Source organism: Mycobacterium sp. 852002-50816_SCH5313054-b, assembly GCF_001667185.1.
Classification (GTDB): domain Bacteria; phylum Actinomycetota; class Actinomycetes; order Mycobacteriales; family Mycobacteriaceae; genus Mycobacterium.
This window is the reverse complement of sequence record NZ_LZIC01000023.1, coordinates 1-57,671: the sequence shown is the minus strand read 5'-3', so window position 1 is coordinate 57,671 and position 57,671 is coordinate 1. Positions and strand designations below refer to the sequence as shown.

Here is a 57,671-nt window from a genome sequence, read left to right as displayed (position 1 = left end):
TCTCGATGAAGGCGGCCGGGTGCAGCCGCTGCGCCCGCGCGGCGGTCACGATCGCGTCGGCCACGTTGTCGACGACCTCGATGGGTTCGCCCCGCTCGTCGACCCCTTCGGCGTAGCGGGCCCAACTTGCGACGGTTGCCGCCGCCAGCCGGATCGGACCACCGGTGCGCAGGTTGTCGCGGATCACCGGAAGCAGCCATTTCGGGATGCGGTCCGAGGAGTAGGCGCACAACCGCGCCACGGTGTCGCGCACCCCGGGGTTGGCGAAGCGCTCGATGAGCCCGCGGGTATAGGCCCGCAGGTCGATACCGGGGACGGCGCGCAGCGTCGGCACGGCCTCGGAATCGAAATAGGCCAACAGGAATTCGGCCAGCAGCGGGTCGCGCGCCGCGTCGTGCACCATGCGGTACCCACACAGCGCCGCGAAGTAGCACAGGCACTGGTGTCCGGCGTTGAGCAGCCGCAACTTCATCGCCTCGTAGGGGGCCACGTCGTCGACCAACAGCACGCCCGCCTCATCCAGCGGCGGCCTGCCGTCCGCGAAATCGTCCTCGAGCACCCACGAGGAGAACGCCTCCGCCAGCACCGGCCACGCGTCGGCGACCCCGAAGTCGCGCTCCACGGTGGCCACGATGTCCGGCGTGGTCACCGGCGTGATGCGGTCCACCATCGAGCACGGGAACCGCGCGCGCTCGGTGACCCAGTCGGCCAGCGCGGGTCGGAGCAGCTCGGCGTGCGCGAGGACGGCGCGACGCGCGACGTCGCCGTTGTGTTCGATGTTGTCGCACGAAACGATCGTCGGCGCCGCGATGCCGCGGTCCCGACGACGGGCCAGGGCCTCGGCGATCATGCCGAAAACCGAGCCCGGGTCCCTGATCTGGTAGCCGCCCTCGGTGATGGTCATCGAGATGATGCGGGTCGTGGGTGCGGCCAGCCGCTCGATCGTCGCCGCGGGATCGTCGGGTGCGTAGCGGTAGTCCACGATCGAGCCGATCACCCGCGCGTCGCGGTTGCCGTCGGGATCCTCCAAGACCAGCGTGTACAGATTGTCCTGGGCGTGCAGCACCTCCTGCATCCGGCGGTCGGCCGGCATGACGCCGATGCCGCAGATGCCCCATTCCCGGGCCGAACCCCGCTCGAGCAGGCTGTCGAGGTAGGCCGCTTGATGCGCGCGGTGAAACCCCCCGACCCCGAAGTGAGCGATGCCGACCACGACGCCGTCACGGTCATAGCTCGGTGTCGGGATCGGCAGTCGCCCCAGGGTCGCGCTGCTCAGCCGGACCACGGTGACACCGTAACTTCCTGGTACCGGCGCTCGGGCGCAAACACGTAGGTTGAGACCATGGGCCGTCCTAATGCACCGGAGCGGGTCACGCTGACGAACGCGGACAAGGTGCTGTATCCGGCGACCGGAACCACCAAGGGTGACGTCTTCGACTACTACACCCGCATCGCCGAAGTGATGCTGCCGCACATCGCCGGACGCGCGGCCACCCGCAAGCGCTGGCCCAACGGCGTCGAGCAGGAGTCGTTCTTCGAAAAGCAGCTGGCATCCTCGGCGCCGGAGTGGCTGCCGCGGGCCAGCGTCACCCATCGGTCCGGGACGACGACCTATCCGATCATCGACAGCCGCGACGGGCTGGCCTGGATCGCGCAGCAGGCCGCGCTGGAGGTGCACGTGCCGCAGTGGCGGTTCGTCGCCGAATGGACCCGAAGCAGCGCCCAGGAGCTGAAGCCCGGCCCGGCAACGCGTTTGGTGTTCGACCTCGATCCCGGCGAGGGTGTGACGATGCCCCAGCTGTGCGAGGTGGCGCATGCCGTGCGGGAGCTGATGAGCGATATCGGCCTCACCCTTTTCCCGCTCACCAGCGGCAGCAAGGGTTTGCATCTCTATGCGCCGCTGGACAGCCCGGTCAGCAGCAAGGGCGCCACGGTGTTGGCCAAACGTGTTGCCCAGCAACTGGAGCAGTCGATGCCCAAACTGGTCACGGCCACCATGACCAAGAGCGTGCGGGAGGGCAAGGTGTTTCTCGACTGGAGCCAGAACAACGGCTCGAAGACCACCATCGCGCCGTACTCGCTGCGCGGCCGCGAACAGCCGACCGTCGCGGCGCCGCGCACATGGGAAGAGATCGCAGACCCGGGGCTGCGTCACCTGCGGTACGACGAGGTCCTCGACCGCGTGGCGCGCGACGGCGACCTGTTGGCGCCGCTGGATGTGGGCGCACCGGTCAGCGACCGGCTCAGCAAGTACCGCAGCATGCGCGACGCGTCGAAGACCCCCGAGCCGGTGCCGGACGGGAAACCCGTTACCGGTCACGGCAATACGTTCGTCATCCAGGAACACCACGCCCGCCGGCTGCATTACGATTTCCGGCTGGAGCGCGACGGCGTGCTGGTGTCATGGGCGGTGCCCAAGAACCTGCCCGAGACCACCTCGGTCAACCACCTGGCGGTGCACACCGAGGATCATCCGTTGGAATACGGCGGGTTCGAGGGCAACATTCCCAAGGGCGAATACGGTGCCGGCAACGTCGTCATCTGGGATTCCGGCACGTACGAGGCCGAGAAGTTTCTCGATGACGAGGTCATCGTCAACCTGCACGGCAACCGAATCTCCGGGCGCTACGCGCTGATTCAGACCAACGGCGATCAGTGGCTGGCGCACCGGATGAAGGATCAGAATGTCTTCGATTTCGACTCCATCACCCCGATGCTCGCCTCGGAGGGGTCGGTGGCCGCGCTGACGGCCGGTCAGTGGGCGTTCGAAGGCAAGTGGGACGGTTACCGGATCCTGGTGGAGGCCGATCACGGCGACTTGCGGATCCGGTCCCGGCGCGGCCGCGAAGTCACCAAGGAATATCCCCAATTGCGGTCACTTGCAGCTGATCTGGCCGAACATCACGTCGTGTTGGATGGCGAGGCGGTCATCTTGGACGACCACGGGGTGCCCAGCTTCCACGAGATGCAGAACCGGGGCCGCGGAGCCCGCGTCGAGTACTGGGCATTCGACCTGCTCTACTTGGACGGCCGCTCGCTTTTGCGGGCGCGCTACCGAGACCGGCGTAAGCTGCTGGAAACCCTTGCCAGTGCAGGAAGTCTGATCGTCCCCGACCTGTTGCCCGGTGGTGGCGCCGAGGCTCTGCAGCACTCGCGGAAGCACGGCTGGGAGGGCGTCGTAGCCAAAAAGCGTGACGGCACGTATCAGCCGGGACGGCGATCGGCGTCGTGGATCAAGGACAAGAACTGGAACACCCAGGAGGTCGTCATCGGCGGCTGGAAGGCGGGGGAAGGCGGGCGCACCAGCGGCATCGGGTCGCTGCTGATGGGCATCCCGGCGCCCGGCGGGCTGCGCTTCGCCGGGCGGGTCGGCACCGGCTTCACCGAGCGGGACCTGGCGAAGCTGAAGAAGACGTTGGCGCCGTTGCAGACCGATCAGTCGCCCTTTGACCCGCCGCTGCCCAGGAGCGAAGCGCGGGGGGTGACGTACGTCGAGCCGGTCCTGGTCGGCGAGGTGCGCTACAGCGAGTGGACCCCGGATGACCGGTTGCGCCAATCGAGTTGGCGCGGGCTGCGGCCGGACAAGAAACCGAGTGAGGTGGTGCGCGAGTGAAGTGGGTGACCTTTCGCGGTGCTGACGGCGAACGCGTCGGCGTCCTGTCCGGTGCGGACATCTATGCGACGCCGCCGGGGTTGACACTGCTGGAGCTGATCGGCCGCGGCGCCGACGGGCTGCGTGAGGCCGGCGAGGACGCGTTGCGGTCCCCGTCCGTCGTGGCGCGGCTCGACGACGTGAGGTTGCTGGCGCCGATCCCGCGGCCGCCGTCGATCCGGGACGCGCTGTGCTTTTTGGACCACATGCGCAACTGCCAGGCGGCGCTGGGCGCCGGGCGGGCGCTCGCCGATACCTGGTACCGCGTTCCCGCCTTCTATTTCGCCTGCCCGGCAACCGTTTTGGGCCCTTACGACGACGCCCCGATGGCGCCCGGGAGCGCGTGGCAGGACTTCGAATTGGAGATCGCCGCGGTCATCGGCACCGCCGGCAGCGATCTGACCGTCGAGCACGCCGAACGCGCCATCATCGGCTACACCATCTTCAACGACTGGTCCGCCCGGGACCTGCAGCAGCTGGAGGGCCAACTCGCGATCGGGCAGGGCAAGGGCAAGGACAGCGGGGTCACGCTGGGCCCGTACCTGGTCACGGCCGACGAGCTGGAGCCCCACCGCCGTGACGGTAAGCTCGATTTGCAGGTGACCGCGCTGGTCAACGACACCGCGATCGGTTCGGGGTCGACCGCCCAGATGGACTGGACCTTCGGTGAGGTCATCTCCTACGTCTCGCGCGGCGTGATGCTCACTCCCGGCGACGTCATCGGCTCCGCGACGGTGCCGACCTGCACGCTCGTCGAGCATCTGAATCCTGCTGCGCTGGAATCGTTTCCCGGCTGGCTGCGCGACGGCGACGTCGTTACCCTGCGCGTCGAGGGCTTGGGGGAGACCCGGCAGACCGTGCGGTCCACCAGCCCGCCGCACCCCCTGGCCGTGCGGCCCAACCCGGACGCCGCGCCCGCCCCGGCGCGGGTCAACCACGCTCCCGCGAAAGTCCCGTACACCCGCGGACTGCACGAGGTCGCCGACCGGGTGTGGGCGTGGACGCTGCCCGACGGGGGCTACGGGTGGAGCAACGCCGGGCTGGTGGCCGGCGACGGCGCGTCGCTGCTCGTCGACACGCTGTTCGACCTGGCGCTGACCCGCGAGATGCTCGCGGCGGTGCAGCCCATCACCGACGGCGCGCCCATCACCGACGCGTTGATCACCCACTCCAACGGCGACCACACCCACGGCAACCAACTTCTCGCCGCCTCGGTGCGCATCCTCGCCGCCCGGGACACCGCCGAGGAGATCGCGCACGGGATGGCGCCCGAGATGCTGGCCATGGTCCAGACCGCCAACCTCGGGCCGGTCGCGACGCCATACGTGCGGGATCGCTTCGGGCACTTCGACTTCAGCGGCATCACCATACGCAACGCCGACCAGACGTTTGACTACGAGCTGACGATCGACGTCGGCGGCCGGCGGGTCGATCTGCTCAATCTGGGCCCGGCGCACACGGCCGCGGACTCGGTGGTGCACGTGCCCGACGCGGGGGTGTTGTTCGGCGGCGACCTGCTCTTCATCGGCTGCACCCCGATCGTGTGGGCCGGACCGATCGCCAACTGGATCAGGGCCTGCGACGTGATGATCGCTCTCGACGCGCCAATCGTGGTGCCCGGCCACGGCCCCGTCACCGATCCCGACGGGATCCGTGCGGTCCGTGGTTATCTCGCGTACGTCGCCGCACACGCCGAGGCCGCCCACCGCAGGGGACTGTCGTGGGCCGAGGCCGCGGACACCATCGACCTCGGCGAGTACGCGACCTGGCTGGACGCCGAGCGGGTCGTCGTCAACGTCTACCGGCGCTACTGCGAACTCGACCCCGCCACACCGCAATTGGAGGTGATGGCGCTGCTGGTCATGCAGGCCGAGTGGCTCGCCAAACGGTCGTAGCAGCGCGCCGAGCGTGGGCCTTACGCGCGGTTAACGCCCTCTATTCGTCCATAACCCCCACGTTCGACGTCAGGGCTTGATCGCCCGCACGAAACTGATCGTCGCCGCGGGGCTTTGTTGCGCGGCCTCGCCCAGTTGCGGCAGCCCGGCCGCGGCGAACAGGTCGGTGAGCGCGAACGTGGTCGTGTCCCACCCGTCGGCGCGCAGGTGCGCGGCAACGTCGGTGTGCTCGCCCGGGTAGGTCAGGGCGGCGATGTCCATGTCGAGGCCCTGCCGTCGCCAGCCCTCGGCCGTCCGCCGCGCCTGCTCCTGCGACTCCTCCGAACCGTCGTTCAGCGACCCGAAGTCGGCGGCGAATCGGCTGCCCTCGCTCGACAGCGGGGTGATTGAGTCCAGCAAGCGGACCTCGGCCTCCGGCGGCAGCCAACCAATGAGCACGCCCTCGGCCAACCACGCCGTGGGCTGCGCGGGGTCGAAGCCGGCCTCCTGCAGCGCCGCCGGCCAATCTTCCCGCAGATCGATGCCGATCGTGCGGAGCTCCGCGGTTGGGGCTGCGCCGACCTCCGCGAGTGTCGCGGTCTTGAACGCGATCACCTCCGGCTGATCGATCTCGTACACGGTCGTCCCGGCCGGCCACCGAAGTCGATAGGGGCGGGCATCCAACCCGGATGCCACGATCACGACCTGGCGCACGCCCTCCTTTCCCGCGGCGGCGAAGTAGTCGTCATAGAACCGGGCCCGGGCGGCGAATGTGTCGACAATCCGGGGGAATCCGACCTCCTTCTCGAGGTCGTCGGAATCCAGCTCGCCGCTGGCCAACCTGGTGAACACGTCCAGCCCGACGGCGCGGACCAGCGGCTCGGCGTACTCGTCGGTGATGACCGGCTGTGGTCTCCGGGTCGCGGCGGCTCGCGCGGCGGCGACCATGGTGGCCGTGGCCCCGACGCTGTTGGCCAGGTCCCAGGTGTCACCCTCGGTTCGTCCCATGGCTTCTCCTTCGATAGGCGGCGAAACCACGGTATGCCTCCTCGGTAAAAACCCATGTCCCCTACGGTTCGGGTATGCCCGCAGTGGAATTCGAAACTCTCGAGGACAACATCGCCCGCATCACGCTGAACCGGCCCGAGCGCCTGAACGCGATCGACGGAGCGCTGATCGACGGCGTGGACCACGCCCTGGACGCGCTCGGCGGGGGCGACTACCGGGTCGCGATCCTGACCGGCGCCGGACGGGGCTTCTGCGCCGGGGCCGACCTGAGCGGCACGGGCGAAGCCTGGACCAAGCCCAAACCGGCCACCCCGGCGTTCAAGGTCAACTACGACAGCCAGGTTCGCCTGGCCGATTTGTTCACCCGGATCTACGAGTTACCCATCCCGGTGATCACGGCGGTCAACGGCGTCGCGGTCGGGGGCGGCCTGGCCTTCACGCTCGTCAGCGACATCCGCGTCGCGTCCGAACAGGCCCGGTTCGGATCGGTGTTCATCAAGGCGGGCTTCTCCTCGATGGACATGGGCACCAGCTACCTGCTGCCGAAGATCGTGGGTGCGGGCGTCGCGCGCGAGCTCATGCTCACGGGCCGCATCATCGACGCCGACGAGGCGTACCGCATCAAGCTCGTGCACGAGGTGGTGCCGGCCGACGACCTAATGTCGGCGGCTCTGCGCAAAGCCCGCGAGATCGCGGAGAACAACGCGTATGGCGTGTGGCAGACCAAGATTGGGCTCAACGCGGCTCTGGACGCGCCGAGCCTGCGTCACGCCATCGAGCTGGAGAACCGCACCCAGATCCTCACCGGTTTCACCAACAATCCGGGCGAGGCGGCCAGGGCGCACATGGAGAAGCGGCCACCGACGTGGGATCCCCTGTGACGGCTAGACTTTCGCGATCACGTTCTCCGCGAACATCTCCAAATTGCGAATCTTGTTGTCCAGCGGCTCATCGTCCTTGCCCATGATGTAAGGAATGCGGAAGCCGACGATCACGTCGGTGACGCCCTTGTCCTCGAGACGCTTGACGCCGTCCACTGTGAAGCCGTCCACCGAGATGACGTGAATCTCGAACGGGCCGGTCTTGCCCTCTTCCTCGCGGAACCGCTTGAGCTTGGCGATCAGCGCGTCGAGCTCCGCCGGGTCGCCCCCGCCGTGCATCCAGCCGTCCAAACGTGCCGCGCGGCGCAGCGCGGCGTCGGCGTGCCCGCCGATCAGGACCGGGATCGGCTTGGTCGGAGCCGGGGTCATCTTGGTCTTGGGGATGTCATAGAACTCGCCGTGGAATTCGAAGTAGTCACCCGTGGTGAGGCCTTGGATGATTTCGATGCATTCGTCCATCCGCTTGCCGCGCTTGGCAAATGGGACTCCCAGCAGCTCGTAGTCCTCGGGCCACGGGCTGGTACCCACCCCGAATCCGACTCGGTTGTCGGTCATGGCGGCCAGTGAACCGATTTGCTTGGCCACCAGCGCCGGCGGCCGGATCGGCAGCTTGAGGACGAAGAAGTTGAACCGCAGCGTCGAGGTCACCGCGCCCAACGCCGATGTCAGCACGAAGGTTTCGATGAACTCCTTGCCGTCCAGGAACTCGCGGTTGCCGTCGGGCGTGTACGGGTACTTCGAATCGGATTCGAAGGGGTAGGCGATGCTGTCGGCGATCGTCATGGCGTGGTAGCCGGTCGCCTCGGCCGCCTTGGCCAGCGGGATGTAATAGCGAAAGTCAGTCATCGCCTCTGCGTAGGTGAACCGCACGTCATCAGCCTTCCTCGAGGGACCGTCACACCAGATTAGAACGTGTTCTACTTTTACCCGTGCGAGGGCCCCCGAACAAGGCGCAAGCCGGTCAGAGCTGGTTCTCGGGCCCGATGACCGCCCACACCGTCTTGCCGGAAGACGTGGGGGTGCTGCCCCAGGCGCGGGACAACGCGTCCACGATCGCCAGCCCGGAGACGTCGATGCCCTTGTCCGGTGACGGCAGGCGCAGCGCGGGCGTGCTGCTGGAGTCGGACACCGCGATGGTCGCGGTAGTGCCGTCGGCCTCGAGCCGCATCATCGGGACGCTTCCGGTGTGCTCCAGCACGTTTTCGACGAACACGTTGACGACCACCAACGCGACCGGAATGAGCGTGGACTGCGACCAGGCGGTGAGCCACTCGCGGACCAGCCGGCGGGACTCGCGCAGGCTGGTCAGGTTGGCGGGCAACTCGGCGTCGGCATGCCGCACGGTGCGGCTGGTGAGCCGGCCGAGCGCCTTCATCGCCCCCTTCTCGGTCGCGTACACCGGCATGAAGCGGGCGACGCCGCTGCGGGTGATCGCCTCGCGGGCGGCGCGATCGGCGCAGACGAGCACGATCGGAACTTCGGGCCGGGTGTGAACCTGCCAGCGCACGCCGATGAAGCTCGACCACGTCGATTCCGCGGGCACGTGAAGTTTGGAGACGTTGACGATGACGGCGGACGGCTGGTCGAGCGTGGTCTTCATGATGATGTCGCGCAGCGCCGCGGAGCTACTGGCGTCGAGCTGACCCTCGACCGTGAGGATGACGACCGACTCGTCCGTTCGCGCCGCCACGGCGAGCGAACTCGGGGACTCAGCTACCGCGCTCAACGCAGCCACCCCTTTCGGTTCAGGGCTCCATCCTCGCCCATGTCAATTGGCGAAACAGTGCCACGTGGGTGCGCGTGTCTCAATAGCAATGTAGGCGCACGGAATCCGAACTGAAAAGAAGGCGGACGCAAAGTCCTAATTCGGCCTTCCCCTGCCATATCACCCGCCCCCTAGACGGCACACACATGCCGCGACGGCTCGCATGCCGCGGCCCACACGCGTGCCGGACCAACCCGCTCCGCCCGCGTGCGAGCCTCCCCTGTGAGATGAAAATTAGACTAGGACGATTACCCGAACGCCGCCGTTGACAAACCCCTCAATGGCGGGCGGCGCAGCAAACGGCGCCGAATCGTTGGGTGCTAGCGCGGTGCGTACGGCGGAGCGCCGACCCCGGCGACCGTGTGCGTGCCCCACGGCGTCTGCTCGACGATCCGCGCGGCCGCGCTGCGCTCGCCGACCGTCAGTGTCGCGGTCCTCGTGTCGCTGAGCGCCGCCGCCCCGAAAACCGTGCCTTGCCAGTGGTAATGGCCGTCGATCGGGTCCAGGCGGCCCGCGAGCCGCACGCGTACCGGGTGCTCGGCGCCAGCGATCGTCAGCGTCGCCGCGCCCGCATAGGTCGCATCGCCGCCGGTGCCGCCGGTCAGGTCGAAGGCCGACGCCACCGGGTGGGGCTGGGCGGGTCGCAGGTAGGCGCGCTCGTTGAATACCTGGTAGCTACTGCGGCGCACCTCGATGCGGGTGCTGCCGCCGCGTTCCAGCAGGCCGACGCACTCGGCGATGTAGCGCGATTGTGCGTCGACGTCGGGGCCGTCGATGAAGAAGTAGTTGGGCAGGCCGTGAACCGCGACCCCGAAATAGGGCTCGGTGCCGTCGGCCCAGAGCCGCGCGGCGGTCACGCCGCCCGCGCCGAGCAGCGTTGTCTGCGCTGCGCTATCGGGGACGGTGAACCCGGTGGCATAGACAATGGCGTCGACGCCGCGGTCGACTCCATCGGCTGTCTGGATGCCCGACGCGGTGACGGCGCTGACGGCCGATCTCACGAGCGCGGGCCGCGGCTCCGCCGTGGCGGCCGGCCGGATGCGGCGGGCCAGCCCGCGCTTGACGCGGGTGGCGACAAGCGGCAACTCGTCGACGACCCGGCGCGGCGGGTGCGCGAAAACGGTGACCGCGGCCGCCGCCTTCGTCAGCTCCGGAAGGTAATGGCCGGCGGTGGCGTCGGCGCCGACGATCGCGACGCGCTTGCCGGTCGGGTCGAAGCCGGCCGGCCACTGCGCCGCGTGGAACGATTCGCCGAGGAAGCCGTCGCGCCCGGCAATGTCCGGCAGCCACGGGACCTGCACCGGTCGGTAGGCGGCGATCACGACGCGAGCCCGCAACGTCTCGCCATCGGCCGTCGTGAGCCCCCAGGTGTCGGTGTCGTCGTCGAACCGTGCGGCCGGGATGTCGCGGTCGAGCGTCACGACGTCGGCAACGCCCGCCGCCAGCAGCGCCGCCCGCGCGCATCGACCGCCGGCACCCCCGCCGACGACGATGACGTGGTGGGTCACAGAAACCTGCTGCGCTTCCAGCCGCGGCGCGCGATGGGACCCAGCAGGCCGACCTCGGTCAAAAACGCCGCCAGCGGAGCGAAGCCGGCAACCTGCGTCTCGAGCCGGTGCGGGCTGCTGCGCGCGATCTTTCGGGCCCGCTTCGCGTCCAGGCCCACCCGCGCGTACGGGATCGGGTTGCTGAACAGGTAGTTGAAGAAGTAGCCGCCCAGCCCGTTGATGTTGGCCATGAACCATCGGTTGAGCCGCGGCATCTCGGTGACGCGCTTGCGGGCGCCGTCCCGGGCGAACTGAATGTGGCGCGCCTCCTCGGTGACGTGAATCCGCATGAGGCGCTGGATGATCGGCTGCAATTCCGGGTCGTCCATCATCTGCCGCTGCAGCGAGTCGAAGATCTCCTCACCGATGAGCGCGGCCATCCACAGCATCGAGCCGCGCTGAAACACCAGCGGCAGGGCGTTGATGATCCACCGGTGAAAAAGCCGCGGGCGCACCGGCTTGGCACCGACGCGCTCGATCGCCTTGCCGAACATGACCATGTGGCGGGTCTCGTCGCCCAGCTCGGTCAGCTTGTAATGCGTCGAGGAGCTCGTGGGGTCCTCGTGCAGGATGGTCCGCAACAACGATTGGTTGAGCATGTTCTCGAACCAGATCCCGGCCGACAGCGTGTTGACCAGTTCCTGGCGGGACAGGTCGATCTGTTGCTCGCGCGTCATCTCGTCCCACATCGGTGTGTTGTACAACGACACCAGACGGGGCGGCAGATAGAACTTGTCCGGATCCAGCGGGGCGTCCCAATCGATGTCGACGACGGGCTCGTAGGACTTCTTGACCGAGCCTTTCAGCAAACGGTCCGAGAACTCCTCACGACTCGGGCCACTTGGCCTCACCACCGTGGTCATTCGCTGGCGTCCCTTCATTGGGTGCTGCAGACGGTACCCATGGTACTGGGTACTTGGGGTCTCGACTAGGCCTTGGATGTTGCGATTCGGTTGACTGGCATCGTGAGCCGCCACATCCATGTCATCGGCATCGGTGCCGGGAACCCGGACTACCTGACGGTCCAGGCTATCGAGGCCCTCAACGACACGCAGGTCTTTTTCGCGATGGACAAAGGGGAGGCGAAAAGCGACCTGGTGGCCCTGCGGCGGGAGATCTGCGCGCGGTTCATCCGGGAGCCCGGGTACCGCTTCGTGGAGCTGCCGGACCCGAAACGCTCGACCGGTCCCGACTACCGCGGGGCCGTCTCGGATTGGCACGCCGCGCGGGCGCGGATCTGGGCGGCGGCCATCGCCGCCGAGCTCGGCCCCGACGGCGTGGGTGCCTTCCTGGCCTGGGGCGACCCGTCGCTGTACGACAGCACCCTGCGGATCCTGGCTGCCGTCGCGGCCGAAGTCGAGTTCACCTTCGACGTCATTCCCGGAATCACCGCGGTGCAGGCGCTGACGGCCCGGCACAGTATCCCGCTCAACGAGGTCGGCGAGCCGGTCCTGGTCACCACCGGGAGGCGGCTGCGCGAGCACGGGTTGGCGGGCTCGGCGGTGGTGATGCTCGACGGTGACTGCTCGTTTCAGGCGTGCCCGCCCGACACGGACATCTGGTGGGGCGCCTACCTGGGGACCGCCGACGAGCTGCTGGTGGCCGGCACCGTCGGCGAGGTCGGGGCGCGCATCGCGGCGCTGCGGGCCGAGGCCCGCGCCCGGCACGGCTGGATCATGGACACCTATTTGCTCAGACCGGCAGACTGAAGGGCGTGCCCGAACTGCCCGAGATCGAAGCGCTGGTCGACCATTTGCGGCGCCACGCCGTCGGCTCCACGATCGGTCGCGTCGACGTCGTCGCGCTGTCGGTGCTCAAGACCTTCGACCCGCCGACGAGCGCCCTGCACGGCCAGTCCGTGACGGGCGCCCAGCGCTGGGGCAAGTACCTGGGCCTGCAGGCCGGGCAGCTGTTCTTGATCGCCCACCTGTCGCGCGCGGGCTGGCTGCGGTGGTCCGACAAGCTCGCCCCGGCTCCGCTGCGTCCTGGCAAGGGGCCGATCGCGTTGCGCGTGCACCTGGGCACCCCCGGCGAGGCGCCCGGCTTCGACCTGACCGAGGCCGGCACCCAGAAGCGGCTGGCGGTGTGGCTCGTCGACGACCCGCAGCTGGTGCCGGGCATCGCCGCCCTGGGCCCCGACGCGCTGGAGCTCGGCCCCGACGACCTCGCCGGGCTGCTGGCCGGCAACAGCGGCCGGATCAAGACCGTCATCACCGACCAGAAGGTGATCGCCGGGATCGGCAACGCCTACAGCGACGAGATCCTGCACGTCGCGAAGATCTCGCCGTTCGCCACGGCGGGCAAGCTGTCCGCCGAACAGCTCACCGCCCTGCACGACGCGATGATCTCGGTGCTGACCGATGCGGTGAGCCGCTCCGTCGGCCAGGGTGCGGCGATGCTCAAGGGGGAGAAGCGCTCCGGATTACGGGTTCATGCCCGCACCGGGTTGCCCTGCCCGGTGTGCGGGGACACCGTGCGCGAAGTGTCGTTCGCGGACAAGTCTTTTCAGTATTGCCCGACCTGCCAGACCGGTGGCAAGGTGCTGGCCGACCGGCGCATGTCACGGCTGCTCAAGTAGCGCGCGGCCCTGGTCGCTATGCTGCCGGGGTGACTCGCCAGAAGATCCTCATCACGGGTGCCAGTTCCGGCCTGGGCGCCGGGATGGCGCGCTCCTTCGCCGCCAAGGGCCGCGACCTGGGGTTGTGCGCCCGTCGCACCGAGCGGCTCGATGAGCTGAAAACCGAACTGAAGCAACAGTATCCGGGCCTCAAGATCGCCGTCGCCGCGTTGGACGTCAACGACCACGAGCAGGTGCCGAAGGTCTTCGCCGAGCTCAGCGACGAACTGGGCGGCATCGACCGCGTCGTCGTCAACGCCGGCATCGGCAAGGGCGCCAAGCTGGGCTCCGGCAAGCTCTGGGCGAACAAGGCGACCATCGAGACCAACCTGGTGGCCGCCCTCGTGCAGATCGAAGCGGCGCTGGAGATGTTCACCAAGAGTGGTTCGGGCCACCTGGTGCTCATTTCGTCGGTGCTGGGCAACAAGGGTGTGCCGGGCGTCAAGGCGGCCTACGGCGCCAGCAAGGCGGGGTTGAGCTCCTTGGGCGAATCGCTGCGCGCCGAATGCCGCAGCGGTCCGATCAAGGTATCGGTGATCGAGCCGGGCTACATCGAGTCGGAGATGACGGCCAAGTCCTCCAGCACAATGTTGATGGTGGACAACGAAACTGGCGTCAAGGCGCTCGTCGCCGCCATCGAGCGCGAGCCTGGCCGGGCAGTGGTGCCCTGGTGGCCGTGGGCGCCGCTGGTGCAGTTATTGCGCGTCCTGCCGCCCCGGTTCACGAAGCGGTTCGCCTAACCCGCGACCAAGTCAGTGGGGGACCGGCGTGTAATGCGCTGAATCGGTGGTGAATTCGGCTTTTCCGTAGGTCGCCAGCCGCAGCTTCAGGAGCGCGATGACGTATGCGTCGGTGACGTCCCGAAGCACCGGGATGCGGCTGGCGTGGGTCACCGCGGTGAAGCGTCCGATGATGAAGGGCGCGGTGAGGGCCACCCGCAGCAGGTCGGTCGACCCGAGTGAGACTCCCATCGCCTCGGCCACGTCGCGGTCACCACCGCAGAACGTGCGGACAAAAGTGAGCTTACTGAAACTCTTTTCGACCGCTTCGGCGCAACGGTCGAACAAGGTGGTGTCGGGGCGCAGATAGGCCGCCATCGTGCCGCGGACGAGTTCTTGGCAGATGCTGTCGAATCCGTGGCGCAGCAGCGCCGAGCGTGCGTGCATGACATGGATGATGTCGGCGGGTTCCGCGGGCAGCAGCTCCTCGGGCAGGCCGAGCAGAAAGCAGCGATACCTGGCGAATTCGATGACGGCACGCTCTTCCTTGGTGAATTCCGTCCGGCCCTGCTGGCGCGCCTTGCGGGCCAACAGATACTGGCCGATCATTCCCGCGGGCATCTGGTCAACCTGCGGCACCGGCATCCCGTAGACGGCTGTGTCCCACTTGTCCGATTTCTTCAGGGCGTTGTAGCGGACCATCGAATGCATCAGCCGGACCATGGCGGCGGCCTCGAAGCCGGGGCCATACCGGTCCAGCGCCCCGGGCAGCGTCGTGACGGCGAAGAAACTGGCCGTTTCGTTGACCCGCCGGGCGGCCCGCTTGCCCGAGAGCGCGCCGGTCAGAGCCATCGGCAGCGCCGCATAGGTGTTGGTGAAGGTCGCGATGAAGGCTCCCCGCGTGATGAACGGAGCCAGCAGCGCTGCCGGGATCCGCTCCTGGCGAGCGCCCTCGCGTACCAGGTCGAAGTCGATCCACTCCGGGGTGGCCTCCATGGCCGCGATGAACGCGACGAGCTCGGGAGGCGCCTCGGGGACGGCCTCGATCCCCTCCCGGCAGGCCCTCTTGAGCATGTCAATCAGATCCGTGACGCTGCGCGCGGTCATCAGCGCCGCATAGGGATCGGCGACGATGTCGCCGAGCAGGGTGGCCGTGCTGATCAATTCGAGGACGCGGTCGTCTTCCAGGATCGGTGCGCGGTCGGCGACCCAGCTGGGCAGGGCGGAGTCGACGTCCGGCTCGGTGGCCAGGCGATCCGGCGCCTGGTCGAAGTCGAAGTCGCCGTAGAGACCGGGCTGCAAATCGCGCTGGCTGCGGACACGCTGAGCGAGCTCGGGGTAGTACGTGGCCATGGTGCCTCCAGATAACTAACAGTTAGTGAGTAATACTCACAAGGTGTTAGTTAAGCTGTCAAGCGTGACTACGTCGTTGCCGTCGGTGTCGTCCGGCGCCAAGCGCCGCATGACCGCCGAGGGCCGGCGCGAGCAGATCCTCGACGTCACGCACGCGATCGTCGACGCGGAAGGGTTCCACGCGGCGACACCGAACCGCATCGCGCAACAGGCCGGCATCAATCGATCGTTGATCTATCAGAAGTTCGGCGACCCGGCGGGGCTGTTCGTCGAACTGATCGATCGGGAGGCGGCCCGGGCGGGCGCGCAGTTCGCCGAGGCGATCTCGGGATTGGATACCGCCGCGGAAGACCAGTCGCTGGTGCTCGCGTTCGACGGCGTGCTGGCGGCTGTCGACGCCCAGCCGGCGACATGGCGATTGTTTCTGTTCCCGCCGCAGGGCGCTCCGCCGCAGTTGTATGCCCGCCTGGCTCAATCCGAGGCCGTCGTCATCGACTTCTTTGTCCGTGAGCTGCTGAGCGTCAATCCCCAGCTGCACGATCCCGAATACACCGCGCGCGTCCTGCACGCCGCCGGTCGCGAACTGCTGCGGCTGCACCTGAGTGATCCGCAGGCCGCGACGGTGGAGCGCCTGCGCACGTTTGTGCGGCGCTTTGGCTCCGAGCTGGTGGTCCCGACCGGTTGAGGGCGCGCTCGCCGCGAAACGTCAGCCGGTGCGCCCTCTTTCGGTGCGGTAGCGACGGACCAGCGCGTCGGTCGAGCTGTCCGACTGAGGCGCGGGTGAGGCGTCGGCGGTGATCACCGGAAGCAGCGCCTTGGCCTGGGTTTTGCCCAGTTCCACACCCCACTGGTCGAAGGAGTCGATGCCCCAGATCACTCCCTCGGTGAAGACCTGGTGCTCGTAGAGCGCGATCAGCTGGCCCAGCACCGACGGGGTGAGCCGGTCGGCCAGGATCGAGGTGGACGGCCGGTTGCCGGGCATCACCTTGTGTGGCACGACGTCGGCGGGCGTGCCCTCGGCGGCGATCTCCTCCGCGGTCTTGCCGAACGCCAGCACCTGCGTCTGGGCGAAGAAGTTGCTCATCAGCAGATCGTGCATGCTGCCGGTGCCTTCGACGGTGGCGAGGTCGTCGAGGGGCTGGCTGAAGCCGATGAAATCGGCCGGCACCAGTCGGGTGCCCTGGTGCAGTAACTGATAGAAGGCGTGCTGACCGTTGGTTCCCGGTTCGCCCCAAAAGATTTCACCCGTGTCGGTCGTGACGGGTGTGCCGTCGGCGCGCGTCGACTTGCCGTTGGATTCCATGGTCAGCTGCTGCAGGTACGCGGCAAAGCGCGACAGGTCGTTGGAGTAGGGCAGCACGGCGCGCGATTGCGCGCCCATGAAATTGGAGTACCACAGCCCGATCAGGCCGAGCAGGACGGGCGCGTTGGACTCCAGCGGGGCCGTCTTGAAATGCCGGTCAACGATGTGGAATCCGGACAGGAAGTCGGCGAAGGCCGCCTTGCCGATGGTGGCCATCAACGACAGGCCGATCGCCGAATCGACCGAGTAACGCCCGCCGACCCAATCCCAGAATCCGAACATGTTGTCGGTGTTGATGCCGAAGTCGTCGACCAGTCGTTTGTTGGTGGACACGGCCACGAAATGCTTGGCCACCGCGGCGTCGCCGAGCGCGTCGGTCAGCCAGCGGCGGGCGGCGGTCGCGTTGGTCAGCGTCTCCAGCGTCGAGAATGTCTTCGACGCGACGATGAAAAGCGTTGTGGCCGGGTCCAAGTCGGCCAACTTTGTGATCAGGTCGGCGGGGTCGACGTTGGAGACGAAGCGCGCCGAGATCCCCGCGTCGGCGTAGTGGTGCAGCGCCTGGTACGCCATCGCCGGTCCAAGATCCGACCCGCCGATGCCGATGTTGACGACCGTGCTGATTCTTTTCCCGGTGGCCCCGACCCATTCACCGCTGCGTAACCGGTCGGTGAAGTCGCCCATCGCATCCAGCACGGCGTGCACATCCTCGACCACGTTCTGGCCGTCGACGGTCAGCTCGGCGTCCCGGGGCAGCCGCAGGGCGGTGTGCAGTACGGCGCGGTCCTCCGAGGTGTTGATGTGCACGCCGGAGAACATCTGGTCGCGGCGCTCCTCGAGGTTAGCCGTCCTCGCCAAATCGACGAGCAGCCGCAGCGTCTCTCGGGTGACACGATGTTTGCTGTAGTCGATGTAGAGGTCACCGACCGTGACCGTGAGCTCCCGGCCGCGATCGGGATCGTCGTCGAAGAACTGGCGAAGATGGGTGTCGCCGATTTGTTCGTGATGACTGCGCAGGGCGTCCCACGCCTGGGTGGCGGTGATGTCGGGGATGGTTTGCACGGATGTCATGGGCGCCGCTTCTCCTCATCGCAAAGCTCTGCATCGTCGCCGACGCGGGTCATGATTCGACCCTAATGCCGTCCGGCAGGGCCGGGCCAGGCCAGCGCGGGGGCCGTCAGTGGCCGAGGCGACCTCGGCCCAGCCGCAGCAGCAGCATCGCCAGGTCCTTACCCTCGGGACCGAGCTCGCTGTAGCGCTCGATGACCTTCATCTCGCGGCTGTGCACCAGCCGCGTGCCGCCGGACGCCATGCGCACCTTGCCGATCGCCTGGGACACCTCGGCGCGCCGCTTCACCGCGGCGAGGATCTCGGCGTCCAAACGGTCGATCTCTTGGCGTAACTGGTCAATGTCGGTGTTTTGGTCGGACTCGACCATGTCGATGTTCATGTCTGCTGACTCCGCGTTCTCTTGATGTGGGGGGTCTGGTCTCATCCGTTATCGGGCCTCACAAAAGAGACGAGCCCCGAATCCGGAAGCGGACCACGGGGCTCTGCGATAGCAGCTACACCACGGGCACCGCTAGCCGGTACCCATAGAAAAATCGGCGCTGCATGTTGAGCACCAACCGAGTGTGCCACTAAGGGCCGCGACCACGCAAAAATGGGTGCGCCGCGCCGGAGGGCCTGGCCAGCGAAGTAGTCGGTCGGCGGCGGTAAGTTTGGACAGACATGAGTGTGCACGTGACCGAAGCCAAGTCCACCCCCGAAGCAGACCAGCTGCTCGATGGGCTCAACCCGCAACAACGCCAGGCGGTGGTGCATCAGGGCTCGCCGCTGCTGATCGTCGCGGGCGCGGGCTCGGGTAAGACGGCGGTGCTGACGCGGCGCATCGCTTACCTGCTCGCGGCGCGCGGCGTCGGGGTCGGTCAGATCCTGGCCATCACCTTCACCAACAAGGCGGCCGCGGAGATGCGCGAGCGCGTGGTGCGGCTGGTGGGTAACCGCGCCCGCGCGGTGTGGGTCTCCACGTTCCACTCGACCTGCGTGCGCATCCTGCGCAACCAGGCCTCGCTGATCGAGGGGCTCAATTCCAACTTCTCGATCTACGACGCCGACGATTCGCGGCGCCTGCTGCAGATGATCGGTCGCGACATGGGACTGGACATCAAGCGCTTCTCGCCGCGCCTGCTGGCCAACGCCATCTCCAACCTCAAGAACGAGTTGATCGACCCGGACGAGGCAGTGGCCAACCTGTCCGACGACTCCGATGAGTTGAGCCGCACGGTGGCCTCGGTCTACGGCGAATACCAGCGGCGGCTGCGGGCCGCCAACGCGCTGGACTTCGACGACTTGATCGGGGAGACCGTCGCGGTACTGCGGGCGTTCCCGCAGATCGCCCAGTACTACCGGCGGCGGTTCCGGCACGTGCTCGTCGACGAATACCAGGACACCAACCACGCCCAGTACGTGCTGGTGCGGGAGCTGGTCGGACACGGGGACCCGCAGGATTCATCCGACGCAGCTGACCGGGTGCCGCCGGCGGAATTGTGCGTGGTCGGCGATGCCGATCAATCGATCTACGCGTTCCGTGGCGCCACCATCCGCAACATCGAGGACTTCGAGCGCGACTATCCGGACGCGAGGACCATTCTGCTCGAACAGAATTACCGCTCGACGCAGAACATCCTGTCGGCGGCGAACTCGGTGATCGCCCGCAACACCGGACGCCGTGAGAAGCGCCTGTGGACCGACGCGGGCGCAGGCGAGCTGATCGTCGGCTACGTCGCCGACAACGAGCACGACGAGGCCAGGTTCGTGGCCGAGGAGATCGATGCGCTCGCCGAGCGGGGCGAGATCACCTACAACGACGTGGCCGTGTTCTATCGCACCAACAACTCGTCGCGGTCGCTGGAAGAGGTCTTCATCCGCGCCGGCATCCCCTACAAAGTCGTTGGGGGAGTGCGCTTCTACGAACGCAAGGAGATCCGCGACATCGTCGCCTACCTACGGGTGCTGGACAATCCCGGTGACGCGGTCAGCATGCGGCGCATCCTCAACACGCCGCGCCGGGGGATCGGGGATCGCGCCGAGGCGTGCGTGGCGGTATACGCCGAGAACACCGGCGCCAGCTTCGCCGATGCGCTGGTGGCGGCCGCCCAAGGCAGGGTGCCGATGCTGAATACCCGCGCGGAGAAGGCGATCGCGGGCTTCGTGGAACTGCTGGACGACCTGAGGGGCCACCTCGACGACGACCTCGGCGATTTGGTCGAGTCGGTGCTCGAACGCAGCGGCTACCGCCGCGAGCTGGAGTCCTCCACCGATCCTCAGGAGCTGGCCCGGCTGGACAACCTGAACGAATTGGTCAGCGTCGCACACGAATTCAGCATCGACCAAGCCAATGCGGCCGTGCTGGAGACGCCCGAGGACGAGGATGTGCCCGACACCGGCGCCCTGGCGGCGTTTCTGGAACGGGTCTCGCTGGTCTCCGACACCGACGAAATCCCGGAGCACGGGGCCGGTTTGGTCACGCTGATGACGCTGCACACCGCGAAGGGGCTGGAGTTCCCGGTGGTGTTCGTCACCGGCTGGGAGGACGGGATGTTCCCCCACATGCGGTCGCTGGACGACCCGACCGAACTGTCCGAAGAGCGGCGGCTCGCCTACGTCGGCATCACCCGGGCCCGGCAGCGGCTGTACGTCAGTCGGGCCATCGTACGGTCCTCCTGGGGGCAGCCGATGCTCAACCCGGAATCGCGCTTCCTGCAAGAGATTCCGCAGGAGCTCATCGACTGGCGGCGCAGCGCACCGCCGCAGTCGTCGTTCAGCGCCCCGGTGAGCGGTGCCGGACGGTTCGGCGCGCCGCGTCCGTCGCCGACCCGGTCGGGGGCCGTCAAGCGCCCGCTGCTGGTGCTGCAACCCGGCGATCGGGTGAGTCACGACAAGTACGGGCTGGGCCGGGTCGAGGAGGTGTCGGGAGTCGGTGAATCGGCCATGTCGCTGATCGACTTCGGCAGCTCGGGCCGGGTGAAGCTGATGCACAACCACGCCCCGGTCAGCAAGCTCTGACGCGCCGAACGTGACGCCAGGGCGAGATTCTCGCCAATTCTTCGCCGCCAGAACACGTTCGGCGCACAGGGCGCAAGGGCGTTAAGAGGTCAGTCCGCCTGCAGCCAGCGTTTGGTTTGCGGGTGAAACGCCAGCGCCACGCTGGCGACCGGCAGTAGCCACAGGGTGTAGACGATCCAGGCCACGCGTGCGCCCGCGATGAACACGCCGCCGTAGGTCAGCACCGCGACCACCGCGCCGGCCGCGATGAGGTAACGCCCCAGTGGCCGATGCTGCAGCAGCAGGATCACCCCGGCGATCGTGGTGATCGCGAACACCAGCGCGAGGAAGGCGACCGCGATGCAGAACAGGCGGTCGGTCCGCCACCACCCCGCGATCAGGTCGGTGGCCACCACCGACGTGGCCCAGCCGCTGACGATGGTGACGGCGCTGGCGGCGATCGCCGTCCGGCCGCTCGGCTCGTGGCCGGGCGGACTGGCAAGCCCTCGCCGGACCGCGGATGTGGCGCCGTGATCGGGAGCCGACTGCCGCGGAAGCTGCGTCGTCGGGGACTCGGGGACGACGGGCATCGGCCCGGTCGGTGCCCGCCGGATGATCCGCGTGTGCGATTCCGAGGGCGGTGCGGCGGCCTCGGGTGTGGGCGCAGGCGCAGCGGGTTCGTTGGGCGCGGTCACCTCAGCCAGCGTAGTTGCCGACGTTAAGTCCCCGCTTTGCAAGCCAGGGGACCGGGTCGATCCGTTCGGTGCCGCCCTGGAGCACCTCAAAGTGCAGGTGTGGCCCGGTGGAATTGCCGCGGTTCCCCATCGTGGCGATCTGGTCGCCGGCCATCACGCGCTGACCGACGCTGACCAGCGTCGTGTTGACGTGCCCGTAGAGCGTGACCGTGCCGTCGGCGTGGCGGAGCTTGACCAGCGCCCCATAGCCGGCGGCGGGCCCGGAGTCGATGACGACGCCGTCGGACACCGCATAGATCGGCGTTCCGATCGAGTTGGCGAGGTCGATGCCGGCGTGCAGCACGCCCCAGCGGTAGCCGAAGTTGGAGGTGAATATCCCGTGCGTGGGCATGACGTAGAGCGGCTGCTGCAGCCGGGCCTCGCGCTGGGCGCGATCGTTGGCGAAGGCCACGCCCTTGGCGAGCTCCTCGTTGTGCACTGCGGCATCCGCCGCGGGCTGGATCGCGACCACCTGGGCGCCGCGGATCGTGTTGCTGCCCGCCCCGCCGGACAGCGCGGAAGCGTTGGCGGTCAGCACGGCCTCCGTCTTCGGCGTATCGGCGTGGCTGGTCGCCGTGTGGGCCGCGGCGGCCGCCGCCCCGGCGGCCATCGCCGAGATCAGCAGGCGGCCCCGGGCCGCGCTGGTCGGCTGCTTACGGTGCTGCCCGCCGCGGCGGATGACGGGAATGACGTCGGTGATGTCCGAGTAGTTGGGACGACGCGCCTCGGTGGCGGCGGTACTGGGCTGTAACCGTGCCGGGACCGGCACCGCTGCGGGGGTGGCCAGCAGCAGCGGGCCCAAATCGTCCGTGTCATGCAGGTCGTCGAGCTCGGGAGCGAACAGCACGCGGGCTTCGTTGTCGAACGTCGAGTCGTTGCTGAAGTCCAGATCGTCGAGATCTGCGGAGTCATCAACGAAATCCAGGTCGCCGAAGTCGAACCCGTCGAGGGGCAGGATTTCGGTGACTTCGTTGCGGTGAGCTTCGATCCACCGGCCGCCTGCTGCGCGACCTACCCTCACCACGCCGGTTGTATCGGCAGAAGGACGAGTCAAACGGTGCTGGGACAAGCTGAAATGTCCTCGTATCGTGACCATAACGTTATCTGGACCCTAGGAAGGTATCCGCTAACCGACGGGGCTGGCAACCTCGGGCCAAGAACCCAACCAATATTGTGATTCCCATCACTTTTGCGGGGTATCGGTATGCGGTGAGCTGCGCCACATCGGTGGACGCGACGGTAGCAGGCATTCGACGGGTGGATAAAGTGCCACCGTGCGAGTCGCCGATTCCGGCTGTCCCCATTGCGGGGCCCACGTACAGGCCTAGCAGCAAGTCGAGCGAAGACAGTGAGCCCATGGACCTTTTCGAGTATCAAGCAAAAGAATTGTTCGCCAAACACAACGTACCGAGCACGCCCGGCCGGGTGACCGACACCGCCGAGGGCGCCCGCGCCATCGCCGAGGAGATCGGTCGTCCGGTGATGGTGAAGGCCCAGGTCAAGGTCGGAGGCCGCGGTAAGGCCGGCGGCGTCAAATACGCCGCGACGCCCGAAGACGCCTACGAGCACGCCAAGAACATCCTCGGCCTGAACATCAAGGAACACGTCGTGAAGCGGCTGCTGGTCGCCGAGGCCAGCGACATCGCCGAGGAGTACTACATCTCCTTCCTGCTCGACCGCGCCAACCGCACCTACCTGGCGATGTGCTCGGTCGAGGGCGGCATGGAGATCGAAGAGGTGGCCGCCACCAAGCCCGACCGGCTCGCCAAGGTTCCCGTCAGCGCCGTCAAGGGGGTCGACGAGGCGACCGCTCGGTCCATCGCAGAGCAAGGCCACCTGCCGGCCGAGGTGCTCGACGCCGCCGCGGTCACCATCTCCAAGCTGTGGGAGCTCTTCGTCGCCGAGGACGCGACGCTGGTTGAGGTCAACCCGCTGGTGCGCACTCCCGACGACCGGATTTTGGCGCTGGACGGCAAGGTCACGCTCGACGCCAACGCCGATTTCCGCCACCCCGATCACACCGAGTTCGAGGACCGCGAGGCCACCGATCCGCTGGAGCTGAAGGCCAAGGAGCACCACCTCAACTACGTGAAGCTCGACGGTGCGGTCGGCATCATCGGCAACGGCGCGGGCCTGGTGATGTCGACGCTCGACGTCGTCGCCTACGCCGGAGAGAAGCACGGGGGCGTCAAGCCGGCCAACTTCCTGGACATCGGCGGCGGCGCCTCGGCCGAGGTGATGGCCGCCGGGCTGGACGTGGTGCTGGGCGACCAACAGGTCAAGAGCGTGTTCGTCAACGTCTTCGGCGGCATCACCTCCTGCGACGCGGTCGCCACCGGCATCGTCAAGGCGCTGGAAATCCTCGGCGACGAGGCCAACAAGCCGCTGGTGGTGCGCCTCGACGGCAACAACGTCGAGGAGGGCCGCCGCATCCTCACCGAGGCCAACCACCCGCTGGTGACGTTGGTGGCCACGATGGACGAGGCCGCCGACAAGGCCGCCGAGCTGGCGAGCGCCTGAACAAGGAGACATGACTCAAATGGCTATTTTCCTGAATAAAGACAACAAGGTCATCGTCCAGGGCATCACCGGCAGCGAGGCCACCGTCCACACCGCCCGCATGCTCAAGGCGGGCACCCAGATCGTCGGCGGCGTGAACGCGCGCAAGGCCGGCACCACCGTCACGCACGAGGACAAGGGCGGGCGGATCGTCAAGCTGCCGGTGTTCGGCGGCGTCGCGGAGGCGATGGAAAAGACCGGTGCCGACGTTTCGATCATCTTCGTGCCGCCGAAGTTCGCCAAGGACGCCATCATCGAGGCCATCGACGCCGAGATCCCGTTGCTGGTGGTCATCACCGAGGGAATTCCCGTGCAGGACAGCGCCTTTGCGTGGGCCTACAACCTGGAGAAGGGCGGCAAGACCCGCATCATCGGGCCGAACTGCCCCGGCATCATCACCCCGGGCGAGGCGCTGGTGGGTATCACCCCCGCCAACATCACGGGCGCGGGCCCCGTCGGGCTGGTATCCAAGTCGGGGACGCTGACCTACCAAATGATGTACGAGTTGCGCGATTTCGGCTTCTCGACGTCCATCGGCATCGGTGGGGACCCGGTGATCGGCACTACTCACATCGACGCCATCGAGGCCTTCGAGAAGGACCCCGACACCAAGGTCATCGTGATGATCGGTGAGATCGGCGGCGACGCCGAGGAGCGCGCGGCCGACTACATCAAGGCCCACGTCTCCAAGCCCGTCGTCGGTTATGTGGCGGGATTCACCGCGCCGGAGGGCAAGACGATGGGCCACGCCGGCGCCATCGTGTCCGGCTCGTCGGGCACGGCGGCCGCCAAGAAGGCTGCCCTGGAGGCGGCCGGCGTCAAGGTGGGCAAGACCCCCTCGGAGACGGCGGCGCTGGCCCGGGAGATCCTCAAGGCCCTGTAGCGGCTGCCGGGCCTTTGACCAGACCCCGGTGGCGGGCCGCAGTTCCGCTGCGGTAGATAGTAGAGCTATGAATCTTGACGCGCGCACGCCCGTCGTCGTCGGTGTCGGGCAGGCCGCCGAGCGCATCGATGACCCCGGTTACCGGGCGATGTCACCCGTCGAGTTGGCCGCTGGCGCCGCCTCGGCCGCCCTGGCCGACTGTGGGGCCGACGTCGCGGCGGTGGCCGCGGCCGTCGACACCGTCGCCGGCGTCAGACAGTTCGAGATCTCCGGTCCCGTTGCCTCGGCCGTGCTGGGCCGGTCGAACAACTACCCGCGCTCCGTGGCCGAGCGGGTGGGGGCGCAACCCGCGCGCGCGATCCTCGAGATCGTCGGGGGCCAGGGACCGCAGCATCTGATCAGCGAGCTGGCGGCGGAGATCGCGGCCGGCCGCTCGCAGGCGGCGCTGATCTTCGGCTCCGACGCGACCTCGACGCTGCGCCACTTCGCGAGCGCCGAACACAAGCCGGACTTCACGGAGACCGTCGAGGGTGACCTGGAGGACCGCGGCACGGGAATCGAGAAGCTCATCTCGCGCTACACGGTCATCCACGGTATGACCAGCGCGCCGATCCAATACGGGCTGCTGGAAAACGCGCGGCGGGCCGGAACCGGCCTCGGCCCTGCGGAGTATCGGCGGACGATGGCCGAGCTGTTCGCGCCCTTCACCAAGATCGCCGCCAGCAATCCGTTCGCCGCCGCGCCGGTCGAGCGCACCGTCGACGAACTGATCACCGTGACCGAGGCCAACCGAATGATCGCGGAGCCCTACCCGCGGCTGATGGTCGCACGCGACCAGGTCAACCAGGGCGCTGCCGCGCTGCTGATGTCGGTCGCTTCGGCACGTTCGCTAGGGGTGCCCGAGGAGAACTGGGTGTACCTCCATGGGCACGTCGACCTGGAGGAGCAGCCGCTGCTGGAGCGCCCGGATCTCGGGCACTCGCCGTCGGCCGTGATGGCGGTGCGCGAGGCGCTGGGCATGGCCGGCATCGGAGTCGACGACGTCGCCACCTTCGACCTCTACAGCTGCTTTCCGGTGCCGGTGTTCAACATTTGCGACGGCCTGGGGATCGCGCCGGAAGACCCGCGGGGACTGACGTTGACCGGCGGGCTGCCGTTCTTCGGTGGGGCCGGCAACAACTATTCCATGCACGCGGTCGCCGAGACCATCGCCCAAATGCGAAGTATGCCAGGGCAATTCGGCCTCGTCGGGGCCAACGGCGGCATCCTGAGCAAGTACTCGGTCGGCGTTTACTCCACCGCGCCGGTGGAATGGAAGCCGGATCGCAACGCGGAGCTGCAATCCCAGGTCGCCGGGTGGCCGACCCAGGCCGTGACCGAGACCGCCGATGGTCGCGGGACCGTCGAGACGTATACGGTCCGGCGCGACGACGGACGCCCCACCGGCATCATCATCGGCAGGCTCGATGACGGCAGCCGGTTCGTGTCGACCACCGAGGACGAGGAACTGATCGCGTTGCTGATCGACGGCGACCCCCTCGGGCGCACGGTCCGGGTGCGCTCGTTCGACTACGGCAATCGCTGCTTCGTCAACTGAGCGGTTCTGCTCGCGCTAGACGACAGCGGCGAGCTTGCCGGCCAACCGTTCGACGTAGGCGGCGATCTCATCCTCGGGGCGGTCCGGCAGCCCGAACAGCACCTCGGTCACGCCCAGTTCGGCCCAGCGCGCCAGCTTCTCGGGGATGGGCTTGAAGTCCAGCGCGACGATCTGCGGTGACCCGTCGCGGCCGGCGGCCGCCCAGGTGTCCTGCAGCAACTTGACCGGCTCGTCGATGTCGAAGTCGCGCGGCGTCGTGATCCAGCCGTCCGCGCTGCGGGCGATCCACTTGAAGTTCTTCTCGTTGCCGGCCGCACCCACGAGCACCGGGATGTGTGACTGCACCGGCTTCGGCCAGGCCCAGCTCGGCCCGAACTTGACGAACTCGCCGTCGTAGGCGGCTTCGTCTTCTGTCCACAGCGCCCGCATCGCCTCGATGTACTCGCGCAACATGGTCCGGCGCCGCCCGGGCGGCACCCCGTGGTCGGCCAGCTCGTCGGTGTTCCACCCGAAGCCGACCCCGAGGCTCACCCGGCCCCCCGACAGGTGGTCAAGCGTCGCAATGCTTTTCGCCAGCGTGATCGGGTCGTGCTCGACGGGCAGCGCCACCGCCGTCGAGAGGCGCACCCGCGACGTGACGGCGCACGCGGCGCCCAGACTCACCCATGGGTCCAGCGTGCGCATGTACCGGTCGTCCGGCAGCGACGCGTCGCCGGTCGTGGGATGGGCGGCCTCACGCTTGACCGGGATGTGGGTGTGTTCTGGCACGTAGAACGTCTGGAAACCGTGGTCGTCGGCGAGCTTGGCCGCTGTCGCCGGGGAGATGCCGCGGTCGCTGGTGAAAAGCACGAGGCCGTAATCCATGCTCAGGATTAGAACGTGTTCTACCTGTGCTCGGCAAGCGGGTGGGCCGACGGCGGGCTCGCCGATGATCGCCGGCACGGGTCGGCGCTGGTCACGCCGACAGGCCGGTGGCTCCGGCACGGCCGCCCGAAGGTGCGCTAGCGTGGTTGGTCGATCGCGCCGCAACGCAACATGGGGAAGGTGTTCCGCTGCGGCGCGCCTGGAAGCACAGCGTCGCACTGCAATGTGGCGCCGCTAAGAAGCAACAGGAGGAGTCATGACTTATTCGCCCGGTGGTCCCGGCTATCAACCCGCGCAGCCCGGCGGCTCCTATGCAGGCGCCACGCCGTCCTTCGCCAAGACCGACGACGGGGAAAGCAAGCTTCCGCTGGCTTTGAACGTCGCCGTCGTGGTCCTCGGCATCGCGGTCTACCTGCTGAATTTCGGACCGACTTTCGTCATCGGCGCCGACCTCGGCCCGGGCGGCGGACGGGCCGGCGACGCCGGCACCGCGGTCATCGTCGCGCTACTGGCCGCCCTGCTGGCGGCGATCGGCCTGCTGCCCAAGGCCAAGAGTTATGTGGGAATCGTCGCGGTCGTCGCCGTTTTGGGCGCGCTGCTGGCCATCACCGAGACCGTCAACACGCCCGCCGGATTCGGCATCGGTTGGGCGATGTGGCCGTTGGTCGGTTGCAGCATCATTCAGGCCTTCGCCGCCGTCGGCGCGTTGCTGCTGGACGCCGGAGTCATCACGGCGCCCACGCCGCGGCCCAAGTACGACCCGTACGCGCAATACGGCCAGTACGGGCAATACGGCCAGTACGGGCAGTACGGCCAGCAGCCGTCCTACTACGGTCAGCCGAGTGCCCAGCAGCACGCCGGGCACCAGCCCCACCAGCAGGACGCGCCGCAGCCTTCCTCGTATGGCTCGCAGTACGGCGGTTATCCGCAGAGCCAGGCCCCGACGCAGGCCGCCATCCCGACGTCGACCGGTGGATTCGGCGCCCAGCCGCAGCCGGGCGCGCAGCAGCACGGGCCGTCGACACCGCCCACCGGCTTCCCGAGCTTCGGCCCGCCGCCGTCCTCCGCCGCGAGCGGCACGGAGTCCCAGGCCGGTTCGGGTCCGGTCGACCACGCGGGCCACACCGGCGGTCAGCCGGGCTCCGGCCAGGAGCAGCAACAGTCGCCGTCATCACCGTCTGGGCCGGCGCCCTCCTAAGCCTGCGTCCTCGCGCGTAGTCGGGCACGTGCGCCAAGAGTGAAAAGGGTGTCAGCAAGCGAGGACGACCGGGCAGCTGGCGCTCGCCAGGCGCGCGATCTTGTCCGGGTGGCGTTCGGCCCGGCCGTAGTGGCATTGGGCATCATCGCCGCGGTTACCTTGCTGCAGTTGCTGATCGCCAACAGCGACATGACCGGCGCGTTGGGCGCCATCGCCAGCATGTGGCTGGCGGTGCACCAGGTCCCGATCTCGATTGGTGGCCGCGGACTGGGCGTGCTGCCACTGCTGCCGGCCCTCCTGATGGTGTGGGGCACCGCGCGCAGCAGCGCCCGGGCCACCGCTGCGCAGTCGTCGTGGCTGGTGGTTCGCTGGGTGATCGCCTCGGCGCTGGGCGGTCCCTTGTTGCTGGCGGCGATCGCGCTGGCGGTCATCCACGACGCGTCGTCGGTGATCACGGAGCTGCAGACGCCCAGCGCCCTGCGCGCGTTTGCGAGCGTGCTGGTGGTGCACGCCATCGGTGCCGCGATCGGCGTGTGGTCCCGGGTCGGGCGGCGGGCGTTGGCGGCATCCCCGCTGCCCAATTGGCTCGGTGATTCGCTGCGCGCCGCGGTGGCCGGTGTGCTCGCGTTGCTCGGGCTCTCCGGGCTGGTGACCGCGGGATCCCTGATCGTGCACTGGTCGACGATGCAGGAGCTCTACGGCATCACCGATTCGATATTCGGCCAGTTCAGCCTCACCGTGCTGTCCGTGCTGTACGCGCCGAACGTCATCGTCGGCACGTCGGCGGTCGCCGTCGGATCCAGTGCCCACCTCGGTTTCGCGACGTTCAGTTCCTTCACCGTTTTCGGCGGCGACATCCCAGCACTGCCGATCCTGGCCGCGCTCCCCACGCCGCCGCTGGGGCCGGTGTGGGTCGCGCTGCTCATCGTCGGCGCGTCGTCGGGCGTGGCGGTCGGGCAGCAATGTGCCCGGCGCGCGCTGCCGCTGCTCCCGGCGTTGGCCAAATTGCTGGTCGCCGCCGTCGTCGGTGCGTTGGCGATGTCGTTGCTCGCCTACGGCGGAAGCGGGCGGCTCGGCAATTTCGGCCATGTCGGCGTCGATCAGGGGACCTTGCTGGGCGGCGTGTTCTTCTGGTTCGCGGTCGTCGGCTGCGTCACGGTCGTGATGGCCGGCGGGATCCGGCCCGTGCGGCTCAGGCGGACCAGGCGACCCGCGCCCGCCCCGGGGTCCGACGAGCCGGCAGATTTCGCGGACGTCTTCGACGAGCCGCAAGACGAGCCGGCGGACGAGCCGCAAGATGAACCCCCGGGTGAGTCCGCCCAGGAGGACGATGCGGCTCCCGAGAAGCAGGCCGCCGACGACCAGCCGCCCGACGAATCGAGCCTGCGCTGAGCGCGCGGACACGCCGGGCGATGTCGCGCTGGCCGCAGGGTCGGCGCGGCGGCCCCGCCGACTAGGCTCGCCGTGTGCCCCAACCCCTGCACGTGCCCCCGAGCGCGCCGGCGCGGGTGGTGGTGCTCGCCTCGGGCACGGGTTCGCTGCTGGGCTCCCTGATCGAAGCGGCCGCCGGTGACTACCCGGCGCGAATAGTCGCCGTCGGCGTGGATCGCGAATGCCGGGCCGTCGAGGTCGCGGCGGCGGCATCGCTGCCGTCGTTTACCGTCCGACTGGGCGACCACCCTGACCGCGCGGCCTGGGACGCGGCCATCACCGAAGCCACCGCCGCACACTCGCCCGATCTCATCGTCTCCGCGGGCTTTATGAAAATACTTGGACCGCAATTCCTTTCACGATTCTGTGGACGAACCCTCAACACGCATCCGGCGTTGCTGCCGGCGTTCGCGGGGGCGCATGCCGTCCCGGATGCGCTGGCTTACGGTGTGAAGGTGACCGGCTGTACGGTGCACCTGGTGGACGCCGGCATGGACACCGGGCCGATATTGGCGCAGGAGCCGATCCCGGTGCTCGACGGCGACACGGAAGAGACCCTGCATGAACGCATCAAGGTCGTCGAGCGGCGATTGTTGGTGGACGTGGTGGCCGCGATGGCGACGCGCGGCGTGACCTGGACCGGACGAAAGGCGACCATAGGATGAGCGACGAGTCAAGAAGGGCGATTCGCCGCGCGTTGATCAGCGTGTACGACAAGTCCGGGCTGATCGATCTCGCCCAGGGTCTGGCCGCGGCGGGCGTGGAGATCGTGTCGACCGGCTCGACGGCGAAGACCATTGCCGACAAAGGGATTCCGGTCACCCGCGTCGAGGATTTGACCGGCTTCCCCGAGGTGCTCGACGGCCGGGTCAAGACGCTCCACCCCCGGGTGCACGCCGGCCTGCTGGCGGACTTGCGCAAACCCGAGCACGAGGCGGCGCTCGAACAGCTGGGGATCGCGGCGTTCGAACTCGTCGTCGTCAACCTCTATCCGTTCAGCGAGACGGTCGACTCCGGCGCGGGCATCGACGAGTGCGTCGAGCAGATCGACATCGGCGGACCGTCGATGGTCCGGGCCGCCGCGAAGAATCACCCCAGCGTGGCGGTGGTCACCGACCCGCTCGGCTATGACGGCGTGCTCGCCGCGGTGCGTAGCGGCGGGTTTACCCTCACCGAACGAAAGAGGCTGGCGTCGTTGGCGTTTCAGCACACGGCGGACTACGACATCGCGGTTGCCGGCTGGATGGAGTCGACGCTGGCGCCCGAACATCCGCCCACGAACTTCCCGCAGTGGTTGGCGGGCAGCTGGCGGCGCGCGGCGACGCTGCGCTACGGCGAGAACCCGCACCAGCAGGCCGCGCTCTACGCCGACCCCGGCGCGTGGCCGGGCCTGGCGCAGGCCGAGCAGCTGCACGGAAAAGAGATGTCCTACAACAACTTCACCGACGCGGACGCGGCCTGGCGGGCCGCCTTCGACCACGAAGAGATCTGCGTGGCGATCATCAAGCACGCCAACCCCTGTGGGATCGCGATCTCGTCGGTCTCGGTTGCCGATGCGCACCGGAAGGCCCACGAATGCGATCCGCTGAGCGCCTTTGGCGGGGTGATCGCGGCCAACACCGAAGTCAGTGTCGAGATGGCGGAGTACGTGAGCACCATCTTCACCGAGGTGATCGTCGCGCCGGCGTACGCGCCGGGCGCCGTCGACGCGTTGACGCGCAAAAAAAACATCCGCGTGCTGGTGGCCTCCGAACCGCTGGCCGGGGGAACCGAGCTGCGTCCGGTCAGCGGCGGGCTGCTGGTGCAACAGCGCGACCAGCTCGACGCGCACGGTGACAACCCCGCGAACTGGACGCTGGCGACCGGCGCCCCGGCGGACCCGAACACCTTGACCGACCTGGTGTTTGCGTGGCGCGCCTGCCGAGCGGTCAAGTCGAACGCGATCGTGATCGCCTCCGGCGGGGCGACCGTCGGCGTCGGCATGGGTCAGGTCAACCGGGTCGACGCGGCCCGCCTGGCCGTCGAACGCGGGGGCGACCGGGTCCGCGGAGCGGTCGCGGCCTCCGATGCGTTCTTCCCGTTCCCCGACGGGCTCGAGACGCTCACCGCCGCCGGGGTCAGGGCGGTGGTGCATCCGGGCGGATCGGTGCGCGACGACGAGGTGACCGCGGCGGCCGCCGCCGCCGGCGTCACCGTGTACCTCACCGGCGCCCGCCACTTCGCTCACTGAACGGTTGGCGCGTGAGGAGTTGGCCCACCGCGTAGCGTGGAGTGGTGCCATCACCGAGCAACCTGCCCCGCACCGTCGGCGAACTGCGTGCCGCCGGCCACCGCGAACGGGGAGTCAAGCAAGAAATCCGGGAAAACCTGCTGACCGCGCTGGCCGAGGGCGACAACGTCTGGCCGGGCATCCTGGGTTTCGAGGACACCGTGTTGCCTCAGCTGGAGCGGGCGCTGATCGCGGGCCACGACTTTGTTTTGCTGGGGGAACGCGGCCAGGGCAAGACCCGGCTGCTGCGCGCGCTGACCGGACTGCTCGACGAGTGGACCCCCGTGATCGACGGCGCCGAACTGGGTGAGCACCCGTACACCCCGATCACCCCGGAGTCGATCCGCCGCGCCGCCACGCTGGGCGACGACCTGCCCGTGGCGTGGAAGCACCGCAGCGAGCGCTACACCGAGAAGCTGGCCACCCCCGACACCAGCGTCGCCGACCTGGTCGGCGACATCGACCCGATCAAGGTCGCCGAGGGCCGCAGCCTCGGCGACCCGGAGACCATCGCCTACGGGCTGATTCCCCGCGCCCACCGCGGCATCGTCGCGGTCAACGAGCTACCCGACCTCGCCGAGCGCATCCAGGTGTCGATGCTCAACGTGATGGAGGAGCGCGACATCCAGGTCCGCGGCTACACGCTGCGCCTGCCGCTGGACGTGTTGGTGGTCGCCAGCGCCAACCCCGAGGACTACACCAACCGCGGCCGCATCATCACCCCGCTCAAAGACCGGTTCGGCGCCGAGATCCGCACCCACTACCCGCTGGAGCTCGAGGCCGAGGTGGGCGTGATCGTGCAGGAGGCCCACCTGAGCGCCCAGGTGCCCGACTACCTCATGCAGGTGATCGCGCGGTTCGCCCGCTACCTGCGGGAGTCCAACTCGATTGATCAGCGGTCCGGGGTGTCGGCGCGGTTCGCGATCGCGGCGACCGAGACCGTCGCCGCCGCCGCCCGGCACCGCGGCGCGGTGCTGGGGGAGACGGACCCGGTGGCCCGGGTGGTCGACCTGGACACGGTGATCGACGTGCTGCGCGGCAAGCTGGAATTCGAGTCCGGCGAGGAGGGCCGCGAGCAGGCGGTGCTCGAGCACCTGCTGCGGCGCGCGACGGCCGACACCGCGGCCAGGGCGCTCGGCGGAATCGACGTCGGCGCCTTGGTGGCCGCGGTCGAGGGCGGTTCGGCGGTCACGACGGGCGAGCGGGTGTCGGCCAAGGACGTGCTGGCCGCGGTGCCGAACCTGTCGGTCGTCGACAAGATCGCGGCCAAGCTGCACGCCGAATCCGAAGGCGAACGCGCCGCGGCGCTGGAACTGGCGCTGGAGGCCCTGTATCTCGCCAAGCGCATCGACAAGGTGTCCGGGGAGGGCCAAACCGTCTATGGCTAGAGGGCATTCGTCGCGATACTCGGCGTACACCGGCGGGCCCGACCCGCTGGCGCCGCCGGTGGATCTGCGAGAGGCGCTCGAACAGATCGGCCAGGACGTGATGGCCGGCACCTCGCCACGGCGCGCGCTGTCCGAGTTGCTGCGCCGCGGCACCAAGAACATGCCAGGCGCCGACCGGCTGGCGGCCGAGGCGAACAAGCGGCGACGGGACCTGTTGCGCCGCAACAACTTGGACGGCACCCTGCAGGAGATCAAGAAGCTGCTCGACGAGGCGGTGCTGGCCGAGCGCAAGGAGTTGGCCCGCGCGCTGGACGACGACGCCCGCTTCGGCGAGTTGCAACTGGACGCGCTGCCCGCGTCGCCGGCCAAGGCCGTGCAGGAGCTGTCCGACTACGACTGGCGCAGCTCGGAGGCCCGCCAAAAGTACGAGCAGATCAGAGATTTGCTCGGCCGGGAGATGCTGGATCAACGCTTCGCCGGGATGAAGCAGGCGCTGGAGGGGGCCACCGACGAGGATCGCCAGCGGGTCAACGAGATGTTGGACGACCTCAACGAGTTGCTGGACAAGCACGCCCGCGGCCAGGACTCGCAGCAGGACTTCGAAGAATTCATGGGCAAGCACGGCGAGTTCTTCCCGGAGAACCCGCGCAACGTCGAGGAGCTGCTCGACTCGCTCGCCAAGCGCGCCGCCGCGGCACAACGCTTCCGCAACAGCCTGAGCCCCGATCAGCGCGCCGAGCTGGATGCCCTGGCGCAGCAGGCATTCGGGTCACCGGCGCTGATGGAGGCGTTGGGTCGGCTCGATTCGCATCTGCAGGCCGCGCGGCCGGGCGAGGACTGGACCGGGTCCGAGCAATTCTCCGGTGATAACCCGTTCGGGATGGGCGAAGGCACCCAGGCGATCTCCGACATCGCCGAGTTGGAGCAGCTCGCCGAGCAGCTATCGCAGAGCTATCCCGGCGCAACCATGGACGACGTCGATCTCGACGCGCTGGCACGCCAACTCGGCGACGAGGCGGCCATCGATGCCCGCACCCTGGCCGAATTGGAACGGGCACTGGTCAATCAGGGTTTCCTGGACCGCGGTTCCGACGGCCAGTGGCGACTTTCTCCGAAGGCGATGCGCAGGCTCGGCGAGACGGCGTTACGCGATGTGGTGCAACAGCTTTCCGGACGCCGCGGCGAGCGGGATCACCGGCGCGCCGGAGCCGCAGGCGAGCTGACCGGCGCGACCCGGCCCTGGCAATTCGGTGACACCGAGCCGTGGCACATCTCCCGCACGCTGACCAACGCGGTGCTGCGGCAGTCCGGAACGGCGACAATCGATGGACCCATCCGGATCACCGTTGACGACGTCGAGGTCTCCGAGACCGAGACGCGCACACAGGCCGCCGTGGCGTTGTTGGTGGACACCTCGTTTTCGATGGTGATGGAGAATCGCTGGCTGCCGATGAAGCAGACGGCGCTCGCGCTCAACCACCTGGTGTGCACCCGCTTTCGCTCGGATGCCTTGCAGATCATCGCTTTTGGCCGCTATGCCCGCACCGTGACGGCCGCCGAGCTGACCGGCCTGGAGGGCGTCTACGAGCAGGGCACCAACCTGCATCACGCGCTGGCGCTCGCGGGGCGCCACCTGCGCCGGCACCCGAACGCGCAGCCCGTCGTGCTGGTGGTGACCGACGGCGAGCCGACCGCGCACCTGGAGGACTTCGACGGGGAGGGGTCGGGTTCTGCTGTGTTTTTTGATTACCCGCCGCACCCGCGGACCATCGCCCACACCGTGCGCGGATTCGACGAGATGGCAAGGCTCGGTGCGCAGGTGACGATCTTCCGGTTGGGCGACGACCCCGGCCTGGCCCGGTTTATCGACCAGGTCGCCCGGCGCGTGGAGGGGCGCGTCGTGGTCCCCGACGTCGACGGCCTGGGGGCCGCCGTGGTGGGTGACTATTTGCGGTCTCGGCGCCGCCGCTAATCCCTCAGTGGAATAGATGCTTTCCCGACCGGGTTGTCGGGCGAGAAGGAGGAGATGCATGAGCAAGGTTCCAACGATCGAACTCAACGACGGTGTGAGCATCCCGCAGCTGGGCTTCGGCGTGTTCCAGATCAAGCCCGACGAGACCGCGGCGGCCGTCAAGCGCGCCCTGGACATCGGGTACCGGCACATCGACACCGCGCAGATGTATGGGAACGAGAAGGAAGTCGCCCAGGGCATCCGTGACGCCGGGCTCGACCGCGCCGAGGTGTTCGTTACCAGCAAGCTGAACAACGGCTTTCACAAGCCCGACGATGCGCGGCGCGCTTTCGACAAGACCCTCGAGGCCCTGAAGTCCGATTACGTCGACCTGTTCCTCATTCACTGGCCACTGCCCACGCTCTATGGCGGCGACTTCGTCGCCACCTGGAAAGTCCTCGAAGAGTTCGCCAAGGACGGTCGCGCCCGCAGCATCGGGGTTTCGAACTTCCAGACCGCGCACCTGGGACGGCTCGCCGCGGAAACCGAGACGGTCCCGTCGGTCAACCAGATCGAGGTGCACCCGTACTTCGGCAATGAGCAGGTTCGCTCCTATGGCCGCGATCACGGCATCGTCACCGAGGCGTGGTCGCCGATCGCCCAGGGCAAGGTGCTCGGCGATCCCGAAATCAACCGCATCGCCGACGCCCGCGGTAAGTCGCCGGCGCAGGTGGTGTTGCGCTGGCACATCCAGCGCGGCGACGTCGTCTTCCCCAAATCGGTGACGCCGGAACGGATTCAGGCCAACTTCGAGCTATTCGACTTCGAACTGGACGAGTCCGACATGGCGGCGATCTCGGCGCTGGACAAGGGCGAAGCGGGCCGGCGGGGCCCCAACCCCGACGAGTTCGACTACGTGCCGGGTTAGCAAGCGGCGCAACGATTATCCGCGGGGGCGGCGGGCCTTGCGCTTGATGCCCACACCGCCCCACAGCGAGAAGCCGTAAATGTTGACCTTCGGCGCGCCGGGGGTGCCCTGGCCGAGCACGCTGTGGTCGAAGCCGCCCATCACGCCGTGCCCGTGGATCTCGACGTTGACTTCGGGCGGTAGCAGGATGTTCTGCGCGCCCATGATCGAGATCGCGTGGATGTCGACCTCGGTGGAGGTAAAGTCGGCGTAACGCAGGTCCACCACCCCGGTTCCCCAGAAGGTGAAAGTGGTGAGCTTCTTCGGGACGTTCCACCGGCCGCGCCGCTCGAAATTGCTCATCAGCGCCAGCAGCAACATCGACGGCGCCGGGTTGGGTTTGCCGCCCCTGCGCGGGCTCAGCATCGCGCCGGGCAGGTCGGCCCGTAGCTCGTCGAGCTCCTCGTAGGTGGTCGCGGCGTACGCCCGCGTCAAGCGGTCCTCGTAATCCTTCAGCTGCAGCCGGCCCTGCTCGGCCGCATACGCCAGCAACTGCGCGACCTGGATGCGATCCGTATCGGCCGCGCGCGACGATTCGTCACGCGTGTCCTGGGTACCGCGGGTATCGCGCTGCGCCGGGTTGCTCATCATCCACGAGCGTACGACGTAGAAGTTTTGCTGCAAGTGGGTTGGCTAAACTGCAACGTTCTCCCCAGGTCGAGCCCCCGCCGCGGGGCTTTTTGCGCAGGTCGCGCGGCCCGTTAGACGTTTGCCCAACTAGGCGGGCGCTTCTGCAAAAACGCCAGCATGCCTTCGCGGGCCTCGTCGGACACGAACAGCCGGGCCGACTCCTCGGTGAGCCGTTCGGCGTCGCGGTCGAAGCCCTCCAGCACGGCGGCGGTGGTCAGCGCCTTTGACGCCGCAAGCCCCTGCGGCGAACCGCGGCTCACGTCGGCGACCAACTTCTCGACCGCGGCGTCGACGTCGTCGGCCGCCATCGTGATGAGTCCGATCTCCGCGGCTTCCGCCGCACCGAACGTCTCGCCGGTGAGGTAGTAGCGCGCCGCGGCCCGCGCCGACATCTTCGGCAGCAGCGTCAGCGAGATGATCGACGGCGCGACGCCGATCCGGGCCTCGGTCAGCGCGAAGGTGCTGCCCGGGCCGGCAACAGCGATGTCGCAGGCGCCGACCAACCCGAAGCCGCCGGCCCGGACATGCCCGTTGACGGCGACGATCACCGGCAGCGGCGCGGAGACGATGGCGCGCAGCAGCGCGGTCATTTCGCGGGCCCGGGCCACGGCGACGTCGAACGGATCGCCTCCGCCGGCCTCACTGAGGTCCGCCCCGGCGCAGAAGGTGCCGCCCGTGTGGCCCAGCACCACCACCCGCACCGCGGGATCGGCCGCGGCGTCACGCAGGCCGCGGTGCAGCTGGCTGACCAGGGCGGTGGAAAGGGCGTTGCGGTTGTGCGGCGAGTTCAGCGTCAGCCGCGCGACGGGGCCGCCGGTGTCGGCCGGGCCGGCGTATTCGACGAGACGATGTTCCATCAGTAAGACCGGGGCAGGCCCAGCGAAGTCTGCGCCACGAAGTTCAGCACCATCTCCCGGCTGATCGGGGCGATGCGCCCGAGCCGGGCCGAGGCGAGCATGGCCGCCACGCCGTACTCCTTGGTGAGCCCGTTGCCGCCCATCGACTGCACGGCCTGGTCGACCGAGCGGGTGGCCGCCTCGGCCGCCGCGTACTTGGCCATGTTCGCCGCCTCGGCGGCGCCCGCGTCGTCGCCGGCGTCGTAGAGCGTCGCGGCCTTCTGCATCATCAGCTTGGCGAGCTCGACCTCAATGTGGCACTGCGCCAACGGATGTGACAGGCCCTGGTGCGCACCGATCGGGGTGGACCAGACCTGGCGGGTCTTGACGTAGTCGACGGCCTTGTTCAGCGCGAAGCGTCCCATGCCCACCGAGCTGGCCGCCCCCATGATGCGCTCGGGATTCAGGCCGGCGAAAAGCTGTGCGATGGCGGCGTCCTGGGCCCCCACCAGCGCATCGCTGGGCAGCCGGACGTCGTCGAGGAAGACCTGGAATTGGCGCTCGGGGCTGATCAGTTCCATCTCGATCGGGGTGTAGGTGAAGCCAGGCGCGTCGGTGGGCACCACGAACAGCGCCGGGCGAAGAGACGCGGACTTGGCCCCTGTGTCCTTATAGGTGCGCGCCACCACCAGCACCGCCTGCGCCTGGTCGATACCGGAGATGTAAACCTTCTGCCCCTTGAGGATCCAGTCGCTGCCGTCGCGGCGGGCGGTCGTGGTGATCTTGTGCGAGTTGGAGCCGGCGTCGGGTTCGGTGATGGCGAACGCCATCGTCAGCGAGCCGTCGGCGATGGCGGGGATCCAGCGCTTCTTCTGCTCCTCGGTGCCGAACTTGCTGATGATGGTGCCGTTGATGGCGGGGGACACCACCATCAGGAGCAGCGCGCTGCCCGCGGCCGCCATCTCCTCCATCACCAGCGACAGCTCGTACATGCCGGCACCGCCGCCGCCGTACTCCTCGGGCAGGTTCACCCCCAGGAAGCCGAGCTTGCCGGCATCGGACCACAATTCGGTGGTGTGCTGGTGCGCGCGGGCCTTCTCCAGGTAGTACTCGCTGCCGTAGTTGGACGCCCACTCGGACACCGCCTTGCGCAGCGCCCGGCGCTCCTCGTTTTCGATGAAGCTGCTGTCGGTCACTGTGAATCTCCTTCTGCTTCGGGCGCTTCCACTCGTGCCAGGACGGCGCCCACTTCGACTTGCTGACCGGTCTCGACGTTGAGCTCGGCGAGCACGCCGTCGGAGGGCGCGGTGATGGTGTGTTCCATCTTCATCGCCTCCAGCCAGATCAGTGGTTGCCCGGCGGTGACGGTGTCGCCGATCGCGGCGCCGAGGCGGATGACGTTGCCGGGCATGGGCGCCACCAGGGAACCCTTTTCGACGGTCGAACCCGGCTCCGGGAAGCGGGGGACGGTGACGAGGTGAACGGGTCCGCGCGCCGAGTCGACGTAGACGTCGTCACCGTGCCGGGCGACCGCGAAGGTGTGTTCCACCCCGTCGTCGGCGAGGGTGACCCGATCCGCCGCGGCGGAAACCAGCCGCACGGTCGCATCGTCCGGCAGTGTCAATCCGGTTCTGGTGAACCGGTATTGGACGGGTTGTTCGGTGTCGCTGTCGTCGCGATAGGTCTTGACCTGATACCCCGACGCCAGGTTTCGCCAGCCGGTGGGGACCGGGCCGAGCACGGGGGCGACGACGCGATTGCGGGCGGCGTCGGCCAGCGCGGCGGCGATCGCGGACAACCGGACGACCGCTGAGTCGGCCAGGGGCGCCGACAATTTGTCCAGGCCGTGCGTGTCGAAAAACGCCGTGTCGGTGTCACCGTCGAGAAATGCCGGGTGCCGCAGCACGTTGACCAGCAGCTCACGGTTGGTGCGCACGCCGTGCAGGCGGGCGCGGGCCAGGGCGTCGGCGAGCACCAGCGCAGCCTGACGACGCGTCGGGGCGTAGGAGATGACCTTGGCCAGCATCGGGTCGTAGTGGATCGACACCGTGAATCCGTCGACGATCCCGGAGTCCAGCCGGATGCCGGTCCGGTGCCCCAGCGAGCCGAACTCGGTCCGAACCGCCGGCACGTCGACCGCGTGCATCGCGCCGGCCTGGGGCTGCCAGCCGCGGGCCGGGTCCTCGGCGTAGAGCCGGGCCTCGATGGAATGCCCCTGGGCGGCAGGGGGTTCGGCATCGAGCCGGCCACCGTCGGCGATCGTGAGCTGCAGCTCGACCAGGTCGAGCCCGGTGGTCTCTTCGGTCACCGGGTGCTCGACCTGCAGGCGGGTGTTCATCTCCAGGAAGTAGAACTCGCCGTCATCGTCGGCGAGGAACTCCACCGTGCCGGCGCCCGTGTAGCCGATCGCGCCGGCGGCCAGCCGGGCCGCGTCGAACAGCTTGGCCCGCATTCCGGGGATGCGCTCGACCAGCGGCGAGGGGGCCTCCTCGATGATCTTTTGGTGGCGGCGCTGAATCGAGCATTCCCGCTCCCCGACGGCCCAGACGGTGCCGTGGGTGTCGGCCATGACCTGGACCTCGATGTGGTGCCCGGTGGGCAGGTAACGCTCGCAGAAGACGGTCGGGTCACCGAACGCCGACTGCGCCTCACGCCGAGCCGCCTCGACTTCACCAGCGAGAGAAGACAAGTCGCGGACCACCCGCATCCCGCGGCCGCCGCCACCGGCCGAGGCCTTGACCAGTACGGGCAGCTGCGCCTCGGTGACCGCGTCGGGATCGAGTTCGTCGAGCACCGGGACCCCGGCGGCGGCCATCAGCTTCTTGGACTCGATCTTGGAGCCCATCGCTCGCACCGCATCCACCGGCGGCCCCACCCAGGTCAGCCCCGCCTGCTGCACGGCGGCCGCGAAATCGGCGTTCTCGGAAAGGAACCCGTAGCCGGGATGCACCGCGTCGGCACCCGCGGCGCGGGCGGCGGCGATGATCGCCTCGGCGTTCAGATAGTCGTTGGTCTTTTCCAGCCGGACCCGCGCGTCGGCCTCGGCCACGTGCGGCGCGGCGGCGTCGGGGTCGGTGTAGACGGCGACGGTGCCCAGGCCCAGCCGGCGGCAGGTGGCGAACACCCGTCGGGCGATCTCGCCGCGGTTGGCGACCAGCACTCGAGTAACCATGGGGCTCACATCCGGAAGACGCCGAAGTTCGACGTCCCCTTGATCGGGCCATTGGCAATGGCGGACAAACACATTCCCAGCACCGTGCGGGTGTCGCGCGGGTCGATCACCCCGTCGTCGTAGAGCATCCCGGACAACACCAGCGGCAGCGACTCGGCTTCGATCTGCCCCTCGACGGCCGCGCGCATCGCGGCGTCGGCGTCCTCGTCGACCTGCTGGCCGCGCGCCTCGGCGGCCGCGCGGGCCACGATCGACAAGACGCCCGCGAGCTGGGCGCCGCCCATCACCGCGGATTTGGCGCTGGGCCAGGCGAACAGGAACCTCGGGTCGTAGGCCCGGCCGCACATGCCGTAGTGGCCGGCGCCGTAGGAGGCGCCGATCAACAGCGAGATGTGCGGGACCGTCGAGTTGGACACGGCGTTGATCATCATCGACCCGTGCTTGATCATCCCGCCCTCTTCGTAGTCCTTGCCCACCATGTAGCCGGTGGTGTTGTGCAGGAACAACAATGGCGTGTTCGAGCGGTTGGCCAGCTGAATGAACTGGGTGGCCTTCTGCGACTCCTCGCTGAACAGCACGCCGCGCGCGTTGGCGAGGATGCCCACGGGGTAGCCGTGCAGCCGGGCCCAGCCGGTGACCAGCGACGAGCCGTACATGGCCTTGAATTCGTCGAATTCGGAACTGTCCACGATGCGGGCGATCACCTCGCGCGGGTCGAACGGGACACGCAGATCCGCCGGCACGATGCCGATGAGCTCCTCGGCGTCGAACAGCGGCCCGGTCACGGGCCCAGGGGCCGGTCCCTGCTTCACCCAGTTCAGCCGGGCCACGATGCGGCGTCCGATCCGGATGGCGTCGAGCTCGTCGGCGGCGAAGTAGTCGGCCAAACCCGAGATGCGGGCGTGCATTTCGGCACCGCCCAGCGACTCGTCGTCGGATTCCTCGCCGGTGGCCATCTTCACCAGCGGGGGGCCGGCGAGGAACACCTTCGAACGTTCCTTGATCATCACGACGTGGTCGGACATGCCGGGGATGTAGGCGCCACCCGCGGTGGAGTTGCCGAAAACCAGTGCAATGGTGGGAATCCCGGCCGCCGACAGGCGGGTCAGGTCGCGGAACATCTGCCCGCCGGGGATGAAGATCTCCTTCTGGGTGGGCAGGTCCGCCCCACCGGATTCCACCAGCGAGACGACGGGCAGCCGGTTTTCGAAGGCGATCTGGTTGGCCCGCAGGATCTTTTTGAGGGTCCACGGGTTGCTGGTGCCGCCCTTGACCGTCGGGTCGTTGGCGACGATCAGGCATTCCACACCCGACACCACGCCGATCCCGGTGACCGTGCTGGCGCCGACGGTAAACGCGCTGCCGTAGGCGGCCAGCGGGCTGAGCTCCAGGAACGGCGAGTCGGGGTCGACGAGCAGCTCGATGCGTTCCCGCGCGGTCAGCTTGCCGCGGGCGTGGTGGCGCTCGACGTACTTGGGCCCGCCGCCCGCAAGCGCTTTGGTGAGTTCGGCGTCGATCTCGTCGAGCCGCGCGGCCGCCGTCGACGCCGCGTCGGTGTAGGCCGTGGAGTTCGGGTCGAGCGTGGACTGCAGTGTCGTCACGATTGGAATCCCAGCGTCTTGGCGGCGAGTGCGGTCAGGATCTCGGTGGTGCCCCCGCCGATGCCCAGGATCCGCATGTCGCGGTATTGGCGTTCGACTTCGGATTCGGCCATGTAGCCCATGCCGCCGAAGAGCTGGACGGCCTGGTTGGCCACCCATTCCCCGGCCTCGACGGCGGTGTTCTTGGCGAAACACACCTGAGCGATGAGGTTGGTCTCGCCGGCGAGCTGGCGCTCGACCACGTTGCGGGAGTAGACCCGGGCGACGTCGATGCGCCGGGCCATCTCGGCCAGCGTGTTCTGCACCGACTGGCGCGAGATCAGCGGTCGCCCGAACGTCTCCCGATCGCGACACCAGACCAGCGTGATGTCCAGGCAGCGCTGCGCGCTCGAATAGGCCTGCGCGGCAAGGCCGATCCGCTCCGCGACGAAGGCCTGCGCGATCTGGAGGAACCCACTGTTCTCGGCACCGACGAGATTGGCGGCCGGCACCCGCGCGTCGGTGAAGGACAGCTCCGCGGTGTCCGAGGATCGCCAGCCCATCTTGTCCAGCTTGCGGGTGACCTCGAATCCGGGCGTGCCCTTCTCGATCGCCAGCAGCGAAACCCCGGCGGCGCCCGGGCCGCCGGTGCGCACCGCGGTCACGACGTAGTCGGCGCGCACTCCGGAGGTGATGTAGGTCTTGGCGCCGTTGACGACGTAGTGGTCGCCGTCCCGCACCGCCGCGGTGCGCAGGTGCCCGACGTCGGAACCGCCGCCGGGCTCGGTGATGGCCAGCGCGCCGATCTTCTCGCCGGCCAGCGTCGGCCGCACGAACTCGTCGATCAGCCGGGCGTCGCCGGAGGCGGCCATGTGCGGCACCGCGATGCCGGAGGTGAACAGCGATGCGAAGACGCCTCCGGGGGCGCCGGATTGGTGCACCTCCTCGCAGATGACCACGGCGTCGGCGCCGTCGCCGCCGCCGCCGCCGACCGATTCGGGAAAGCTCGCGCCCAACAGCCCGGCCGCGCCGGCGCGGCGGTGCAGGTCGCGCGGCAGCTCGCCGGTGCGTTCCCACTCGTTGGCATGGGGCAGGATCTCGCGTTCGGTGAAGGAGCGCACCGTCTTTCGCAGCTGTTCGCGCTCGGGCGTGGTCCAGATATTCACAACAGGCTCTCCGGGATGTCGACGTGGCGGCCGCGCAGCCATTCGCCCAGCCCCTTGGCCTGGGGATCGAACCGCGCTTGATAGGCGACGCCCTGGCCGAGGATGCCGTCGACGACGAAGTTCACCGCGCGCAGATTGGGCAGCAGGTGGCGGGTGACGTCGAAGTCGGCCGCCTCGGGCAGCAGTTCGGTGAACAGCTCGACGGTCAACGTGTTGGCCAGCCAGCGCCACTGGTCGTCGCCGCGCACCCAGACCCCGACGTTGGCCGCCCCGCCTTTGTCGCCGCTGCGGGCCCCGGCGATGCGTCCCAGCGGCACCCTGCGCGTCGGGCCGGCCGGCAACGGCTCGGGCAGCGGCGGGGGATCGGCGGGTGCCAGCTCCAAAGTCTGGGTGGCGCAAGGGATGTAGGTCCCGGTCCCGTCGGCGTGCACGGCGACGTGCGGCACTTTCGCGGCGTCGACGTAGCCGGCGGTGAACACCCCGTACACCTGGCCGTCACCGGGCGGGGCGGTCACGTGAAAGCCGGGGTAGCTGGCCAGCGCCAATTCGACTGCCGCGGAGGAGAACTGGCGCCCCACATTGGCGGGATCGGGGTCGCGGACCACGCAGTGCAGCGACGCGCTGGCGGCTTCCTCGGTGTCGGCGTCGGTGTGGTCGGTGCGGGCCAGCGCCCACTGCAGCTCCGCGGGCTTCACCGTCAACGCGGCCTCCAGCTGGCGGCGCACCAAGTCGGCCTTGGCCTCGATGTCCAGGCCGGTGAGCACGAACGTCATGGCGTTGCGGAACCCGCCGATGCTGTTGAGCGACACCTTGTACGTGGGCGGGGGCGGTTCGCCGCGCACGCCGCTGATGCGCACCCGGTCGGGGCCGTCGGGGGACAGCGCGATGGTGTCCATCCGGGCGGTCACGTCGGGGTTGGCGTAGCGCGCGCCGGTGATCTCATAGAGCAGCTGCGCGGTGACGGTGTCGACGCTGACCAGGCCGCCGGTGCCGGGATGCTTGGTGATCACCGACGAGCCGTCGGCGAAGACCTCGGCCAGGGGGAAACCGGCGTGGGTCAGGTCGGCCACCTCGGTGAAGAAGGAATAGTTGCCGCCGGTGGCCTGGACGCCGCATTCGATGACGTGGCCGGCGACCACGGCACCCGCAAGCTGGTCGTAGTCGGTCGGACCCCAGCCGAAGTGCGCCGCCGCCGCCCCGACGATCACCGAGGCGTCGGTGACCCGTCCGGTGACGACGACGTCGGCGCCGCCGCCCAGGCACTCGACGATGCCCCACGCGCCCAGGTAGGCGTTCGCGGCGAGCGGCGCGCCCAGCCCCAGCTCGGCCGCCCGCGGCTGCAGGTCGTCACCCTCCACGTGCGCGACGCGGGCGGGGACGCCCAGGCGCTCGGCCAGCGCGCGGATCGCGTCGGCCAACCCGGCCGGGTTGAGGCCGCCGGCGTTGGCGACGATGCGCACGCCACGGTCGTGGGCTTCGCCCAGGCAGTCCTCGAGTTGGGTCAGGAAGGTCTTGGCATAGCCGCGCTCGGGGTGCTTCATCCGGTCGCGGCCGAGGATCAGCATGGTGAGTTCGGCCAGGTAGTCCCCGGTGAGGTAGTCGACGTCCCCGCCGGTCAGCATCTCGCGCATCGCCGAGAGCCGGTCGCCGTAGAACCCGGAACAGTTCGCGATCCGGACGGCGTCGCGACCAGGAGCAGAGGCCATGCAGTCCTCCAATCTGCGATTCACCGGTGCGCGCAAACCAACCAACCAACCGGTAGGTTAGCGGGTCGCGCCGGTGGCGCGTCAAGGACGTCCGCCCGGCCAGTGCGCCGTCATTTTGGCGGCGAGCAGGTCACCCACTATCCTGATAGGCAATCGTCGCACGTTCGGCCCGACCGGCACGCCGCGCGGCATATCCCCCGACCCGAGGAGTTAGGCCCGACCATGGCCGTACCCAAGCGCAGGATGTCGCGCGCGAACACCCGAAGCCGTCGCGCGCAGTGGAAGGCCACGAAGACCGAGCTCGTCGGCGTGACGGTGGCAGGCCAGAAGCACAAGGTGCCCCGCAGGCTGCTCAAGGCCGCGCGGCTGGGTCTCATCGATCTCGACAAGCGTTAATCTCGGCAAATACGCGGCGCGCCTCTCAGGCGGCTCTCAGGCGCTGGGACGAAACTAATGGCCGTGCGCATACTTGTCGTCGACGACGATCGCGCGGTGCGCGAGTCACTGCGCCGCTCGCTTTCCTTCAACGGGTACTCGGTCGAGCTGGCCCATGACGGGCTCGAGGCCCTGGAGATGATCGCCAGCGACCGGCCCGACGCCCTCGTGCTGGATGTGATGATGCCGCGCCTGGACGGCCTCGAGGTGTGCCGCCAGCTGCGCAGCACGGGCGACGACCTGCCGATCCTGGTGCTCACCGCCCGCGATTCGGTTTCGGAGCGGGTCGCCGGCCTGGACGCCGGCGCCGACGACTACCTGCCGAAGCCGTTCGCCCTCGAAGAGCTGCTGGCGCGGATGCGGGCGCTGCTGCGGCGCACCAAGCCCGACGACGACGCCGACTCGGTGGCCATGAGTTTCTCCGACCTGAGCCTGGACCCGGTGACACGCGAAGTCACCCGCGGACAACGCCGGATCAGCCTGACCCGCACCGAGTTCGCGCTGCTGGAAATGCTGATCGCCAACCCGCGCCGGGTGCTGACCCGCAGCCGCATTCTCGAGGAGGTGTGGGGATTCGACTTTCCCACCTCGGGCAACGCGCTGGAGGTCTACGTCGGCTATCTGCGTCGCAAGACCGAAGCCGAGGGTGAGCTCCGACTGATCCACACGGTGCGCGGGGTGGGATACGTCCTTCGGGAGACCCCGCCCTGATGATCCGGTTGCATCGGCACCGGCGCGCACCGCTGCGAGCCACCAGCTCGCTGTCCCTGCGATGGCGGGTGATGCTGCTGGCGATGTCGATGGTGGCGATGGTCGTCGTGTTGATGTCCTTCGCTGTCTACGCGGTGATTTCGGCCGCGCTCTACAGCGATATCGACAACCAGTTGCAGAGCCGGGCGCAGCTGCTGATCGCCAGCGGTTCGCTGGCCGCCGACCCGGGAAAGGCCATCGAGGGCACCGCGTACTCGGACGTCAACGCCATGCTGGTGAACCCGGGCCACTCCATCTACAGCGCCAACCAGCCGGGCCAGAGCCTGCCCGTCGGCGCCACCGAGAAGGCCGTCATCAGCGGCGATTTGTTCATGTCGCGTCGCACCGCGTCGGATCAACGAATACTGGCGATCCACCTGCCCAACGGCAGTTCATTGCTGATCTCCAAGAGCCTCAAGCCCACCGAGGCGGTGATGACCAAGCTGCGCTGGGTGCTGCTCATCGTCGGCGGCGTCGGCGTCGCGGTCGCCGCGGTGGCCGGCGGAATGGTCACCCGGGCGGGGTTGCGGCCGGTGGCCCGCCTGACCCAGGCCGCCGAGCGGGTGGCGCGCACCGACGACCTGCGCCCCATCCCGGTGTTCGGCAGCGACGAATTGGCAAGGCTCACCGAGGCTTTCAACTTGATGCTGCGGGCGTTGGCCGAGTCCCGGGAGCGGCAGGCGCGGCTGGTCACCGACGCCGGGCACGAACTGCGCACGCCGCTGACGTCGCTGCGCACCAACGTCGAACTCTTGATGGCCTCGATGGAGCCCGGGGCGCCGCGGCTGCCCGAACAGGAGATGGTGGACCTGCGTGCCGACGTGCTGGCGCAAATCGAGGAACTGTCCACGCTGGTCGGCGATTTGGTGGACCTGACCCGCGACGACGCCGGTCAGGTCGTGCACGAGACGGTGGACATGTCCGAGGTGATCGATCGGAGCCTGGAGCGAGTACGGCGGCGGCGCAACGACATTCACTTCGACGTCGACGCGATCGGATGGCAGGTCTACGGTGACGCGGCCGGGCTCTCGCGAGCGGTGCTGAACCTGATGGACAACGCGGCCAAGTGGAGTCCGCCGGGCGCGCGGGTCGGGATCACGATGAGGCAACTGGACTCCACGCACGCCGAGCTGGTGGTGTCCGACCATGGGCCCGGCATCCCGCTGCACGAGCGCCGCCTGGTTTTCGAGCGCTTCTACCGGTCGACGACGGCGCGGGCGATGCCCGGTTCGGGGCTTGGGTTGGCGATCGTCAAAAAGGTGGTGCTCAACCACGGTGGGCTGCTACGGGTCGAGGACACCGTGCCCGGGGGCCAACCGCCGGGCACCTCCATCTATGTGCTGCTTCCCGGCCGCCGGATACCGGCCCCGAGGGGCGTGGCCGACACCGAGGTCCTGACGACGGACACCGAAACCGACCCTTACGTGCCCGTGGCGGACCCCGCGGCGAACTCTCGGGATTCGGCGAACGTTATCTCAGTGGACTCTCAGTCCGCGCGGGCAAGGTAGGTCTGCAGCTAGTGTTGGACTCGAGCGAAGTCGAGCCCAAAAATCTGGAATATAGGAAGAGCGACGTAGCGACATGACGAATGACCCGAGGTATTCGCCACCGCCGCAGCAGCCGGGATACCGTACCGGGCCTAATCAGCCTGTGCCCCCCGCCTATGCGCAGGGGCGCCAGCAGCCGTACAACCCGCAGTACGACTGGCGCTATCAGCAGCCGGCCCAGCCGTCGCAGCCCACGCAGACGACCCCGTACCGGCGGCCCTACGAGCCCTACGAGCCGTTCAGTGGCAGCGGGCCGGGCCGGATACCCGGCGGCACCGGCCCGGGTCCGATACCCGGCGGCACCGGGACGGGCCCCATCCACATGCTGCCGCCGATGCCTCCGGGGCCCCAGAAGCGTTCCCGCGCAGGGCTGTTGGTGGCCGGCGCGCTGGCCATCGCGGTCGTGTCGGCCGGCATCGGCGGCGCCGCGGCAACGGCCGTCGAGCTCGGCACCCACTCCGCGAGCAGCAACGGCCACGGAATAATCCCGGGTGCCGCTCCCGGCGTCCCGGCCGCGAACATGCCGCCGGGCACGGTGGAACAGGTGGCCGCCAAGGTGGTGCCCAGCGTGGTCATGTTGGAGACCGACCTGGGCCGCCAGTCGGAAGAGGGCTCCGGCATCGTCCTGTCGACCGACGGGCTGATCCTGACCAACAACCACGTGGTCGCGGCCGCGGCCAAGCCCGGCGGCCCGGGTGGCCCCGGCGGCCCGGGTGGCCCCGGCGGCCCGGGTGGGCCCGGACCCGCTGGTCCGCCGCCGAAGACGACGGTCACCTTCTCCGACGGCCGTACCGCGCCGTTCACGGTGGTCGGTGCTGACCCCACCAGCGACATCGCCGTGATCCGCGTGCAGGGCGTGTCCGGCCTGAACCCCATCAGCCTGGGCTCCTCGGCGGATCTGCGGGTCGGCCAGCCGGTGGTGGCGATCGGGTCGCCCCTGGGCCTGTCCGGCACGGTGACCACTGGAATCATCAGCGCGATGAACCGGCCGGTGTCCACCACCGGCGAGTCGGGGAACCAGAACACCGTGCTGGACGCGATTCAGACCGATGCCGCGATCAACCCGGGCAACTCCGGTGGCGCGCTGGTCAACATGAGCGGCCAGCTGGTGGGCGTCAACTCCGCGATCGCCACCCTGGGCGCCGATTCGCCGGACGCGCAGAGCGGCTCGATCGGCCTCGGCTTCGCGATTCCCGTCGACCAGGCCAAGCGCATCGCCGACGAGCTGATTGCCACCGGCAAGGCGACGCACGCCTCGCTCGGCGTGCAGGTGACCAGCGACAAGGGCACCCCGGGCGCCAAGGTCGTCGACGTCGTGGCGAACGGGGCGGCGGCGAGCGCCGGAGTGCCCAAGGGGGTCGTCGTCACCAAGGTCGACGACCGCCCGATCAACAGCGCCGACGCGCTGGTCGCCGCGGTCCGCTCGAAGGCGCCCGGTGACAAGGTGTCGCTGACGTTCCAGGATCCCGGCGGTGGCAGCCGCACCGTCCAGGTCACCCTCGGTAAGGCGGATCAGTGAGGAGAGTCGAAGAGCCCTCGGCGGCGGGTTTGTCGGACCTCGGTTATACCGTTGCACCCATGGAAACGGGTGCGGAGTTGGTAGTCGGCCGAGCACTGGTGGTGGTGGTCGACGATCGCACCGCGCATGGCGACGAGGACCACAGTGGGCCGCTGGTCACCGAGCTGTTGACCGAGGCGGGGTTCGTGGTCGACGGCGTGGTGGCGGTCGCGGCCGACGAGGTCGAGATCCGCAACGCGCTCAACACCGCAGTGATCGGCGGGGTGGACCTGGTGGTCTCGGTCGGCGGGACGGGCGTCACCCCACGCGACGTGACGCCGGAGGCCACCCGGGAGATCCTGGATCGGGAAATCCTGGGCATCGCCGAGGCCATCCGTGCCTCGGGGCTGTCCGCGGGCATCATCGATGCCGGGTTGTCGCGCGGTCTGGCCGGGGTGTCGGGCAGCACGCTGGTGGTCAACCTCGCCGGTTCCCGTTACGCGGTGCGCGACGGGATGGCGACGCTGAATCCTCTTGCCGCGCAGATCATCGGCCAGTTGTCGAGCCTGGAGATCTAAGCGCGCCTCACTGCGCTTCGGCGTCCGCGCGGGGTCCGTGGGCCGGCGGGGGTTTCGTGGCCGCCGTGCCGCCGTGCCTGCCGGACAAGTCGCCATCGGTGTTTTGGGCCAGCAGGTCGCGGATTTCGGTCAGCAGGACGACCTGGGCGTCGTCCGCCTGCTCGACCTCACCCCGCTTGCGCAGCGTGTTGTAGGGGAGCACGACGAAGAAGTACACGACGGCGGCGATCAGGACGAAGTTGATCGCGGCCGACAGCAGGATGTTCAGGTCGATGGTCTGGCCGCCGCCGATGCTGATCTTCAAGACGCCGACATCGGATTGCTGCTTGACGCCGATGCGGTTGATCAGCGGCGAGATGATGCTGTCGGTGAACTTGGTGACCAACGCGGTGAAGGCAGTACCGATGACCACCGCGACGGCCAGGTCGACGATATTGCCCCTCGCGAGAAACTCCTTGAACCCTTTGAGCATGCGGAGGTCCTTTCTGGACTGGACAACGTTTGCTATCGATCACGTGCCCCACAGCGGCCAGGCACTCAGTGCAGGGTCAGGGTTACCATCTGGCCCAGCGCCGAGCCTGCCACCGTGTTCGCCACGCGAGCCGGCAGCGCAACCAACACTACGCGGTCGCTATCGGCAGCCTGGACCTTCTGTTTGGCCGAAACAAGCACGACAACGGCGTCGGTTGCTACCACTTTGGTCACGGCCGGGCTCCCCGCCGCCGGCGCATCGGTAGCGGGAGCGGCCAGCACGTCCACCACATCCCCGACCCGAATCAGGTCAATCAGGGCGCCGTCCGCCAGGTGCAGGGGCACGATGCGGGCGCCGGGCCCGGCCGTCAACTCGGCCAACCGGCTCCCGAGTAGCCGGACATCGGTGAGCACCTCGCCGCGCCTGGTGGGGCTGGCCAGCATCGACCCGACGACCGTGACCACGTCCCGCTGTGAACCGTCGGGAATCGTTGTGACCGAACGCTTTTCAAGCCGCACGTCAGCTGCGGTCAGCGCCGCACCCGGGTGCAGGTCGCGCGCTGCCACCACCACCTCGGCGTCATCGCCGTCGGGGTCTGACCGCAGCGTCGCGACGCCGGCCAGCACGACGAGCCCGCCCGCGGCCACTCGCCGGGCCAGCACCGTGCGAGTCCAATCGGGCCGCAACGACACCGAGATCCGCCTGAACAGGCTTGGATTCAGCGAAGATTCGTTCACGCCGCAACGGTAGGCGCGACGGGATGCCGGGGGTGCCGGTCAGGAATTGCGTTGTGGATAACCGCTTAGCTTGAGGCGGCCGCGGTGGCCGGCGTCGCACTGCTGGTCGACTTGTCGCTCGAGCCGCTCTTGTCGCCGGACGCGCCCTTGTCGCTGGAACCGGTCTTTTCGCTCGACCCCGAGCTCGAACCCGCGTCAACGGACGATCCGTTGGTCGAGCTCTTCGACTTCTTGCCGTCCGCGCGGCTGTCGGTGCGGTAAAAGCCGCTGCCCTTGAACACGACGCCAACGGAATTGAACAACTTGCGCAGCCGGCCGGAGCACTTCTCGCATGTGGTCAGCGCGTCGTCGGTGAAGGCCTGGACAGCGTCGAAGCGGTCGCCGCACTCGGTGCACGCGTAGCTGTAAGTCGGCACAAAAACCTCCGAATCGTCTCGGGCTGCATTAGCACTCTACCGTGTCAAGTGCTAGAACCGCCACGTGATCGCGATCATTCCCGGCTGCCAAGCGCGATCAGGCCCCGGTTGGGCGTGAGCGCGTGCGTCATCGGCACGTCGTGCGGTTCGGCGGGCAGCTTGGCCACGAACTCCGCGTCGCGCACCACTGCGACGAGGCGCGCGTGCGGGTTGCGCCCACCCAGCGAGCGGTCATAGAACCCGCGCCCCCGTCCCAGCCGCACGCCCCGGCGGTCGACGGCCAGCGCGGGCACCAGCACCAGACCAGCCTCGGCCAGGGCCGTCTCCGGCAGCAGCGGCTCGGTCGGCTCGAACAGCCCCCACGGCCCCGGGACGAGTCCGCCCGGCCGGTATTCGCCCCAGCGCAGCGGCAGGGGCTTGTCCTCGGCCGTGGTGCGTGCGACCGGCAGCAGCACCCGTGCGGACCGGCGCAGCAACATGTCCAGCAGCCCGGTCGAACCGGGTTCGGTGCCCACCGGCACGTAGGCGCAGACCGTGACCGCTCCGGTGATCACCGGTTCGAGATGGCCGCTGAGCAGGCGCGCCTCCGCGCCGCGAACGTCCTCGGGAACGCAACGCCGCGCCGCCACCAGCTGCTGGCGCAACGCGTCCTTGCTTGCGGTTTCCACGCCCTCAACCATGACAGGCCCGGATTTGGCGCCGCCAGACGGCGTCGGCGCACCTAACGAGGGTTATCGTTTGAACGATGTCACGCCCAGAAATTCCGGTCCCCTTTACGGCGATCGTTCCCGCGGCCGGCCTGGGCACGCGTTTCCTGCCCGCGACCAAGACGGTGCCCAAGGAGCTGCTGCCTGTCGTCGACACGCCGGGCATCGAGCTGGTCGCCGCGGAGGCCGCCGACGCCGGCGCGGAACGTCTGGTGATCATCACGTCCGCGGGCAAGGACGGGGTCGTTGCGCATTTCGTCGAGGACCTGGTGCTGGAGGGCACGCTCGAAGCCCGGGGCAAGAAGGCGATGCTCGACAAGGTGCGCCGCGCGCCGCAGCTGATCAAGGTCGAGTCCGTCGTGCAGGCCGAACCGCTCGGGCTGGGCCACGCCATCAGCTGCGTCGAGCCCACGCTGGCCGCCGACGAGGACGCCGTGATGGTGCTGCTGCCCGACGACCTGGTGTTGCCGACGGGCGTCTTGGAGACGATGGCCAAGGTGCGGGCCGACCACGGTGGCACGGTGCTGTGTGCCATCGAGGTGACACCCGAAGAGATCAGCGCCTACGGCGTTTTCGACGTCGAGCCGGTCCCCGGCGATGACAATCCCGACGTGCTGAAGGTCAACGGCATGGTCGAAAAGCCCAAGGCCGAAGACGCCCCGTCGCTGTATGCGGCGGCCGGCCGCTACGTGCTCGACCGCGCCATCTTCGACGCGCTGCGCCGCATCGACCGGGGGGCCGGCGGCGAAGTGCAGCTCACCGACGGCATCGCGTTACTGATCAAAGAGGGCCACCCGGTACATGTCGTCGTGCATCGCGGATCTCGACACGACTTGGGAAATCCCGGCGGCTACCTCAAGGCTGCGGTTGACTTTGCATTGGATCGTGACGACTATGGCCCGGATTTGCGGCGATGGTTGGTGGCGCGACTGGGCCTGACCGAGAACTAGCCGGGCGACAACGCCGGGCCGGCGGGACAAGGCGGGCCGAAAGGTCTCGACGGCAGAGAGGCACGCTGTGCGTTCTGTGGAGGAGCAGCAGGCCCGGATAACGGCAGCCGCGGTGGCCCCGCGACCGATACGGGCGGCCATCGCCGAGGCTCAGGGATTGATGTGTGCCGAGGAAGTGGTCACCGAGCGGCCCATGCCCGGCTTCGATCAGGCCGCCATCGACGGCTACGCGGTGCGCAGCGTCGACGTACTGGGCATCGGTGAGGTCGGCGCCGAAAGCCTCGGCGAGCCGTCCGACGAATTGGGAGGGGACGAGGACACGCGCGACGGTCTGCTCCTGCCGGTGATGGGGACCATCGAGGCCGGTTCGCGCACACCGAGCCGGCTGCAGCCGCGGCAGGCCGTCCGAGTGCAGACCGGCGCCCCACTGCCCACCCTGGCCGACGCCGTCCTGCCGGTGCGCTGGACCGACGGCGGGAGATCGCAAGTGCGGATCCTGCGCGGGGCGCCGTCGGGCGCCTACGTGCGCCGCGCCGGCGACGACGTCCAGCCCGGCGACGTCGCCGTGCGGGCCGGGACGATCATCGGCCCCGCGCAGGTTGGCCTGCTGGCCGCGGTCGGCCGGGAACGGGTGTTGGTGCATCCGCGGCCGCGGTTGTCGGTGATGGCCGTGGGCGGCGAGCTGGTCGACATCTCCCGCACCCCCGGAAACGGGCAGGTCTACGACGTCAACTCCTATGCGTTGGCGGCGGCGGGCCGCGACGCCGGCGCGGAGGTCAACCGCATCGGCATCGTGCCCAACAACCCCCAGGAGCTGCGCGAGGTCGTCGAGGGCCAGATCAACCGCGCCGAGGTGGTGGTGATCGCCGGCGCGGTCGGCGGCGCGGCCGCCGAGGCGGTGCGGTTGGTGCTGTCCGAGCTCGGCGAGATGGAGGTCGTCCGGGTCGGCATGCATCCGGGGTCCGTCCAGGGCTTTGGGCAGCTCGGGCGCGAGGGCGTCCCGACGTTTCTGCTGCCGGCCAACCCGGTCAGCGCGCTGGTGGTGTTCGAGGTGATGGTCCGGCCGCTGATCCGGCTTTCGCTGGGCAAGCGGCAGCCGATGCGGAGGATGGTGCAGGCCCGCGCCCTGTCGCCGATCACGTCCGTCGCCGGGCGCAAGGGCTACCTGCGCGGTCAGCTGATGCGCGATCAGGACACCGGTGAGTACCTGGTGCAGGCGCTGGGCGGAGCCCCGGGGGCGTCGTCGCACCTGCTGGCCACCCTCGCCGAGGCGAACTGCCTGGTGGTGGTGCCCAGCGGGGCCGAGCAGATTCGCACGGGCGAGATCGTCGACGTCGCCTTCCTGGCCCAGCGCGGCTAGGCGAGACGACTGCACATGCTCGTGAACCTGTTGCGCAGCAATGCCCGTCATCCGGGATGGCCGTCGGACGTGGGGCCGCTGCGGGTCCCCGCCGGGGTCGTCCGGCTGCGGGCGGTGCGGATGCGCGACGCCGCGCAATGGAGCCGCATTCGGTTGGCCGATCGCGCGCATCTCGAGCCGTGGGAACCCAGCACCGACGGTGATTGGACGATCCGGCACACGGTCGCCGCGTGGCCCGCGTTGTGTTCGGGCCTGCGCGCGGAGGCCCGCAAGGGCCGCATGCTGCCCTACGTCATCGAGCTCGACAGGAGGTTCTGCGGCCAGCTGACCATCGGCAACGTCATCCACGGCGCGCTGCGCTCGGCGTGGATCGGCTACTGGGTGCCCCGGTCGGCCACCGGCGGCGGGGTCGCGACGGCCGCGCTGGCTCTCGGCCTCGATCACTGCTTCGGCCCGGTCATGCTGCATCGCGTGGAGGCCACCGTGCGCCCGGAGAACGCCGCGAGCCGCGCCGTACTGGCAAAGGTCGGATTCCGGGAGGAGGGCCTGCTGCGCCGGTACCTCGAGGTCGACCGGGCCTGGCGCGACCACCTGCTGATGGCCATCACGGTCGAGGAAGTGCAGGGATCGGTGGCCTCGACCCTGGTCCGCGCCGGCCACGCGAGCTGGGCCTGAGCGCAGCCGCCGGACGGCACCCCGCCACCAACTGTGGCTAGCGCGACACGAGTGACACTTGGTGCTTGTGAGAGACAAATTACAGGTGTGTAATTGTGCTGGTCACCCTGCACCGACCGCGCTGGCCACCGATGAGCCTCGCGGGGGTCAGGGCCAGTGAGGAGCACGTCATCATGCCAAGCATCCCGCAGTCGCTGTTGTGGATCTCGCTCGTGGTGCTGTGGCTGTTTGTGCTGGTCCCGATGCTCATCAGCAAACGCGACGCGGTGCGTCGCACCAGCGACGTGGCGCTGGCGACGCGGGTGCTCAACGGCGCCGGGTCCCGGCTGCTCAAGCGCGGTGGGCCCGCCGCCGGCCATCGCAGCGACCCGCACTGGAAGCCGGAGGAGGACGCGGCCGAGGGTGACCAGGATGAATACGAAGAGCGCGAGGAGGAGGAGGACACCGAAAATCTGCAGCCGGCGCGCCCCGTCGTCGTGAAGGTCGCAGCCGTCGAACAGACCGAGCCCGACTACCTCGACGTCGACGTCATCGAGGATTCCGGTGCCCTACCGGCCGGGGCCGTCTCCGAGCTGGCCGAGCCCGACGAGGATGAGGCCGCCGTCGAGACCGAGCCCCAGACCGTCGCCGAGCATGCCGAGGCCGACGACGAAGACGCGGACCTACAGGACCGCTACGAATACGTCGAGGACTCTTCGGGTTTGGAGCCCGAGGCGGACCGCGAGGAGGACGAGGATCCCCGCGCGTTCGTCGCACCGGGCGCCTCCCGGCGGCGGCGGTTCGACCCGAAGACCGCGGCCGCGGTCAGCGCCCGCAAGTACGCCTTCCGCAAGCGGGTGCTGATGGTGATGGCCGTCTTCCTGATCGGCTCGGCCACGGCCGCCTTCGAGGTGTCACCGACGGCCTGGTGGGTGTGCGGGACCGCGACCGCGGTGACCCTGCTGTACCTGGCCTACCTGCGCAGGCAGACCCGCATCGAAGAGAGGGTGCGCCGCCGCCGGACGCAGCGGATGGCCCGCGCGCGGCTCGGCGTGGAGAACGCCTACGACCGCGATTACGACGTGGTGCCCTCGCGGCTGCGGCGCCCGGGTGCGGTGGTGCTGGAGATCGACGACGAGGACCCCATCTTCGAGCACCTCGAGTACGCGATGCCGATGCGGAACTACGGTTGGCCCAGGGACCTGCCGCGCGCGGTCGGCGAGTAGCGCCGGCAAGTCGTCGGTTGGCGGGACGGCTGGTAGCCTGCTAGCGGTCAGGGGCTATGGCGCAGTTGGTAGCGCGACTCGTTCGCATCGAGTAGGTCAGGGGTTCGAATCCCCTTAGCTCCACCACATTGAGTGCCGAGGTAAGTGGGGGTCTAACAATGAGCTGCGTCACCGTCTGCGAAGCCCGGTACGCAGCGGTTACGTAGGAGGGTTGAAAAGCATGGCTGTTGATCCGGAACGAATTCGCGAATGGCGTGACGCCGCCCAAAAGTATGCCGACATGGCGGTCAAGCTGGTACAGGTGTTGCCGGAGGAGCCGACTGATGCCGATTACTCGAAGGTTTCTATGATCGCGTCGATATCCTCGCTGTATTACGCGACGGCGTTGGATGCCGATCACTTCGGTGACGCGCCAGATCCTGGTGCACCGCCCGAATGAGGCCTTGCCTCACAACTTCCTCCGGCAGTAGCCGGTTGAATCGCCACATCTAGGTCGCTGGCCGCATCGTCCAGGTCTTCCTCGAGTAGGTCAGGGCACCGTCAGGGGTTCGAGTCCCCTTAGCTCCACCATGTGATGTCGCGAGACATCGAGGACAGATGTCTCGCGACATAGTGAACACCCTCAGTTGTTGGCTGGGGGTGTTTTC

Annotated in this window: 51 protein-coding genes, 1 tRNA gene and 1 pseudogene (1 of these 53 running past the window's edge); 30 read left to right on the top strand and 23 right to left on the bottom strand. The window is 68.6% G+C overall.

Annotated elements, in window-relative coordinates; translation table 11 throughout:
- Positions 1-1,285, bottom strand: partial view of a mannitol dehydrogenase family protein gene (locus A5787_RS03590; protein ID WP_066961668.1) — the 5' portion only. 131 nt of this gene lie to the left of the window's left edge; 1,285 of the gene's 1,416 nt are visible here — the first part of the coding sequence; its start codon is at positions 1,283-1,285; its stop codon lies off the left edge, out of view.
- A 57-nt stretch (positions 1,286-1,342) separates the two neighbouring features.
- On the opposite strand from A5787_RS03590, the gene A5787_RS03585 reads away from it, so the two are divergent.
- Both A5787_RS03585 and A5787_RS03580 read left to right on the top strand, forming a co-directional pair.
- Positions 1,343-3,613, top strand: coding sequence for an ATP-dependent DNA ligase (locus A5787_RS03585; protein WP_066961665.1), 2,271 nt, complete (start codon positions 1,343-1,345; stop codon positions 3,611-3,613).
- Positions 3,610-5,547 carry a fumarylacetoacetate hydrolase family protein gene (locus A5787_RS03580; protein ID WP_066961662.1) on the top strand — a complete coding sequence of 646 codons (1,938 nt, stop codon included), beginning with the start codon at positions 3,610-3,612 and terminating at the stop codon, positions 5,545-5,547. Before A5787_RS03585 ends, A5787_RS03580 begins: the two co-directional genes overlap by 4 nt.
- Positions 5,548-5,616: 69 nt before the next feature.
- Here A5787_RS03580 and A5787_RS03575 read toward each other — a convergent pair whose 3' ends face one another.
- A complete protein-coding gene (locus A5787_RS03575; RefSeq protein ID WP_066961659.1) occupies positions 5,617-6,534 on the bottom strand; it encodes a class I SAM-dependent methyltransferase in 918 nt (305 codons plus the stop codon).
- Between the two features lie 83 nt (positions 6,535-6,617).
- Here A5787_RS03575 and A5787_RS03570 point away from each other — a divergent pair, with 83 nt between their 5' ends.
- Positions 6,618-7,415, top strand: a complete 798-nt coding sequence (locus A5787_RS03570) for an enoyl-CoA hydratase/isomerase family protein (protein ID WP_197506948.1) — start codon at positions 6,618-6,620, stop codon at positions 7,413-7,415.
- A gap of 3 nt (positions 7,416-7,418) precedes the next feature.
- Here A5787_RS03570 and A5787_RS03565 read toward each other — a convergent pair whose 3' ends face one another.
- The 4 genes from A5787_RS03565 to A5787_RS03550 form a co-directional block, all read right to left on the bottom strand.
- Complete coding sequence (locus A5787_RS03565) at positions 7,419-8,285, bottom strand: LLM class flavin-dependent oxidoreductase (protein WP_066961653.1); 867 nt, start codon at positions 8,283-8,285, stop codon at positions 7,419-7,421.
- A gap of 91 nt (positions 8,286-8,376) precedes the next feature.
- On the bottom strand, positions 8,377-9,141 hold the full coding sequence (locus A5787_RS03560; protein ID WP_066961732.1) for an STAS domain-containing protein: 765 nt from the start codon (positions 9,139-9,141) through the stop codon (positions 8,377-8,379).
- A gap of 359 nt (positions 9,142-9,500) precedes the next feature.
- Positions 9,501-10,466 (bottom strand): DUF4873 domain-containing protein, encoded by a 966-nt coding sequence (locus A5787_RS03555; protein ID WP_369829077.1) that lies wholly within the window; start codon positions 10,464-10,466, stop codon positions 9,501-9,503.
- A gap of 218 nt (positions 10,467-10,684) precedes the next feature.
- Positions 10,685-11,590 (bottom strand): diiron oxygenase, encoded by a 906-nt coding sequence (locus tag A5787_RS03550; RefSeq protein WP_066961650.1) that lies wholly within the window; start codon positions 11,588-11,590, stop codon positions 10,685-10,687.
- Between the two features lie 102 nt (positions 11,591-11,692).
- On the opposite strand from A5787_RS03550, the gene cobF reads away from it, so the two are divergent.
- The 4 genes and pseudogenes from cobF (at position 11,693) to A5787_RS03535 (ending at position 14,084) form a co-directional block, all read left to right on the top strand.
- On the top strand, positions 11,693-12,436 hold the full coding sequence (gene cobF / locus A5787_RS03545; RefSeq protein WP_066961646.1) for a precorrin-6A synthase (deacetylating): 744 nt from the start codon (positions 11,693-11,695) through the stop codon (positions 12,434-12,436).
- A 5-nt stretch (positions 12,437-12,441) separates the two neighbouring features.
- A pseudogene (locus A5787_RS27985) lies at positions 12,442-12,687 on the top strand (DNA-formamidopyrimidine glycosylase family protein); the annotation flags it as partial.
- Positions 12,688-12,834: 147 nt separating this feature from the next.
- Complete coding sequence (locus tag A5787_RS27980) at positions 12,835-13,305, top strand: zinc finger domain-containing protein (RefSeq protein ID WP_231993801.1); 471 nt, start codon at positions 12,835-12,837, stop codon at positions 13,303-13,305.
- A gap of 29 nt (positions 13,306-13,334) precedes the next feature.
- On the top strand, positions 13,335-14,084 hold the full coding sequence (locus tag A5787_RS03535; RefSeq protein ID WP_066961643.1) for an SDR family oxidoreductase: 750 nt from the start codon (positions 13,335-13,337) through the stop codon (positions 14,082-14,084).
- Between the two features lie 12 nt (positions 14,085-14,096).
- On the opposite strand, the gene A5787_RS03530 is transcribed toward A5787_RS03535, so the two are convergent.
- Positions 14,097-15,416 carry an oxygenase MpaB family protein gene (locus A5787_RS03530; protein WP_066961642.1) on the bottom strand — a complete coding sequence of 440 codons (1,320 nt, stop codon included), beginning with the start codon at positions 15,414-15,416 and terminating at the stop codon, positions 14,097-14,099.
- 109 nt (positions 15,417-15,525) lie between these two features.
- Between A5787_RS03530 and A5787_RS03525 the strand changes: the two genes are divergently transcribed.
- The gene (locus A5787_RS03525) at positions 15,526-16,101 is read left to right on the top strand and encodes a TetR/AcrR family transcriptional regulator (protein WP_066961724.1); all 576 of its coding nucleotides are present in this window, start codon (positions 15,526-15,528) and stop codon (positions 16,099-16,101) included.
- A 21-nt stretch (positions 16,102-16,122) separates the two neighbouring features.
- Here the strand turns inward: A5787_RS03525 and pgi are convergent, their stop codons facing one another.
- On the bottom strand, positions 16,123-17,787 hold the full coding sequence (gene pgi / locus A5787_RS03520) for a glucose-6-phosphate isomerase (RefSeq protein ID WP_066961641.1): 1,665 nt from the start codon (positions 17,785-17,787) through the stop codon (positions 16,123-16,125).
- 106 nt (positions 17,788-17,893) lie between these two features.
- Positions 17,894-18,211, bottom strand: coding sequence for a chorismate mutase (locus tag A5787_RS03515; protein ID WP_082977045.1), 318 nt, complete (start codon positions 18,209-18,211; stop codon positions 17,894-17,896).
- 236 nt (positions 18,212-18,447) lie between these two features.
- On the opposite strand from A5787_RS03515, the gene pcrA reads away from it, so the two are divergent.
- Entirely contained in the window at positions 18,448-20,784 is a 2,337-nt protein-coding gene (gene pcrA, locus A5787_RS03510; RefSeq protein ID WP_066961638.1) for a DNA helicase PcrA, read from the top strand.
- Between the two features lie 89 nt (positions 20,785-20,873).
- On the opposite strand, the gene A5787_RS27605 is transcribed toward pcrA, so the two are convergent.
- Entirely contained in the window at positions 20,874-21,458 is a 585-nt protein-coding gene (locus tag A5787_RS27605) for a hypothetical protein (protein ID WP_066961637.1), read from the bottom strand.
- A 1-nt stretch (position 21,459) separates the two neighbouring features.
- Positions 21,460-22,566 (bottom strand): M23 family metallopeptidase, encoded by a 1,107-nt coding sequence (locus A5787_RS03500; protein ID WP_066961721.1) that lies wholly within the window; start codon positions 22,564-22,566, stop codon positions 21,460-21,462.
- Positions 22,567-22,853: 287 nt separating this feature from the next.
- Between A5787_RS03500 and sucC the strand changes: the two genes are divergently transcribed.
- The 3 genes from sucC to A5787_RS03485 all read left to right on the top strand — a co-directional run bounded on the left by sucC (position 22,854) and on the right by A5787_RS03485 (position 26,536).
- Positions 22,854-24,017, top strand: a complete 1,164-nt coding sequence (gene sucC / locus A5787_RS03495) for an ADP-forming succinate--CoA ligase subunit beta (RefSeq protein ID WP_066961634.1) — start codon at positions 22,854-22,856, stop codon at positions 24,015-24,017.
- A 19-nt stretch (positions 24,018-24,036) separates the two neighbouring features.
- A complete protein-coding gene (gene sucD, locus A5787_RS03490; protein WP_066961633.1) occupies positions 24,037-24,939 on the top strand; it encodes a succinate--CoA ligase subunit alpha in 903 nt (300 codons plus the stop codon).
- Between the two features lie 67 nt (positions 24,940-25,006).
- Positions 25,007-26,536 carry an acetyl-CoA acetyltransferase gene (locus tag A5787_RS03485; protein ID WP_066961632.1) on the top strand — a complete coding sequence of 510 codons (1,530 nt, stop codon included), beginning with the start codon at positions 25,007-25,009 and terminating at the stop codon, positions 26,534-26,536.
- A gap of 15 nt (positions 26,537-26,551) precedes the next feature.
- On the opposite strand, the gene A5787_RS03480 is transcribed toward A5787_RS03485, so the two are convergent.
- Complete coding sequence (locus A5787_RS03480; RefSeq protein WP_066961630.1) at positions 26,552-27,400, bottom strand: LLM class F420-dependent oxidoreductase; 849 nt, start codon at positions 27,398-27,400, stop codon at positions 26,552-26,554.
- A 256-nt stretch (positions 27,401-27,656) separates the two neighbouring features.
- Between A5787_RS03480 and A5787_RS03475 the strand changes: the two genes are divergently transcribed.
- The 7 genes from A5787_RS03475 (at position 27,657) to A5787_RS03445 (ending at position 36,565) form a co-directional block, all read left to right on the top strand.
- Positions 27,657-28,598: a DUF5336 domain-containing protein gene (locus A5787_RS03475; protein ID WP_066961628.1), complete on the top strand. Its 942-nt coding sequence runs from the start codon at positions 27,657-27,659 to the stop codon at positions 28,596-28,598.
- A 39-nt stretch (positions 28,599-28,637) separates the two neighbouring features.
- Positions 28,638-29,990 (top strand): DUF6350 family protein, encoded by a 1,353-nt coding sequence (locus A5787_RS03470; protein ID WP_082977043.1) that lies wholly within the window; start codon positions 28,638-28,640, stop codon positions 29,988-29,990.
- 74 nt (positions 29,991-30,064) lie between these two features.
- Positions 30,065-30,694 (top strand): phosphoribosylglycinamide formyltransferase, encoded by a 630-nt coding sequence (purN, locus tag A5787_RS03465; RefSeq protein ID WP_066961626.1) that lies wholly within the window; start codon positions 30,065-30,067, stop codon positions 30,692-30,694.
- The gene (purH, locus tag A5787_RS03460) at positions 30,691-32,259 is read left to right on the top strand and encodes a bifunctional phosphoribosylaminoimidazolecarboxamide formyltransferase/IMP cyclohydrolase (protein WP_066961623.1); all 1,569 of its coding nucleotides are present in this window, start codon (positions 30,691-30,693) and stop codon (positions 32,257-32,259) included. The genes purN and purH overlap by 4 nt, the downstream gene beginning before the upstream one ends.
- Before the next feature lie 41 nt (positions 32,260-32,300).
- Positions 32,301-33,686 (top strand): sigma 54-interacting transcriptional regulator, encoded by a 1,386-nt coding sequence (locus A5787_RS03455; RefSeq protein ID WP_066961620.1) that lies wholly within the window; start codon positions 32,301-32,303, stop codon positions 33,684-33,686.
- A complete protein-coding gene (locus A5787_RS03450) occupies positions 33,679-35,658 on the top strand; it encodes a VWA domain-containing protein (protein ID WP_066961618.1) in 1,980 nt (659 codons plus the stop codon). The genes A5787_RS03455 and A5787_RS03450 overlap by 8 nt, the downstream gene beginning before the upstream one ends.
- Before the next feature lie 58 nt (positions 35,659-35,716).
- Positions 35,717-36,565: an aldo/keto reductase gene (locus A5787_RS03445; protein ID WP_066961616.1), complete on the top strand. Its 849-nt coding sequence runs from the start codon at positions 35,717-35,719 to the stop codon at positions 36,563-36,565.
- Positions 36,566-36,580: 15 nt separating this feature from the next.
- On the opposite strand, the gene A5787_RS03440 is transcribed toward A5787_RS03445, so the two are convergent.
- The 7 genes from A5787_RS03440 to A5787_RS03410 all read right to left on the bottom strand — a co-directional run bounded on the left by A5787_RS03440 (position 36,581) and on the right by A5787_RS03410 (position 45,694).
- A complete protein-coding gene (locus A5787_RS03440) occupies positions 36,581-37,192 on the bottom strand; it encodes a DUF1707 domain-containing protein (protein ID WP_197506946.1) in 612 nt (203 codons plus the stop codon).
- 113 nt (positions 37,193-37,305) lie between these two features.
- Positions 37,306-38,091 carry an enoyl-CoA hydratase family protein gene (locus tag A5787_RS03435; RefSeq protein WP_066961614.1) on the bottom strand — a complete coding sequence of 262 codons (786 nt, stop codon included), beginning with the start codon at positions 38,089-38,091 and terminating at the stop codon, positions 37,306-37,308.
- Positions 38,091-39,266: an acyl-CoA dehydrogenase family protein gene (locus tag A5787_RS03430; RefSeq protein ID WP_066961610.1), complete on the bottom strand. Its 1,176-nt coding sequence runs from the start codon at positions 39,264-39,266 to the stop codon at positions 38,091-38,093. The genes A5787_RS03435 and A5787_RS03430 overlap by 1 nt, the downstream gene beginning before the upstream one ends.
- Entirely contained in the window at positions 39,263-41,242 is a 1,980-nt protein-coding gene (locus A5787_RS03425) for a biotin carboxylase N-terminal domain-containing protein (RefSeq protein ID WP_066961608.1), read from the bottom strand. The genes A5787_RS03430 and A5787_RS03425 overlap by 4 nt, the downstream gene beginning before the upstream one ends.
- Before the next feature lie 5 nt (positions 41,243-41,247).
- The gene (locus tag A5787_RS03420) at positions 41,248-42,843 is read right to left on the bottom strand and encodes an acyl-CoA carboxylase subunit beta (protein ID WP_066961606.1); all 1,596 of its coding nucleotides are present in this window, start codon (positions 42,841-42,843) and stop codon (positions 41,248-41,250) included.
- Positions 42,840-43,988, bottom strand: a complete 1,149-nt coding sequence (locus tag A5787_RS03415) for an acyl-CoA dehydrogenase family protein (protein ID WP_066961604.1) — start codon at positions 43,986-43,988, stop codon at positions 42,840-42,842. Before A5787_RS03415 ends, A5787_RS03420 begins: the two co-directional genes overlap by 4 nt.
- The gene (locus A5787_RS03410) at positions 43,985-45,694 is read right to left on the bottom strand and encodes an acyclic terpene utilization AtuA family protein (protein ID WP_066961602.1); all 1,710 of its coding nucleotides are present in this window, start codon (positions 45,692-45,694) and stop codon (positions 43,985-43,987) included. Before A5787_RS03410 ends, A5787_RS03415 begins: the two co-directional genes overlap by 4 nt.
- A 222-nt stretch (positions 45,695-45,916) precedes the next feature.
- Between A5787_RS03410 and rpmF the strand changes: the two genes are divergently transcribed.
- From rpmF to A5787_RS03385, 5 genes are all read left to right on the top strand, one after another.
- Entirely contained in the window at positions 45,917-46,090 is a 174-nt protein-coding gene (gene rpmF, locus A5787_RS03405) for a 50S ribosomal protein L32 (RefSeq protein WP_066961599.1), read from the top strand.
- Positions 46,091-46,153: 63 nt separating this feature from the next.
- Positions 46,154-46,840, top strand: coding sequence for a two-component system response regulator MprA (mprA, locus tag A5787_RS03400; protein WP_082977049.1), 687 nt, complete (start codon positions 46,154-46,156; stop codon positions 46,838-46,840).
- On the top strand, positions 46,840-48,387 hold the full coding sequence (locus A5787_RS03395) for a HAMP domain-containing sensor histidine kinase (RefSeq protein WP_066961595.1): 1,548 nt from the start codon (positions 46,840-46,842) through the stop codon (positions 48,385-48,387). Before mprA ends, A5787_RS03395 begins: the two co-directional genes overlap by 1 nt.
- 73 nt (positions 48,388-48,460) lie before the next feature.
- On the top strand, positions 48,461-49,945 hold the full coding sequence (locus A5787_RS03390; RefSeq protein WP_066961593.1) for a S1C family serine protease: 1,485 nt from the start codon (positions 48,461-48,463) through the stop codon (positions 49,943-49,945).
- Positions 49,946-50,004: 59 nt separating this feature from the next.
- Positions 50,005-50,502, top strand: coding sequence for a molybdenum cofactor biosynthesis protein B (locus A5787_RS03385; protein WP_066961590.1), 498 nt, complete (start codon positions 50,005-50,007; stop codon positions 50,500-50,502).
- 7 nt (positions 50,503-50,509) lie between these two features.
- Here A5787_RS03385 and mscL read toward each other — a convergent pair whose 3' ends face one another.
- From mscL to A5787_RS03365, 4 genes are all read right to left on the bottom strand, one after another.
- A complete protein-coding gene (mscL, locus tag A5787_RS03380) occupies positions 50,510-50,974 on the bottom strand; it encodes a large-conductance mechanosensitive channel protein MscL (RefSeq protein WP_066961584.1) in 465 nt (154 codons plus the stop codon).
- A 65-nt stretch (positions 50,975-51,039) separates the two neighbouring features.
- The gene (locus tag A5787_RS03375; RefSeq protein WP_066961580.1) at positions 51,040-51,711 is read right to left on the bottom strand and encodes an SAF domain-containing protein; all 672 of its coding nucleotides are present in this window, start codon (positions 51,709-51,711) and stop codon (positions 51,040-51,042) included.
- Positions 51,712-51,776: 65 nt separating this feature from the next.
- Positions 51,777-52,127 (bottom strand): FmdB family zinc ribbon protein, encoded by a 351-nt coding sequence (locus A5787_RS03370; RefSeq protein ID WP_066961577.1) that lies wholly within the window; start codon positions 52,125-52,127, stop codon positions 51,777-51,779.
- Positions 52,128-52,201: 74 nt separating this feature from the next.
- The gene (locus A5787_RS03365) at positions 52,202-52,795 is read right to left on the bottom strand and encodes a 5-formyltetrahydrofolate cyclo-ligase (protein ID WP_066961716.1); all 594 of its coding nucleotides are present in this window, start codon (positions 52,793-52,795) and stop codon (positions 52,202-52,204) included.
- Between the two features lie 77 nt (positions 52,796-52,872).
- Between A5787_RS03365 and A5787_RS03360 the strand changes: the two genes are divergently transcribed.
- From A5787_RS03360 to A5787_RS03335, 6 genes are all read left to right on the top strand, one after another.
- A complete protein-coding gene (locus A5787_RS03360) occupies positions 52,873-53,784 on the top strand; it encodes a UTP--glucose-1-phosphate uridylyltransferase (RefSeq protein ID WP_066961575.1) in 912 nt (303 codons plus the stop codon).
- 67 nt (positions 53,785-53,851) lie between these two features.
- Positions 53,852-55,144, top strand: coding sequence for a gephyrin-like molybdotransferase Glp (gene glp / locus A5787_RS03355; RefSeq protein ID WP_066961572.1), 1,293 nt, complete (start codon positions 53,852-53,854; stop codon positions 55,142-55,144).
- Between the two features lie 21 nt (positions 55,145-55,165).
- A complete protein-coding gene (locus A5787_RS03350) occupies positions 55,166-55,819 on the top strand; it encodes a GNAT family N-acetyltransferase (RefSeq protein ID WP_066961714.1) in 654 nt (217 codons plus the stop codon).
- A gap of 173 nt (positions 55,820-55,992) precedes the next feature.
- Complete coding sequence (gene glpR, locus A5787_RS03345; RefSeq protein WP_066961711.1) at positions 55,993-57,024, top strand: gephyrin-like molybdotransferase receptor GlpR; 1,032 nt, start codon at positions 55,993-55,995, stop codon at positions 57,022-57,024.
- Positions 57,025-57,074: 50 nt separating this feature from the next.
- Positions 57,075-57,150: transfer RNA gene (locus A5787_RS03340), tRNA-Ala, on the top strand.
- Between the two features lie 94 nt (positions 57,151-57,244).
- On the top strand, positions 57,245-57,463 hold the full coding sequence (locus A5787_RS03335) for a hypothetical protein (protein WP_066961570.1): 219 nt from the start codon (positions 57,245-57,247) through the stop codon (positions 57,461-57,463).
- Positions 57,464-57,671 lie beyond the last annotated feature (208 nt).

What these genes read in the sequence shown, in the direction of transcription:
- A5787_RS03585 (WP_066961665.1), top strand. Translation starts at nt 1,343, where the DNA reads ATGGGCCGTCCTAATGCACCGGAGCGGGTCACGCTGACGAACGCGGAC.
- A5787_RS03575 (WP_066961659.1), bottom strand. Translation starts at nt 6,534, where the DNA reads ATGGGACGAACCGAGGGTGACACCTGGGACCTGGCCAACAGCGTCGGG.
- A5787_RS03550 (WP_066961650.1), bottom strand. Translation starts at nt 11,590, where the DNA reads ATGACCACGGTGGTGAGGCCAAGTGGCCCGAGTCGTGAGGAGTTCTCG.
- A5787_RS03530 (WP_066961642.1), bottom strand. Translation starts at nt 15,416, where the DNA reads ATGGCCACGTACTACCCCGAGCTCGCTCAGCGTGTCCGCAGCCAGCGC.
- A5787_RS03525 (WP_066961724.1), top strand. Translation starts at nt 15,526, where the DNA reads ATGACCGCCGAGGGCCGGCGCGAGCAGATCCTCGACGTCACGCACGCG.
- pgi (WP_066961641.1), bottom strand. Translation starts at nt 17,787, where the DNA reads ATGACATCCGTGCAAACCATCCCCGACATCACCGCCACCCAGGCGTGG.
- A5787_RS03515 (WP_082977045.1), bottom strand. Translation starts at nt 18,211, where the DNA reads ATGAGACCAGACCCCCCACATCAAGAGAACGCGGAGTCAGCAGACATG.
- pcrA (WP_066961638.1), top strand. Translation starts at nt 18,448, where the DNA reads ATGAGTGTGCACGTGACCGAAGCCAAGTCCACCCCCGAAGCAGACCAG.
- sucC (WP_066961634.1), top strand. Translation starts at nt 22,854, where the DNA reads ATGGACCTTTTCGAGTATCAAGCAAAAGAATTGTTCGCCAAACACAAC.
- sucD (WP_066961633.1), top strand. Translation starts at nt 24,037, where the DNA reads ATGGCTATTTTCCTGAATAAAGACAACAAGGTCATCGTCCAGGGCATC.
- A5787_RS03485 (WP_066961632.1), top strand. Translation starts at nt 25,007, where the DNA reads ATGAATCTTGACGCGCGCACGCCCGTCGTCGTCGGTGTCGGGCAGGCC.
- A5787_RS03480 (WP_066961630.1), bottom strand. Translation starts at nt 27,400, where the DNA reads ATGGATTACGGCCTCGTGCTTTTCACCAGCGACCGCGGCATCTCCCCG.
- A5787_RS03475 (WP_066961628.1), top strand. Translation starts at nt 27,657, where the DNA reads ATGACTTATTCGCCCGGTGGTCCCGGCTATCAACCCGCGCAGCCCGGC.
- purH (WP_066961623.1), top strand. Translation starts at nt 30,691, where the DNA reads ATGAGCGACGAGTCAAGAAGGGCGATTCGCCGCGCGTTGATCAGCGTG.
- A5787_RS03450 (WP_066961618.1), top strand. Translation starts at nt 33,679, where the DNA reads ATGGCTAGAGGGCATTCGTCGCGATACTCGGCGTACACCGGCGGGCCC.
- A5787_RS03445 (WP_066961616.1), top strand. Translation starts at nt 35,717, where the DNA reads ATGAGCAAGGTTCCAACGATCGAACTCAACGACGGTGTGAGCATCCCG.
- A5787_RS03440 (WP_197506946.1), bottom strand. Translation starts at nt 37,192, where the DNA reads ATGAGCAACCCGGCGCAGCGCGATACCCGCGGTACCCAGGACACGCGT.
- A5787_RS03435 (WP_066961614.1), bottom strand. Translation starts at nt 38,091, where the DNA reads ATGGAACATCGTCTCGTCGAATACGCCGGCCCGGCCGACACCGGCGGC.
- A5787_RS03425 (WP_066961608.1), bottom strand. Translation starts at nt 41,242, where the DNA reads ATGGTTACTCGAGTGCTGGTCGCCAACCGCGGCGAGATCGCCCGACGG.
- A5787_RS03410 (WP_066961602.1), bottom strand. Translation starts at nt 45,694, where the DNA reads ATGGCCTCTGCTCCTGGTCGCGACGCCGTCCGGATCGCGAACTGTTCC.
- rpmF (WP_066961599.1), top strand. Translation starts at nt 45,917, where the DNA reads ATGGCCGTACCCAAGCGCAGGATGTCGCGCGCGAACACCCGAAGCCGT.
- A5787_RS03395 (WP_066961595.1), top strand. Translation starts at nt 46,840, where the DNA reads ATGATCCGGTTGCATCGGCACCGGCGCGCACCGCTGCGAGCCACCAGC.
- A5787_RS03390 (WP_066961593.1), top strand. Translation starts at nt 48,461, where the DNA reads ATGACGAATGACCCGAGGTATTCGCCACCGCCGCAGCAGCCGGGATAC.
- A5787_RS03385 (WP_066961590.1), top strand. Translation starts at nt 50,005, where the DNA reads ATGGAAACGGGTGCGGAGTTGGTAGTCGGCCGAGCACTGGTGGTGGTG.
- mscL (WP_066961584.1), bottom strand. Translation starts at nt 50,974, where the DNA reads ATGCTCAAAGGGTTCAAGGAGTTTCTCGCGAGGGGCAATATCGTCGAC.
- A5787_RS03360 (WP_066961575.1), top strand. Translation starts at nt 52,873, where the DNA reads ATGTCACGCCCAGAAATTCCGGTCCCCTTTACGGCGATCGTTCCCGCG.
- glpR (WP_066961711.1), top strand. Translation starts at nt 55,993, where the DNA reads ATGCCAAGCATCCCGCAGTCGCTGTTGTGGATCTCGCTCGTGGTGCTG.
- A5787_RS03335 (WP_066961570.1), top strand. Translation starts at nt 57,245, where the DNA reads ATGGCTGTTGATCCGGAACGAATTCGCGAATGGCGTGACGCCGCCCAA.